Origin of the sequence: Vibrio sp. V04_P4A5T148, assembly GCF_963875605.1 — a bacterium.
In the GTDB taxonomy this organism is placed as follows: Bacteria; Pseudomonadota; Gammaproteobacteria; order Enterobacterales; family Vibrionaceae; genus Vibrio; species Vibrio anguillarum.
On record NZ_CAWNMS010000016.1, the window covers coordinates 1 to 57,671 of the forward strand.

Genomic DNA, 57,671 nt, shown 5'->3' on the forward strand with positions numbered 1-57,671 from the left:
GCTAAATGCATTATCCTAACGACGGCTCAAAGCGGTCATTTTACGCACACTTGACACATCACCAACAATAATAAATCTATGAAATGCTAATATTATTATGAATATTAGCTTAGAGGTGTGTTTTCATCATGTTATTAAAAAAGAGTGGCCTATTTCTGGGATTAGCTATTACATTGTGGTTGCCTGCCTCTGGCTATGCAGAGCCGGCGTCAACAACGAATAACACTTTTTCTGAATCTGCGGAGCTTATTCGTCAAACCTATGAAGAGCAACTTTTCACATTGCCGGCATTCAAAGAGGGGCACTATGGGTTACGGATGTATCGCCAAACTCTAGATCCTAAATATTCAGCAGCGGTGTGGAGTGATCTTGCTCGCGTAGCAAGCCGACTTAATCAATTTTCCGCAGAAGTTTCAACTGCTGAACAGGTTTTTCTCTACTCTGAGCAACGTTTGGCTGGATACCTCGATGACGAAGATGAACGCAGCCAATTACGCTATATCGCCACTAAACATATGCCAGAATACCTCTACTTAGGCGTCGACCTATTAGGCTCTATGGCCCGTGCCAACGAATATGGTTTGAAACATAAAGAAGATCAGCTTTTGCGCCAAGTGATCCATCGTTATGATTTTACTAAGTACGCCACTGATGAAGAAATGATTAAAGCGTGGGCCGCACAACTTGCTAACCAAGTCTATTGGTTACGCCAGTTAGGTGAACAAGATGTCGTACAACCGTTCATTGATAGCTTTAGGAAAATATACCCAGATTCTGCTGATAAAGCACTCTCCGCGCAACAATATGGCAATAAGCTGTATGGCATGACACACATTATTTTTGCCGATTCGGAATACTATCAAAATCCCATTAAAGAGCAGCAGCATCAATGGATCTTCGACTACTTTCGCAATAATATCGATACCATTTTGCTAAGAGCTAAGGAAGATGTGGTTGCTGAAGTTGGGATCACTTTTCTACTCGCAGGTTTAGAAAAGGATCCTGTTGTAGAAAAAACTCGCCTCGCAATTCAACAAGCGATTGATAAAAAGAAAGGGATGATCCCCTCTACCTCAGGTGTGTTTGACCTTGCCGACGGAGAGCACCGCAATGTACTTGCCATTATGTTACTTGACTGGCAGAAAACCAACCAAGCGCCCACAGTGAAAAATAATCCTAAGGTATTTTCTAGCCTGCCTTATGGGCTCATCAGACAGTAGCAATAAGCGGGTTAAGCTGATTTAAGCTGGTTTGACGATACTGAGGATTTAAATAGCTTCGGGATAAGAATTCCGGTAAAAGTTGCCATCACAATCAAGCCCAATCCTACCATTTGTGTTGGCAAGTACTGCACATTAAAAAACAACTGTTGCCATAAAGCGGTAAAAAGCAAATTGGTAAAAATTAACGGAGCGAGCTGCGAGCCAGAGTGTGCCAGACGGTAGGCTTTGGCTCGAAAAATTTGAGTGTTAATGACTAATATAGAGACTCCGCTCAAGGCAATAACCACAGCTAACTGCTGCAAGCTGCCCCAGGTTTGTTGAAGTACATTCGCGTCTACGGTAGGAAGAAATAACAAAGGCAGTAATAAGATTGATGCACACACAAACGTCCAAGCATTGATATCAATAGATCGCATATTACTTTTCGTCGCTCGATATAAGCTTAACTGCGATCCCGCATTCAGCGCTCCCGCAAGTAAACCGACCAATAACTCCATCCGTAAATGGATGCCCGAAACATCGCCAGCCAGCAGTAACACCCCGATAAATGTAATGGCCAAGCTCACAACCGTGCCAGCTTTCATCACTACACCAAATATTAATTTTTCTAACAAAGGAATAAACAGTGGACCAGTGCTGAACAATACGACACTTTCCACCAAAGAAAGGTGCTGAAGTGAGTAAATAAAACAGAGCTGACAGCCTGCAATGCATACTGAGCGAACCCACAGAGCCCGTTTCATACCTTTGGGAGGAAAACGGAAATGAGTCAAGCTCATTACTCCCAACAATATAAGCGCGGGGACTAAAAATCGGAGAAAACTGAGACTTTGTAGCGGTATCTCATGTGCAAGAAACTTAGACAGTAGCCCTGTCAATGACAAGCTAAATGTGGAGGACAACATAAATAATGGGGCCAAAATTCGTGGGTTCATACAACTCTCCTCTAGTACAGCCATCATAGAACAATGACGAAAGGAAAAATAACGAGTAATATTAACCAAACCTGTAAGAGAAACTTACCAATGCGAAAACTACCTCCGCTCAAGTCACTCTACTCATTTATTGCCGTAGCAGAAACAGGCAGCATGACAGATGCAGCAAAGCATCTTAATGTTAGTCATTCAGCCATCAGTCAATCAATAAAAGCATTAGAGAACCAGCTAAACCAGCCGCTATTCAATCGCGTTGGGCGTCACGTCGTACTCAATAATGCTGGTCAAAAATACTATCGGAGAATTGCGCCTGCTTTGGAGCAAATCGTTGAAGCAACTGAAGTGCTTATGAGAGATGAGCGCCATAACCGACTGACACTCAACATGGTCAACTCATTAGCGCTGCACTGGTGGATACCACGAGTTAACCGCTTTCAAGAGCATGCGCCACATATAGACGTGAGAATATCGAGTTTAACAGGCACTTTTTCTCTAACATCAGAGAACGTTGATATCGCGATTGTTCATGGTAAACAAGATGAGTGGCAAGACTACTATTGTGAGAAACTTGCCGAAGATGAATTGGTGCTGGTATGCAGCCCTGAACTCATAAAACCTGACCTCATAAAGCAAGGTGATAAGCAGACGCTTTCATCCATACTTAAATGCCACCCAGCGATTATCGCTGTGAACGAGCGCCGCAAAAAAGACTGGCAAATTTGGTGCGATGCTTATCAACTTAGCATGCCAGAAAGTCGCAAAAACCTATCATTTGTTTCTTCAGCACAAGCCGTACAAGCAACTATCCGCCAATTAGGTATTTTCGTTACCCATCGGCTCTTTGTAAAAGATGACATCAAGTTAGGCCTACTACATGAACTCGGTTCCGCAGTGACTAATCCCTATCAAGACTACTACTTCGTTTGTGCCAAAGAGCAACTGAAACAAGAGAGTATCTTAGTGTTGAGAAGCTGGATCAAAAAAGAATTTGCGATGTAACTAAATTTGTAATGTAACTACAGGAAGGCTTAGATTTTTTTGCTATATCCACACTTGCTTATATTCATTTTTTTATAAAAAAATAATGGCTTAAATAATGGCTTATTTGGACAACGTTAAAATAATCGACAAAACATGCTGATAATACAATAAGTTATAAGACCATTGATCACCGATTATTAATAGCCTAATGACTTAACGAAAACGCCAAATGATTAGCCATTGTATTTTTCAACTTACTCCATGCACTTCGTCCGCAAAACTCTGTTATTTATTCTAGACTTAACTAGGTATCTAATACTTTAGGATAGCATCGAGATCGAGTATGACTGAACTGGTAGGTAGACATTTAGAAGAGATGGCCAATATGCGAGCGTCACGCAAGCGTAGGGTCGTTGCCTTATGCTCATTTGTGTCTGTGCTACTTTTCGCCTTTTATGGCATTCTTCATTTTCTTGAACAGCAATATTACCTGAGCATTTTTAATTTATTATGCTTGATCGCCATTGCCTCTAATTACCTTTATTTCTACCATCACTCTGATAACACCTCCTATGCCGATTTATTCCTCAGTGCCATCTTGTTAACAAAAGGGGTCATATTACTACTATATGGACAGCATATGGTCGGCAATGTGCTGTGGTTGTTTCCAATTATTGCGGCGGTGATCTTCATTAATGACTTTCGAATAGGCTTAGTTTTTAGCTGTAGTTTCTTTATGCTAATTGGCGTCTCAGTACAACTCTCCGGTGCCGATATTCTTCCTCAATATCTCCCCATAGATCGGTTTTTTCTCAGTCTCATCGCACTCTGTTGCATGTGTCATATTTCCTCTTACTACTACAACAAAGCGGTTTGCTATATCCAGCATCTTTATCAAGAGGGAATTGAAGACCTTGCCTACACCGACCAACTGACTGGGCTCGCCAATCGTTGGAGTTTCGAAACTTGGGCACGTGAAAAACTCTCCCAGCAGACTGATAAAAAAACCATCACCGCACTCGTCTTTCTAGACATTGATAATTTCAAGTCCATTAATGACAGCTACGGACATGAGGTCGGGGATCGAGTCTTGCAGTATTTCGCCAATCGTTTAAAAAACAACGTCCGAAATAAAGACCGGAAGACCGATAAACACGATTACTCCATCGCGAGATTTGCCGGAGATGAGTTCGTGCTACTACTTTACGATATCAAAACGGTTAAGGATTTGGATGGCGTTCTCAACCGGATTTGTTATCTGTTTGAGGATAAATATCAAGGGTCAGAAATGATCAATAACCTCACCGTCAGCATCGGCGCTGCTTTGTTTCCTTCTGATGCTGATAACTTGGCCGAGCTGACTCGGTGCGCAGACAAAGCGATGTACGCAGCAAAACACAACGGCAAAAATCAATATCAGTATTACCAACATATTTCACTTGACCATACTGACGCATCTACTGCAACCCATTCAGCAACAGTGACACCAATAAAGAAAGCTAGCGAGTCATATACATAATCCACAAACCTACTGCACATACCACCACCATCCATGCGGCGTAGCGTGCTGTATTAGGTTTATTTGGTTTAGGGTGAATCACTGGCCTCATTGCCGCACGCCTTGCTGCTTCAACAATGGAAACGTCTTTATCACTGAGCTGTTCAAGCGTATCGCGATTTTTCTGCGCTTGATTAGCCACCTTGGTAAATCGGTGCATCTGCTCAAGCGTAAAATCCTCTTTGGGATCATAATGCGGATTCTGATCTTCATGTTTGGGTAACATAGACATTGGGCATCCTCCTCGTGATCCAACCTACTTTAATTATAGCCCCCCTCAAGATATGTTCGAATTTCTCGACGAAGACCTTCAAAACACAGCGCTCTTCTTTATCAGCACCTTGTCTTAGACTGATGTTATACCGACAAGGAGAATCATTATGCTAACGCAACGTGAAATAAAACAGATAATCCCCGCACAACCCACTTCGGATGGAGATGGCGTAAAAATTAGCCGTGTTGCTGGCTTTAATAACGCTAATTTTTCACCATTTTTAATGCTCGATGAATTTAAATCTGATCAAAAAGCCGATTATATTGGCGGATTCCCTCCTCATCCACACCGAGGAATCGAAACTCTCACTTATATGCTAAATGGGCATTTCCAACATCAAGATCATATGGGTAATGTCGGTGAATTACGCTCTGGTGGTGCCCAATGGATGGCCGCAGGAAGAGGTGTTATTCATAGCGAGATGCCAATCATGACTGAAGGTCAGTTGCACGGTTTTCAGATTTGGATCAATCAGCCTGCTAGCCAAAAAATGGCGCCAGCGCAATACCACGACTTTCAACCCGAAACCATTACCGAATACCACTCCCAAGAGGCTGGCCTGCTGAAAGTACTTGCGGGTGATGTCACTTGTGGCAACCAGATAGTAACTGGCCCATTAACAAAAACGGGCGTTAAATTGAGTGTAGCCGACTGGCAAGCAACACCGGGTAGCCAATTAGAGATCGCCACTCCAAATCACTTTAATGTCATGGCATTTACCTACAAAAGCAATGCACAGCTAGGCAGTAAAGTGTTGAAGCAAGGCGAGCTAGCGTTGCTCTCAAAAGGTGAGTTCTTAACATTAAAAGCCAATGATACGAGCGGAGTATTGTTGCTAATGGGGCAACCCATTGATGAACCTGTAGTGCATTATGGGCCGTTTGTAATGAACTCATTTTCTGAGATAGAACAAGCAATTAAAGACTACAACTCAGGTCTGTTTGAACAGTATTAATCATAGGGTAGCCATCCGGCTGATCTTAAGTGTCATTTTGGGGTTCTCAGAAAGTTTGCCTATACTCAAGTAGTAAATTTGACGAGAGGCACGAAATATGTGGGTATTGACTAGAAATATTCTCATTTCATTGGCAGCAGTGCTGATCAGCTCAACGCTTTTTGCTAACACCCTTAAAGCTGATTTTAGGCATCGACCACCAGAAATGGTGATCAGTCCAGATGGTCAAAAAATCAGCGGTCCATTAAAGGAAATCATTGAAGAAGCAGCAAAAAATATAGGCTTCGATATCGAGTGGCGAAACATTCCATTTCCTCGCAGCCTTGCTACTTTAGAAAATGGTACTGTTGACATTGTTCCACGTGTCATACGAACAGCAGACAGAGAAGCATTTGTTCGCTTTATCGGTCCTATAAGTGAGCAAACACGGAATATTGTTTTTGTCACTCGCAGTGATGGGCCAGCAATCAACAATTATCAAGATTTACGAGAGCTGAATGTCGGTGTGAAAAGAGGTACCGCTTATTTCGAAGCGTTTGATCAAGACAAAGAGATAAATAGAACGGTTGTTAATGATGACTTCAACCTAGCAAGAATGCTAGAGGCAAAGAGAATAGATACCGTTATCGTATTGGATTTACCTGCGCTAGAAGTGGAATTAAAAACAATCAATTTTAGTAACTACCAAGTAGCAACCTACTACTATCCAAACACTATCGGCAACTATTACGGTATGCCTAAAAGCCATCCACAAGCGGATGCATTACAAAACGCTCTGTCTGAAATGGTAAAAAGTGGAAGGATCGAAGCCATCTATGCAAAATTTGGCTTAACAGCTCAATAAGAAATAGGGCTTTTAAGCCCTATTTCAACTACAAATATTCGCACAAATAAGCTGTTGCTTCGGCAACTTTCAAATCAAAGGACGAATTCTCAGCGACTTCAAAAGATTCATTCGCTTTAAATGTAGACCAATGTTCATCCCCTAAACGCTTTATCGTTAACGAACCTTTGATGACTGTCATACGCTCAGGAGCCGCCGTGCCAAAGGTGTATTCGCCAGAAGCCATTACGCCCACCGAACTGTCACCACTTTGGTGAGCAAAACCTAAAGATTTAACCGCCCCATCGAAGTATGTGTTTTCTTTGATCATTTCTCTTCCTTGTAAAATAAACCACCAAAATATGGTGAATAACACGTTTGTAAGCCGTTTTATCTGAAATCGTAAAAATACACAAGTGGCAATTGGGATTAAACAAATAGTGAAACGCGACCTATACTGATCGGTAAGTCAACAAAATTCATGGTGCAATGTTCATCTTGTCATCCATTAGTACTAGTTTTGGAAAAAAGATCATATTTTCCGGTGTGACATTTGCTAAACCACACGACATATTCCACTCTCTAACCTTGTTTTAATTGGTTAGCCTTACCGGTACTAGTCGCTGATTGCTTACGTTATGGAGTGGGAATGGCAGTTAAGGGTTTCACGCATGCAAATAAAGCCTCTTCAGGTCACCCTATGAAAAAAAAGTGGGTATTAAAAAGTGTTTTTTGGATAGTGCTGTTCACTATCGCAGCTGGTTTTGCCACTTTACTTTTAGTGAGCTATCAAGAGTATACAAGCCCCAAAAATGTCTATGGTTCATGGATCGAAATCGGTACACCCAGCTATAGCACTGAGGTTCTAACTCTCAATTCAAATGGCGTGTTTCGAAATAATCGCTTAGTCAGCACTCAGTTTGAATATGATGGGGATAAAATTGTGATTAACACTGGTAGTGGCGTGACCATTTACCAACTTGCTGGGACAACAAACTCCCCCCAACTCAAGCGCATTGAACCTGTCATGCCTTTACAACGCTTTATCAAACAAGGCTATGAAAGCACGGTGGAAAACGATGAAAACGGCGACCCAAGTAAAAATCGTCGTTCAGCATTATCTGAGCACTTTTCACAACCATAGTGCTTAAAGTGACGCGATCAGGGCTGAGTCTAAGCCTAAATAGAAAAGCCCCCAAATCGGGAGCTCTGTTGATACTTTATATTATAGAGTGACGCCATATTTAGCGTGCGCGACGCGCCTCTACGGCACCAGCCAACTGACGCAATACCACTTCAGTATCATCCCAGCCAATACATGCATCCGTAATCGATTGACCATAAGTGGCCGCACAACCATCCACGAGATCCTGACGTCCTTCAACGAGATGAGACTCAATCATCACACCAAAAATAGCATGTTCACCCGATGCAATCTGCTCGCTCACATCTTGTGATACCACAAGTTGACGCTGGTACTGTTTAGAGCTGTTTGCGTGGCTAAAGTCAATCATCACTTTTTGTGGTAAACCGGAGATTTCTAGTTCCTGCTTGATAGCCGCGACATGTTGAGCGTTGTAGTTTGGCTCTTTACCACCTCGTAGAATGATATGGCAATCAGGGTTGCCTGCCGTTTGAATGATGGCCGAATGACCATACTTAGTGACCGACAAGAAATGGTGCGATGCACTGGCAGAGCGAATCGCATCAGAAGCGATTTTGATATTGCCATCTGTCCCATTTTTAAACCCAACCGGACAAGATAGACCCGATGCGAGCTCACGGTGAACTTGAGATTCTGTTGTACGAGCACCAATAGCACCCCAACTGATAAGGTCAGCCACATACTGCGGTGTGATCATATCCAAAAATTCGCTCGCTGTTGGCATCCCCATATCGGTCAAATCAAGCAGTAACTTACGCGCCATGCGTAAACCATCGTTAATTTTATAGGTATCATTTAAATAAGGGTCGTTAATGAGCCCTTTCCATCCGACGGTCGTACGAGGTTTTTCAAAATAGACACGCATGACAATTTCAAGGCGATCACCTAGTTCATCACGTAACACTTTAAGACGTTTTCCATATTCAACAGCCGCTTGAGGATCATGAATTGAACATGGGCCAATGATCACCAACAAACGGTCATCTTTATCTTGTAGAATATTGTGAATGGCTTCACGAGCCTGAAATGTGGTTGAAGCAGCAACTTCTGTTGCCGGAAACTTTTCTAGAACCGCAACAGGAGGTAATAACTCTTTAACTCGTTTAATTTTTACATCATCAGTCTGAAACATTGCTTACTTCTTCCTTATTCTTTTCTACTGCCTACCGAACAACGGACAGGTTGGATCTATACGCAGCCTTGCTTTCGGCTCTCCCCTGTAACTTATCTACTAAAAACCACAACTTCAATCATTATTTTCAACAAAAGGCAATATTGGCCACTTTTTTACAAAATCATCACTGCGTAAAAAAATAGTTACACCTTTAGGCTGGAACCCACAAATTAACGCTAATATGAGCTTCGTAGGTGCATTATCTCGTTGATATTGCTAAGGTAGGTGATAACAAAATAGCAACAAGATATTCAACCATGAATGCGATAGAGTTTGAAAAAGTAAACAAGTGGTACAATAATTTTCACGCTTTGAAAGACATTACTCTTCAGGTTCGTCGAGGGGAAATCTTAGTCGTTTGTGGCCCTTCAGGCTCAGGAAAATCAACATTAATCCGAACGGTCAATGGGTTAGAAGCTATCACCGCGGGCAAGATCACCCTGAAATCTAACCATTCCGACATCACACAGCCTGCGGGAAAAATCGGTATGGTTTTCCAGCATTTCAACCTTTTCCCTCACTTGACGGTGATTGAAAACCTTATTTTAGCTCCAATTCGTACACTGAAATTGAGTAAGCAAGCCGCAAGACAAAGAGCGAGCCATTTTTTACAGCGAGTGAATATTCTTGACCAAGCTGACAAATATCCGGTGCAATTATCTGGCGGTCAGCAACAGCGTGTTGCCATTGCACGCTCACTCTGTATGCAACCAGAAATTTTATTGTTTGATGAACCCACTTCAGCTCTCGATCCTGAAACCATCCAGGAGGTACTGGATGTCATGGTAGATCTTGCTCAAGATGGCATCACCATGATGTGCGTCACTCATGAAATGGGTTTTGCCCGAAAAGTAGCGGATCGCATCATTTTTATGGATGAAGGAAGAATTCTCGAGATCGCTACGCCGGAAGAGATATTTCGTCAGCCAAAACACCCAAGAACTCAACAGTTTCTCAACCAAATATTGAGCCATTGATGATAAAAGTACTGATAAAACCGATCTTCTCCGCTCTAGTACAGATAGTTCTATTGCTTGCGGGGATGGTATGGCTACTTGATTCTGGCGCACATGCTATGGGTTACCAGTGGCAATGGCATCGTGTGCCTGATTTCATCGCTTTTTACGACGAGGGGGAATGGTGGCCCGCGGAACTGCTCGAAGGGTTAGCCGTCACGGTACAAATCTCAACGGTCAGCCTATTTTTTACGCTAGTCATTGGCTTAACAACCGCTTTGTTGAAGCTTTCCAATTCTGTGGTAGGGCGTTGGTTGGCCAATATTTATATTGAGCTTATCCGCAACACGCCGCTACTGGTGCAGATATACCTGCTCTATTTTGTGTTTGGCCCAGTGCTGGGCTTAGATCGCTTCTCTACCGCCATTTTAGCTTTGGCACTGTTTCAAGGCGCTTATACTGCCGAAGTGTTTCGTGGTGGTTTAAACAGCATTCCGAAGGGACAGTTTGAAGCGGCACGAACATTAGGGCTTTCTCGTTTTTATACCTATGTTGATGTGATCTTACCGCAACTTATCCAACGTACATTACCTCCACTGACCAATGAAGTCGTGTCATTAATTAAAAACTCGTCTATCGTCAGTGTGATGGCTATTTTTGACTTAACCACTCAAGGTAGAAATATTGTCTCAGAAACGGCGATGCCATTTGAAATATGGTTTACCGTCGCTGCAATTTATTTACTGTTAACTCTTTCTTTATCAGGGTTTTCAGCATGGTTAGAACACAAACTCGGGGCGCAATGGCGCGCTCAATAATCATCCTTAAAAGGAGAACATCATGCAGCAATCTGCACCAAAAGCGTGGCAACGCGCTGGATTGAAGGCTATCGCCGCTCTATCGCTCGGGTTGACCATGTTACTAGGGATAACCATTTCCATACCCGCCTTTGCCAGTGAAACGCCTAGCCTTCATAAAATCACTGAACGAGGCACATTGCGTGTGGGTATGTCTACGTTTGTGCCTTGGGCAATGCGCGACAAGCAAGGCGACCTAATTGGCTTTGAAATTGATGTTGCCAAACGTCTTGCTGAAGATTCAGGTTGGAAAGTGGAATTTGTACCTACCGCGTGGGATGGTATTATTCCAGCACTCTTAGCACAGAAATTTGATGTCATTATCGGTGGCATGTCCATCACTCCTGAGCGCTCGAAAAGCGTACTCTTTACCACCCCCTATTCACATTCAGGAGTACAACTTGCCGCTAATCAGTCACTCGCTAAAGGATTCTCCACCATTGAAGACTTCAACTCTCGTCGAGTGACTATCGCTGCGCGACGCGGAGCATTTACCGTTCAAGTCGCTCGTGAAACCTTCCCCAAAGCCAAAATTCTGCAATTTGATGACGATGCACAAGCCTTTCAAGAAGTATTAAACGGCCAAGCACACGCCGTGATTGCGTCAAGCCCTAAACCTGAACATGAAACAGTGAAACACAGTGACAAACTGTTCATTCCTTTCAATGAACGGTTGTCCAAAGGAAACGAAGCGTTTGCCGTTCGCTTAGGTGAAGAGGACAAAAAAGCCTTTTTTGATCAATGGATTATTGAACGAACCAATGACGGCTGGTTAAGTGAACGCTACGAATATTGGTTCTCAACGCTAGATTGGCAAAACCAAATCGTCTCAGGGCAATAGCCTGAGGGGCGGATGTGAATAGAACAAAAACTGTGCTGTATGAAAAACGGAACCTTAAACCATGGCTACAATTATCGCTCAATAAGCTCGATTATGCGTTACTCGTAGCACTGTTAGGCTTTGTTATTTGGTTAACGCACCGAGCCGAGCTTGGGGTGAATTATAATTGGCGTTGGCAAGAAGCTTTTGCTCTGATTTTCACCCCAACGAGCCATGGTGCTATCCCTTATTTCTTTCAGGGGTTAGTTGCTACTTTGCGCTTAAGTGTCTGGGCGATGGTGCTGGCCCTTGTGTTAGGCACACTGCTTGGCGTAGCACGCCACTCTCAGTTTTCGTGGTTCAGAATTCCGGCTAACGCTTTTGTGCAATTAGTTAGGAACATTCCGCCGCTGGTTTTCGTGTTCATTTTTTATTTTTTTGTCTCCAATCAACTGATCCCGTTGTTGGGCCTAGAAAACCTACTACGGGAACACCATGAGCCAACCAATGTCATTCAGCATTGGCTGTTTGGTCCTTCTCATCTATGGGAAAATTTGTTCTCTGGAATTGTGTGTATTGGGATGCTTTCATCGGCCTACATCGCTGAAGTTGTTCGTTCAGGTTTGGCCGGAATCGCTCAAGGTCAATGGGAAGCAGCGCACTCTTTAGGGCTGTCTCGATGGGTAAAATACCGATACGTCATTGCCCCTCAAGTATTGGCGGCGATCACGCCGGCTTTAGCTGGGCAAGCGATTTCTTTGGTCAAAGATTCTTCGATTGTATCGCTAATTTCAATTCAAGAAATGACGTTTGTTGGCACAGAAATCGCTAACTCTTCTGGGCTTATTTTTGAAATATGGTTGTTAGTGGGCGGTGCATACTTGGGTTTATGTTTAAGCCTCTCTTTATTGTTTAGGCGGCTCGAGCTACGCAGTTTACGCCATCTCTCGCTTCATCACTCTAACTAGATAACACGGAATTTGTCAGCGTCAGTTGCGCAACCAATCAAAGAGAAGCAACACGTGATGAGAAACAAAATAAGAACGATGTTTAGCGATTGCGCCCCCATTATTGAGAATGAATATCAGTTAGAATTAATTCAACATGAATGTAAGAAGGTGAAACCATGATGCAACACGTTTCCGAATGGTTAGAAAAAGATCCCGATCCTAAAACTCGCCAAGAACTACAAGCACTAGTCGATCAGCATCAGTTAGATGAGATAAAAGCTCGCTTTCAATCACGCCTTGAGTTCGGCACCGCAGGTTTACGCGGCATGGTGGGATGCGGCCCTAATCGTATGAACCGCCTGGTAATTCAAGAAACGGCGACGGGTTTAGGGCACTACCTCATTCAACAAGTCAGCAATGCCAAAACACGTGGGGTGGTGATTGGCTATGATGGCCGGCCAGATTCTCAGCAATTTGCACATGATACCGCCTCAGTACTCGCCGCGCTGGGGATCAAAGTGTATCTCACGCATAAAGTGGCACCGACCCCAGTAGTCGCTTTTGGGGTAAAACACTTTAATGCCGCCGCCGCTGTCGTAGTCACCGCCAGTCACAACCCACCCGAATATAATGGCTTTAAGGTGTACTGGGAAAATGGCGCACAAATTATTCCTCCTCACGATTCAGGCATTGCAGCAGAAATCGACTTAGCGGCAACGCGAGCTATTTCTCTGATGCCGTTAGATAACGCGCACCAACAAGGCCTTTTGCAATGGCTAACAGAAGAGTATTACCAAACTTACCGTCGTACCCTCAATCAAAGCCCATTGTTAAACCACCACACTGATCCGCAATGCCTTACCATTGCGTATACCGCGATGCATGGTGTCGGCGCTGAGATGGCTGAGACTTTGCTGCATGACGCTGGGTTTACCCATGTCATCAGTGTAAAGGAACAACGAGAGCCGGATGGCCGTTTCCCGACCGTCAACTTCCCGAACCCTGAAGAGCCGGGGGCGATGGATATGGTTATCGCGTTAGCCCATGCCCAAAATGCCCAGTTGGCCTGCGCCAACGACCCAGATGCCGACCGATTTGCCGTTGCCGTACAACGCGCGGATGGTCAATACCAAATGCTGACTGGCGATCAAGTTGGCACACTATTTGGGGACTATTTGCTCTCCAAAACCGATGCCTCAAAGCAGTTGGTTGGCAACACCATCGTCTCATCCAGTTTACTCGGTAATATTGCGCAGGCAAAAGGTGCAAAATACTACCAAACCTTGACTGGCTTTAAATGGTTGACCAACGTGGCGATGCAACAACAAAGCGATGAACAGCAGTTCTTATTCGCCTATGAAGAAGCATTGGGTTACACCATAGGGCAAACCGTTTGGGATAAAGATGGCCTTTCGGCCATGGTGGCATTTGCACAACTAGCGGCCGAATTATACAGCCAAGGTAAGACTATTTGGGATCAACTCGAAACCATTTACCGTCAGCACGGTTTTTACATTAATGCACAACGTAGCATTAAGTTAGACCCTAACTCACCGCCGATCGGTGACAAGCTTCGCGCCACACCACCAACGGAAATCGCCGCTAGAAAAGTGCTCATGACCGACGATCTCAAATCACTCACACGTTATATTGCCGATGGAACAACGCAAGCGATTCAACTTCCTGCTAGCGATGTATTGACCTATCACTTGGAAGGCGGAGCGAGAGTGATTGTGCGCCCGTCGGGCACTGAGCCTAAATTGAAATGCTATTACGAGGTCGTCGGAGCCTTCGAAGCAGAAGAAGATTTCGCCAGCGCCGAGAAAAAAGCCGACGAGCAAATGGCGATGCTCATAGCAGAACACCAACACAGCTTGTAGCGCTCATTGCCGGACAAGCACAACGAAATAACAGGCCGTCTTCAATTCATTGTTGGCGGCATTTTTATTTCATCTGTTTAGGTGAACAATGCCTGCGACTACAACGATCTTTTCCCTCCAGTGGATGACCGTTGTATGCGCAATTTTGTACAATCGCTTGACCCAACCTTGTGGCTTGATAGATTCATCACTTCCAGCAAAGGAATTACTATGGATAGCACACTATTGAACCACATACATTTAGAACCTCGAGGTCGCCTCTTTGGGCAAGGCGCACTGGCCATGCTACCGCTGAGTATTGCCGTTTTACCATGGGGCTTATTGGCGGGATCATTTGCGATTGAAAGTGGCCTGACCGTATTAGAGAGCCAGGCACTCTCTGCGGTTTTATTTGCAGGATCAGCGCAACTCGTCGCCACAGGGATGTTTAAAACAGGTGCAGGGCTGTTGACTCTGCTGATCACCACATTTTTCATCACTTCTCGCCATTTTCTCTACAGCGTTTCCATGCGCAGCAAAATCAGCCCACTCCCGACACGTTGGCGTTTAATTCTGGGTTTTCTGCTCACTGATGAGCTGTTTGCGGTCTGCGGACAACAAAATGAAAAACAGTTTAACCGTTGGTACGCGCTTGGTGCGGGTTTAAGCTTCTATTTAGTTTGGAATTTGGCCACACTGGTCGGCATTATTGCCGGCAGCTACATCCCCGCTTTAAACGAGTTGGGGTTGGAATTTGCAGTCGCGGCTACTTTTATCGCCATTGTCATTCCGAACATTAAAAACATACCGATACTCGTTGCTGTCATCAGTGCCCTAGTGTTATCGGTAAGCCTGACTCTTTGGCAAGTTGAAGGTAGCTTAATGCTAGCAAGCATTGGCGCAATGTGTGCAGGTTATGTTTCTGAAGTTTTACTCTGTTCGAGCAGGAGGAACCAACGATGATTCTGCTTTCTATCCTCGCCATGACCGCTTTGGTCTTTATGAGCCGTTATCTGTTCTTAGAGCCTAAATTACCGCTGCGTCTCAACCCAGTTATCCAGCGCTTACTCACTTATTCTAGCCCTGCTGTATTAACTGCTATTTGGGCTCCGATTGTGTTCCTGCCAGAGCAAACACTTTGGCTTGATCGCCATAATCCCTACTTGTGGGCCGCAGCATTAGCGGGACTGATTGCATGGAAAACCAAGAATGTCCTGCTGACCACGATCATCAGCATGGCGACTTTCTTTTTGCTAAATTTAACGCTCTTAGCCCATTAAAGACAGAGGCTGCGGTGAATACTGATAATAACCGCAGCCCGAATAGCGCAAATCAGTTTTATTGCGCTAGCCATTCAATCTCGATTAAGGTCTGCTCTCCACATTTAAGACGCCCTAAAAAGAGATCGCCACAATGCACTTCTCCAACTCCTTGTGGCGTTCCGGTCATCACAACGTCACCATCACGCAGCGATGTGTAAGATTTCAGCTCTTCTAAAATGATGGCGGGTGAATAGATCATTTGGTTTACACCGCCGCACTGAACCCGAACACAGTTGATGAATAGCTCTAACTGCAACTTATTGATATCGATACCATGCAGTGGCACAAATCGGCTAAGTACTGCTGAACCGTCAAATGCTTTCGCCCGCTCCCAAGGTAAACCTTTTGCTTTAAGCTGAGATTGCAGTACCCGCTTAGTCAGATCTAACCCCAAACCAACCGCGCTATATTGACCTTTTTTGATCAAAAAACAAATTTCAGCTTCATAGTGAAGCGTCTCTTGGTGAAACGAGGATAGAGTGGTTGTGATGCTCGTGTTGGGTTTATTAAACACCACCATTTGTTCTGGTATTGTGTTATTAAGCTCTTGAATATGTTCAATATAGTTCCTTCCAACACACAACACTTTAGACGGGGTTATCTTCTGTTTATCCAAACGAACCGAATACATATACTCTTCCTTGAGATGACTAAGATCGTCGAGTTTACCTCATCTACAGCGCGAGTGAATGGATTTGCATCTTCATTAGATAAAAGTAAGATCTTCGACTCAAAATTCATGGCACCTTGACTATTTTGAACATCACTACATAACATTCTCTTTAATAAATCATCAATAAAAACAACATGTAAACATCATGAATCAGTAATTAAACATTCATTTAAAACATCTACTTTACTCACATCAAACCGTTCGAGCACTGAAGCTCATTGATTATGGATAAGGTAAATAAAATGAAAAAAGCAACAATCGCAACCGCAATTCTTACAGCATTGGTATCAGGTTCTTCTTTTGCTGCGACCGTTTACAAAGCGGATGGAAATGAGCTTAAAGTTGGTGGACGTGCAGAATTTCGTGGCGATTTCGGTGGTGATGACAAAGGCAAAGAAATTGAAGGCACGATGAAAAACAAAAGCCGTGCGCGTTTGAACATTACAGGCTCAACAGAAATCTCTGACTCTTTGAAAGGTTTTGCAACCTATGAAGCAGAGCAAACGGTTAATTCCTCCGCCAGCAACGATAAGAATTCTGATTTCAACCAACGTTACCTATTTGCAGGTTTACAAGCTGATTTTGGTGCTATTTCTGTCGGCCGCCAAGATACGGCTGGCGTGCAAATTTCTCAAATGTCAGACATCGGTACTTATACTGGCGCTCAAAAAGAGTTCATCAACGCAGGTAATGAGCAAATCAACAACACCTTCCTCTACGCAGCTACATTTGATGCCCTCAATGTGAAAGCAAGCTTTATTGCAGGCGAAGAAAAAGACACCGATGGCTTTGGTCTTTCTGCAATTTATAACTTACCTATCGGCCTTGGTTTAGGCTTGGGCTACGCAAGCAACGATAATGGCACAGGCCAAGGTGCGGCGAATCAAATTATTGCCGGTGTAAATTACACGTTGGACGATTTGTACTTAGGCCTGACCTATACACAAGGGGATTTGGACGATAAAGCGAAGAGCGAATTCAACGGGATTGAATTTGCTGCGCAATACAAAATCACAAGTAACTTCCGCTTGATTGGGGTGTATCAAAAAACGGAAAATGAAACTGCAAACGTCACAACGACGAAAAGTGATTTTGCTGAGTTGACAGGGCGTTATGATTTCAATAAATCAATCTACACTTACGTTGCCTACAAAATGAACAACCTAGATAAAAAAGACCTCGGCACTGCGTATGATGCAAAAGACTCTATTCGCCTAGGCCTACGTTACAACTTCTAATTTCAATCATACGAACGCATATACTCCCTAAGGATATCATCCTTTTGGCCAAGCACTCGCTTGGCCTTTTTTATTTGACGGCATTGCACCACAATGAAACACATTGCACTAGGCTAGACCATCCCTCATAGAGCAAATAATATAATTTCATTATTTTTCAATAAGTTAAATTTGGCACACAACCTGCTATGTAATAAGTACAAATACATGGCAGCGTTTGTGCTTCTTTTCAGTGCTAAGGCAGAGCACTGGCCGTTCATGTTCTTTCGCCCTCTTTTTAGGGGGCTTTTTTTATCCCATCACCACAGCCCATACGCAAAATGTTTGGCGTTTCAGACAAGTGGAAATCAGCAGGGATAACACTTGCTCAAATTTATTGAACCACTCCATTCATTTCAGAGATTGGTTTAACGCTGATAAGTCAGTATGATTCAACGACTTTTTCTATAACCCTCTTCTCTATGACAAAAATACTTCACCACCCAATCCAAGGGGCAAGTTGGATGCTAATCGCAGGCCTCGCCTTTGCGATAGTCAATAGCCTTGCTCAAGTCGCCAGTATCAATTATGGCCTGTCATCTACCACGGTGGCGCTGGTTCAATATGCCATCGCGTTAGTCGTTATTTTGCCGTATTTATCAACGTTAGGGATCCGCTACTCGCTGCGCACCGAGCATTTAAGCATGCATATTTTCCGTGTGTTTTTATCTGTGATTGGCATACAACTCTGGTTATGGGCACTCGCCTATCCCGTACCCATTTGGCAAGGTATTGCACTGTTGATGACCTCTCCTCTGTTTGCCACGATTGGCTCAGGCCTTTTTTTAAAAGAGAAAGTGGGTACAGCGCGCTGGGGAGCAACATTAACTGGCTTTGTCGGGGCGATGATCATCCTTGAACCTTGGGCTGACGATTTCAACTGGGCATCGTTGCTGCCTGTTGGCGCGGCATTTTTTTGGGCTTGTTACTCTTTGATGGTGAAAAAACTGTCTGCCCATGACTCACCGTCTACTATGGTGGTCTACCTTTTGGTACTGATCACACCGTTCAATCTACTGCTCGCTTTACCAGATTGGCAAACACCTCAAGGGGGCACTCTATGGCTCATATTGCTTTTTGCGGGTGCGATGACGGCACTGGCTCAATGGGCGATCGTTAAAGCCTATGCGGTGGCAGATGCGTCTTTTGTGCAACCTTTTGATCACGCGAAGCTGCCACTGAATGTTTTGGCGGGTTGGTTAGTGTTTGGCTGGGCACCACCCGGGCGATTATGGCTTGGCGCTGCCATCATTATCGCTTCAGTGGCCTTTATTACTCACTGGGAAACAAAAAAATCTTCGCGTTGAAATAAAAAGTCACTCAACTCTTTCCTATTCTCTAAGCAATGCTTCTTGAGGAAAACACGATGGCAAAACCGATAAAAATCACACTATACCGATGGGCTGGAAGTTGGGGTCCATTTAAAGTCACCATCCCTTGCGGCGAGTGTACGCTCACCAAGGACATTTTGACTGACACCTTCAATAATGAACTGGAGGGCATTCCCATCGAGTTAGAAGTCAAAGACTGGCTATCGTACTGGTGGGAACCCTTGAAACTTGGCGCATGGCACGCCCCAATATTGGTCGTTGAAGGTAAAGTGATCAGCCAAGGAGAAGCGTTAAATCGAGGTGTTTTGGTTCAATCGGTGATCAAAGAGTGGGCACAACGTGACGAGTTAACTGGCAATATTGTGTATGGAAAAGCCACTTGCCCGTACTGCGTCAAAGCAAAGAAATTGCTGGATGAAGCGGGAATTCAATACACCTATCATGATGTAGTCAAAGAAAGTGCGGCGCTGTACCGGATGATCCCAGAAGTTAAAGCCATCATCGGTCAAAAAACGCCCGTCACCGTGCCACAAATTTGGCTAGAAAGCCGCTATATCGGCGGGTGTGATAAATTGGAAGATTGGCTAACCAAAAAAAGTCAGTAGTGCCCCCCAGAGTATCTGGTTACTTTAGAAGAAAAGTACCGACACCTCAGAAACCGCCGACTCTTTAGTCAGTAATGGTAGACGGGCTCTTTGTGGACGAATGGTGGACGAATTTGCACAGTCATTTTTACCCCAGTAAATAAAGCAAAGCCCCAGCTTGTTACCAAGCTAGGGCTTTTTAATTCTTAGGCATTCACTATTTGCTGAATTTCTTCACTAGCGTTTTAATGAAAGACTTTTTCTTTGCTTGTGGTTTGCCATGCATTGCATCATACATCGCTTTTTTTGCGATCAGTTGACCAACGTAAGCACCACCTAATTCATAACCCATGAATCACCTCAACATGTAATTTATTTACCTGATGAGGTGTATATTAGCCCAAAAAAGAACAAAAACAAGACTTGTATCACAAAATAAAGTAATTAATTTTCAGCTAACCGCGTTTAGGCTGCTTATAGGTTTTACCAGCAGCCAAGTAAGTTTCTTTCTGCTTAACTTCAAACATGGTTTCAAAAAACCAAGCAACAAACTTAATAACATCATCGCCTTCATTCATAATGTGTTCGACAAACTCTTCTTCTTCACCTTGCTCATTTTCTTGCAACACGACGTGGTAAATGCGTTGCTCCCCATCCACTTCGGCTAAAGCAAACTGACCCACTAACGATAAGGCTGCTTCAGCAATATCTTGATCTTCAAATACTTTCAGCATATCTAACGCTTGAGGAAGTGTTTTTTGCTCGCACAAGCTTTTGACTAATGCTTGAAATTCATCTTGTTGCATTGATTTTTCCGTCGAATTAATGTCGCCGAGATTATACCTCAAATTATTTCTCTTGTGCCGACATGTACGATGTAAATGCACCACTAGACTTAAACCGCTTCAAACCGGAAGGGTATAAACAGCATTAAGCGAATTTGGTTTGACGTAAGCGATAGGAAGAACACAACACCAAAAACATAGCGCAACTGGTTGCTAAATAGAACCAGCCTAGCGACATCTGACTCGTGATCCATCTTTCCACCAAGTATCCTCCTAAGAATCCAGCTAAACACATTTGAATGGAGCCGGATAAAGCCGCAACGGAGCCCGCTTGAGTTTTGTGTGGCCCGAGCAGCATGCTGGTGGATAATGGAAATGAGATACCTTGCGCAACCGTTAACCAAGTAAATCCCCACACTAAATTGAACACGCTCATCGGTGTTATCAGTAACCAAATACCGGCAAAAGCCATAATGACAATCGCCAAAGCAAGTAAACGTTGGGATGAAAAACGATCATTGAGTAAGTTAACGGCAACACTGCCTATCATCAAACCCGCGGAAGGGACGATCATTACGGTTCCATAATCGGCGGCCGTTAACCCCAGCTTGTTTTGCAAGAGAAAAGGCAGCACAGACAGAGTCACTAAGCTAGATAAATAGCTGATCCAGTTGTAACTGGCGCTGGTCAGCACTTGGGAATTTTTCAAGAGTAGCAAGTAGTTATGCAATACGGCCTTAGGTTGAAACCGATGTTTCGCGTATGGCAACGTTTCTGGCAATATCCACCAACCTAAAATAAAAATGGTACAGATATACACTAATACGAACACAAACACGGACTGCCAACTTAAATGAAAGGCAAGCCACCCACCGAGCACAGGGGCAATAATTGGCATAATTGAGGCTGTGATGGCGATGTAAGAAAGCGCCTTTGTTAATTGCAGACCATCATAACTGTCACGCAGCACACTGCGGCCAAGAACAGAAGCACTTCCCGCGCCAAGCCCTTGCAGTAGGCGACCAGCAGCCAACGCATGAAAATTATCCGAAAAACAGACACACAATACTGTACCGGCCAAATAGATCCCCTGCCCGAGTAAAAATGTCGGGCGTCTACCAACCGCATCAGACAATGGCCCGTAAAAAAGCTGTGACATTCCAAACGCTACTAAAAAGAGCGTGACGAGCCATTGAATACTGGCTTGGTCAACCATTAAGTCTCGGCTGATCAGCGGCAGTGCAGGTAAATAGATGCTCACCCCAACTTGGCCCGTGGCAATGATCATCATCGCCAATAACATCGGCGTCTTTTTAAATGGTGTGCTAGCGAGAGTTTTCATGGGTTGCTAAGTGAGCTCTTATCGTCGGTAGATGTGGTGTCAAAATACGTTTTCAGTATATATTGGCAACTCAGATTTGATAATAAAGCACTCAGGAAATGAATTAGTTCCAATGAGGAATGAGTAGGGTAACAATGGATTGGATACAAAATGTTAAAACATACATGCGAGTGGTTGAAGAAGGAAGCTTTAACGGCGCGGCACGTAAGCTCAATACCACCAGCTCAGCCATCAGTAAACGAGTACATTGGCTGGAAGAGAAAATTGGCGTGCAGTTACTTAAGCGCACCACACGAACGGTGACACAAACCGAAGCGGGTGCTCTCTTTTATGAGCGAGCAAAAGCACAACTTGAAAGTTGGCAATCGGTGGTTGATGAAACACGATCTGTCAGCCAAACTCCCGCTGGCCTGCTAAAAATTGGGGCGACACTCTCTGTGGGCTCAAAATTTTTGGTGCAGTATTTAGATGAATTTCTACAGCGCTACCCTGACATTCGAATCCAACTGACCACAACAACTCCGGGGCAATTGCCCGAACTTCACCTTGATTTATTCATCAGCCGAGAAATTGACCAACTCAACTCCCTCAGTTTTAAAGCCTCACCCCTATTTGAACATAAGGCCGGCTTTTATGCTTCTCCTAACTATATTGAAAAATATGGTATGCCCAAATCTGCCGAACAGCTTCAACAGCACAATGTCTTGATTTGGGGAGAACACACAACGCGCGAATTAAAAACCTCAACGGGCAAACGCCTATCGTTATCGGGTAACTTCGCGACAACCAATCCAGAAGCACTTTTCTATGCAGGCAAAAATGGCATGGGAGTGATTGTCACCAACGACGTGATGGTCAAAGAAGAGCTACGTTTGGGCAATCTGGTACGTTTGCTACCCGATATCACCGTTGATCAAGCAACGGTTTACGCTTATTACCCTAAACTTGATTATCAACACACTCGAACTCATTTATTTCTCAACTACTTAAAAGAAAAATTAACGAATGAAGCTAGGTAACTAAATTGGGGTTACGTCTATTTCCATCACACAATTGTCCACCAGAGCAAATTTACCCTAGACAAAAAAGTACTCATAAAACTCTGCAACTAAGCCGCTGAATAACCAATATTTTATTTTTTTACGTCTCAAGTACCCATCATTGCGAGTGGCAAAACTGCGCAATGTCGACCATAGTCACTAAGTGCATATTCTAAAAAAACAGAGTACGACATATGACTAAAACATCATTGGCTAGGGATGCAGTTAGTCTAAACACCATTAACGAGCTCATGCTGCTCGATGGCTCTGAGTTACATGATCGGGCCACATTGGTGCTGCATACACATTTTCAAACCTGCTGTACATGCATCGTCGAGTTAGACAAATGGCATTACAGAGCTCACACCTTATCTCATGCTGGTGAGACGCCAGACAACAACGACACGGGTTATCCGCTCAGGGGAACACCGTGTGAGCAAGTGTGGAAATCAAAACAGGAATACTGTCTGTTTCCATCACAAGTGACCAAAATTTTTCCTGATGACAAGTTTCTAATTGAAAATAAGATTGATGCCTATATCGGTATTCCCCTACGTGCCAAGAATGGCGAAATACTCGGAATGCTCGTGTCTACCTTCTATTCTCCCATCGAAGATGAGGAATTCGTGATTGGCTACCACCGAATCATTGCGAACATAGTCGTTCACAGCCTGCGCAATAAGTGGTTGAGCGAACGCTCTGACAGCTTGGTTAATCAACTTAGCTACGAAGTTTCTCACGACAACCTGACTGATTTAATGAACCGCAGTTATCTAGCTGACAAATTAGAACGCTTAGTTGAAACAACCAATGAACCGTTTACTCTTGCTTATTTAGACATCGATAATTTTAAATCGATCAATGACTTATATGGGCACTATATTGGCGACCAAATCATTAAGTTTGTGGCTAATGCCATCATTAAAAGCGTTCCGGAAGAGAATTTGGCATTTCGAATCGCAGGGGATGAATATGCGTTTATCACCTTCTCTAATGATCCGTTGCAAATCTGCCGCTGTATATTGGATAAGCTAAATACAGGTTATGTCGATGCATCACATCGCATTAAAATTAGCTTAAGCATTGGCATTTCAAGGAAAACTCAAGAGACAATCACGGCCGATCAACTGATTCTCAATGCCTGTTTAGCACTCAAAGAGTGTAAGCAAACTCGCGGTAGTAATATCCGTTGCTATGATACCCATCTGAGTGACCAATACCATCGTCAAACCCAAATCACAGAAGCTCTACGCCGTGAACTCAATAAGTTAACCAGTAAAAATAGTGAGCTATTTGTGGTGGCGCAACCGATCGTCAGTCGTCACCAAGAACAGTGGAACTATTTTGAGATTCTCACTCGCTGGAATAGCGAAACTCTGGGTGCGATTTCACCGATTGAGTTTATCGATACTGCTGAGCAGTCAGGTTTAATTGTGGAATTAGGAGAACGCATTGTTGAGCTGGCATGCCTAGCAAAAGTTGAGCTAGAGGAGGGCTTAGGCTACAAGGTAAAATTAGGACTTAACTGTTCGGCACATGAACTGATCAACTCCAAGCGCTATCTCGAACACTTAATGCAAACCATTACTCAATACGGCTTTGAGCCTAATGAATTCACAATTGAGCTCACCGAAACAGTACTACTTTCACAAACCAGTGAAGTTAGATACATCTTAGATAAGCTCAGACTACTTGGTTTTACCATCGCGCTTGATGACTTTGGCACTGGCTATTCGAGCTTGAATTACATCCATAGCTACCCCATCGATTGCATTAAAATTGATGCCACTTTTATCAAAAACATGGTATGTAACGAAACAGCGGAGCGCGTAGTTTGGTTGATTATTCAATTGGCAAATCAACTTCGAGTTGATCTCGTCGCAGAAGGGGTGGAGAACCAAGAAGCTCTGGAGAAACTCTATGCTATGGGCTGTGAACAGATCCAAGGTTACTATTTTTCAAAGCCAGAAACACCGCACTCTATCGTGACTCACTGGAACAACATGAGCCATGTACGGCGCGCATAAAAAACCCTCACTCTGAAAGTGAGGGATTACTAATATCCATTATGCTATCACATTAAGACTCTTGGTCAGCCGAAGACTCACTGGTGGCATACCGCAGTTCTTGCTGCTGAAGCATAGAATCGAGTTCATTACGCCTTGCAACAAACCCCGCCATCTCTTTTTTAGGCACTGAGTTTGCCATTGGTATGTTGGCGGTCATGGCATTCACTGCGCGATCTCGAACCATCAGCTCATAATGCAGATGAGGCCCAGTGACTCGGCCCGATTGCCCAGATAAACCGATCCGCTCACCTCGCGATACTTTCTGACCTTTACGCACTAAAATTTTACTCAAATGCAAATAGCGTGTTTTGTAAGTACTGCCATGTTGTATCACCACGTAATTACCCGCATAAGGGTGCTTACGCGTCATGATCACCGTACCATCGCCAGTCGAGAATACCGGAGTACCGACTGGTACACCAAAATCAGTACCATTGTGCGGAGCCACTCTTTTTGTGACTGGGTGCAGGCGATGCGCATCAAAGTTAGAGGTAATGCGTTTATTTGTCGTCGGATAGCGTTGAAATGCGCGCTGTAAACTATCGCCATTTTTGTCATAGTACTGCCCATCACGGTGTAAATAAGCAGAAACGTCTTTGCCTCGACTGTAGATTTTAATCGCTTGGATTTCACGATTGCCCGTCAATTTCTCACCGACAAATTGACGAGATTGAACCACTTCAAATCGATCGCCAACCCTAAGATCACGAGAGAAATTGAGTTTATCTTTAAGTAAAGAGACGATCTGTTCTATCTCAGCGCTGCCTAACCCTATCGAATTGACCGACTGAGAAAAGCTGCCTTGGATCTCGCCAACCATGGCGAACTCTTTCCATACACCCGGTATTTTAACATCTTGAAACTCATAGGTACCATCATCTAAACGTGAATATACCGCGCGCTCGACTAGGCTAAATTCTAGCTCCATTTTGGAAAGCGCATTTCCATTTTGCGCTTTCCAAAACCTGAGGATGTTGCCAGGTTTTAACGTATCCAATGCGAGGTAGTTTAAATCGGTTTCCATAATCTTCATCAAGTCTTGGTAACCAAAGCCAAGTTGATTAAAGATAGTACTTAAATTGTCACCAGATTTAATCTCATATTCAAAATCCGGAAGATTTTTTACCTCAATAGCATCAGATAAAATCGACTGAACAATTTGAGTTTCGGTAATAGAGAGCTCAATTTGGCGCTGTAAGGAGCTATCCTGAATAGACGAGGAAAATGCGATGGCCGCGACAATCGGTAGGCCAATAATCGACGCTTTTTTTGTAAGTGAAAGCTCAGAAAAGCGCAGAATGAGAGAACGAGGAAGCACTATCTATCCTGTGGATTAAGTCAAAAGAGCCTCAAGATTAAGACTTTCTGTTTCAAAAGTCACCTATATCGTGTGATTCTATGGTCAAAAAAGGCACCGGAGTGCCTTATAATAAATCAACAATTACACGTAAAAATGAGTACTGTCCTAATCATATTTCACGCTTTCACAAGATTTATCAACAACCTATTGATAAGTCGTTACTAGGCTATTTTCCTCGCCAAAACCATTGGCAATGTACTGGTCAGCGCTAGGATCGTTAACCCATTGTTGGTCATCCAACAAGTAACGAAATTGAAATTCAGCATCTTTAGGTAAACGGGTTTTAAATTTAAAACTATTACTTTTCGCCACCTTTTTCATTGGTTCTGGTTGCCAGTCAAGAAAGTCCGCGACTATCGCAACATTGCCAGCCGTATCTGGGACGTCCACTTCAAAGGTCACTTCGACTTCTTCTTTTGTTTTAAAAAAACGTTTATTAATCATCACAAACTCCATCTCTGTATAAAAAACATCCTACCTAATGAATCATAAGAAAATAGACTCACATCCACAACTCTAAATAGTAAAAATTCCGCCGCCGAACCACTATATTTATAACCTCCGTTGAATATTCACCCCTCTTTACAGCATTTTAAATGAGCGTAGAATCCACCGCGCTTTCTATTTTCCCCTATTTTCAATAAGGTTATCAATTATGTTTGCCGTATATGAATCCTATAAAGCCGGTCTGCTACGACCAAAACAGTGGCTAAATAATATCAGTGCAGGTTTGATTGTAGGGGTTGTCGCTCTGCCACTGGCGATGGCATTCGCTATTGCTTCTGGCGTGAAACCGGAGCAAGGGATATACACCGCCATTATTGCAGGCGTTATCGTTTCACTGTTTGGCGGCTCGCGAGTGCAGATAGCCGGCCCAACGGGCGCTTTCATCGTGATACTCGCTGGAATTGTTAGCCAGTATGGGGTCAGTGGGCTGCAGATAGCCACTATGATGGCCGGTGTGATTCTATTGGTTCTGGGGGTCGCAAAACTCGGTAGCATCATCCGCTATATTCCTGACCCCGTAATCGTCGGCTTCACCAGCGGTATCGGTGTCATCATCTGGGTTGGGCAATGGCAAGAATTCTTTGGCCTCCCCAAGATCGAAGGTGAGCATTTTCATCAAAAATTAGTGTCTATTTTCCATGCCTTTCCGCAGATGGATTGGGCCACCACAAGCCTTGCATTATTTTCACTCACGCTGGTTATCTTCGGTCCTAAGATCCCGAAGCTCTCGAAAGTGCCAGGGCCACTGCTTGCTCTCGTCACAGTTACCGTGTTGCAATATTTTGTTGGCTTTGAAGGGATCCGCACGATTGGATCGGCTTTTGGAGGCATACCTCAAGGACTGCCAGAGTTTTCGCTTCCAGAAGTTAGCTTCTCTCAAATTATTCTATTGATTGGCCCTGCTTTTGCGATTGCCATGCTAGGTGCGATTGAATCATTGCTTTCTGCGGTGGTCGCCGATGGTATGGCGGGCACCAAACACAACTCAAACCAAGAGTTAGTCGGCCAAGGTATCGCTAATATCGTGGCTCCGCTCTTCGGTGGTATTGCAGCAACAGGCGCCATTGCACGTACTGCAACCAATATACGCAACGGGGGGACAAGCCCACTTTCGGGCGTGGTGCACTCGCTCACTCTGGTCATTATCCTTATTGCACTTGCACCATTAGCCGTCAATATTCCACTGGCAGTACTCAGTGCGATTTTGTTCGTCGTAGCATGGAACATGAGTGAAGTTCCCCACTTTATTAAATTGGTTAAACGTGCACCCAAAGCCGATGTGGTTATTTTGTTGCTAACATTTGGATTAACCGTGTTTGCTGACTTAGTTGTCGCCGTCAACATCGGGGTGATCATCGCTACCCTTCACTTTGTAAAACGTATGGCATCTAGTGTTGAGGTAAAAGCCAGTACACACCATGAGCTCAGTGCTGAGCTGCTTCGTCATGGGCAAACTCAGTTACCAAGAGAGCTCGCCGTTTACGCCTTAGAAGGCCCATTTTTCTTTGCTGCGGCTGAAACCTTTGAGCGTGTGATGAGCAGCATTCAAGAGCAGCCAGAAATTTTAATTATTCGTCTTAAATGGGTTCCATTTATGGACATTACTGGCCTGCAATCCATTGAGGAAATGATCGAAAACTTCCATAAAAAGAATGTGCAAGTGTTGATCTCTGGTGCAAATACTCGTGTTGCAATGAAACTGAAAAAAGCGGGGATTGTTGATTTGGTCGGTGAAGATAATTTCTTTAGTCAATTCGATGATGCGCTCAGCGTTAGCCTACAACGTTTGAATATCAGTACAGCTCAATAAAGCTCATTGGACCTATACATTTTTGGCCTTTAGCCTACGGTTAAAGGCCTTTGACTGACCCGTCCCTCTTACCTTAACCACCCAATTTTCCTCAGCCCTCCTTAATTCTTTTTAAAACGCACGCCTCAATCACCAACAAATTATTAACCAATGCAACAATAACAAAACAAATGACCATGTTATCTGAGAATAACAGCTCTTTTGTTTGAATACTTAACCTTGATTAATGAATAGTATTGCAAGCCATCTTAAAAATAGATATTCTTGCCTGCAATGACTAAATAGAGCTATTTAGTGCATTTTTATGCCACCAATTGGTGACTATTGACCCGCAGTAATACGAGACACGACATGCAAGATAACGCTCAAACTATTGAAGCTCCTGTAGCACCAACACAAAGTAGCTTTTGGATGTTTTTCATCCCTTCGTTAATTGGTCTATTTTTGTTTATGGCGCCAATTAGCTACCAAGGTGACTTAACCATTCCAGTTGCCGTCCTTGCTAAATCTATCCAAGCTATTTTGGGTGATTACCTTGTTGCAATAGTGACAGTGATCATCGCCTTTATGTCTGCAGCTTCCATTTTATGTAAAATTTTTCAACCTGCATTCATTACAAAGAGTCCTTTCTTAAATGGGCTTTTTAATCCATCGGCTCTTTGGTTAGCCGTCCGTGTATTTGGTGGTATCGCCGTCATTATGACGTTTTTCCAAATCGGCCCTAAGGCTATCTGGGAAGAAAACACTGGCGGTATGGTTCTTGAGGGTTTATTACCCACTTTATTTTCTGTATTTATTTTTGCAGGGCTTTTGCTGCCTTTACTGCTTAACTTCGGGCTACTGGAGCTATTTGGTAGTTTATTAAGCAGAATCATGCGTCCAGTTTTCAACCTTCCAGGCCGTAGCGCAATCGACTGCATGGCTTCTTGGTTGGGCGACGGTAGTGTCGGTATTTTGCTGACCAGCAAACAGTACGAAAGCAAATTCTACACACAGCGTGAAGCCGCTATTGTTGGTACAACGTTTTCTGCCGTTTCAATTACCTTCAGCTTAGTCGTTATTGCGCAAGTTAAGCTAGAGCATCTGTTCCTACCTTTTTATGGCACCATTTGCCTTGCAGGCTTTGTTGCAGCGATCATCATTCCTCGCCTGCCACCATTAAGTTTCAAAAAGAACACTTATATTGATGGTACCTCTCCAGCTAAAGATGCCGATGCAGTTCCAAGCGGCCATACCTCGTTCTCATGGGGGATGGAATTAGCACTGGCGAAAGCAAGCCAAGTTAAATCTGCAAAATCGATCTTCGCTGAAGGCATGCGTAACGCTGTTGATATGGTGTTTGGTGTGCTACCTGTCGTGATGGGCTTGGGTACTCTGGCTCTGATTGTTGCAGAATACACCTCTGTATTTTCTGTATTGGGCCAACCCTTTATTCCTTTTCTAGAATTACTTGGTGTACCAGAAGCGGTTCAAGCATCTCAAACCATTGTGGTCGGTTTTGCGGATATGTTTATTCCCGCGATTCTTGCAGCTTCCATTGATAATGAAATGACACGTTTCGTGATTGCAGCCATGTCAGTGACTCAGTTGATCTATATGTCTGAAGTGGGTGCATTAATGTTAGGCAGCAAAATTCCTGTCAACATCCTTGAGCTGTTTGTCATATTTATTCTGCGTACGCTCATTACACTGCCAGTGATAGCTGGTGTAGCACATCTCATTTTTTAGTAAACAATGCGGCAGTAACGGCACTAATAACATTTCAATATGCAAGTCCCCACTTATGTGGGGATTTTTTTGTTCTAAACTAAAGATTGATTCGACCAAATTAATAGAAATATAAATAGAAAATAATTTCATTGATTAAATTATCACCTTATACTTTTAGCCTATGCTCTAAGAAAAAAGCAGAAGTAAATAAGGTAGTTTATGATGAGATGGATAACCGCTTTACCACTTATTTTTTTCAGCTTATTTGTTCATGCTGCAAGCTTAACTATTACCCTCCCAAACCAAGATCGGGTTACTTATTCTCTTGCACAATTGGCAGAGATACTGCCTCGTGAAACCTTCACGACTCAGCTTCCTTGGTTACCAAAAGAAAATACTTTCACTGGTTTTAAAGTTATTGATTTAATTAATCATTTGCAAGTTGGACAGGTTTCTTCTGTATCATTTTTGGCCATTAATGATTACGCCGCTAATATTGCAATTGAAAACTTAACTCGCTATGAACCCATTATTGCTTATCACATGAATGGCGATGAAATGAAAATAAGAAACAAGGGGCCATTTTGGCTGATCTACAATCTAGATAAATATCCACAAATAGACAATGGCATTTATTACACCCAAATGGTGTGGCAGTTAGAAAAACTATTGATTCACGGTAAATAATGAATTTTACAAAACACAGCACTTTACACCCCTTGCTATACCGGGCAAAAACACTGTTGATTGTCCTGTCAGCCACCTTGATCGTCGCTAATTTGTATATACTTTCGACCACACGCTCTTTAGCCAACTCCTATACAGACCAGCGTAACTATGCAACTTGGTATTTATTCCAGCTCACCAAGGAGTATTCTGAGCTGGTTGCTTCGATTCCTTATTACCTAGAGTCAAAGGAGAAGAAAGCGCACACTTGGCTGCAGTATGAGCTGATTTGGAGCCGTTTTGACTTGATTCTAACGAGTAAGGAATCGGATAATTTTATGGGCAGAACGGATTCCCAGCATTTCTTTAAGAACAACTTTGATGATTTCAAAATATTAGAAAGCTTATTGCTGGCCGTTAAAGATCAAAAGTCATTGGCTGTATTTGAAAAACATACCCACTTGATTTACGACCAAGTTATCGGCTATGTAAACCAAAACTTTCAACTGCAAAGCCCTATCTATCTCGAGCAAAAAGAAAAAGCAAATAGGCTAACACAGGTACAATTTCTGCTGATGTTCTTGATGCTGGGTTGCATTGGCTTAGTTAGCTATATTTTTCATAAAGAAGCGGTTGCTCAGCGTACCTTAGCATTAACTGACCCTCTAACTGGGCTTGCTAACCGCCTTGCTATGTTTGAAGAGCTGAATCAAATTTCTACCAACAACCCCTTCTCTCTCTTTCTTCTCGACTTAAATGGCTTTAAGCCCATTAACGACCAAAATGGTCATAAAGCAGGGGACAGTGTGTTGCAACAAGTAGCGTTTCGCTTAACACATTCGATTCCAACCTTTGATTATTCGGTATTTCGTATGGGGGGTGATGAGTTTGCCCTGATCATCCATAGCGTAGATGCGATGGAACTGAGCATTATGCAACGCCACATTAAAGCGTGTTTTAAAGAGAATTTCTTCGTGGATAATGGAGTGGGAGCAAAGCTTTCAACCAGTATCGGTATTGCCTCTTTTCCTAAAGATTCAGCCAATATTAATCAATTAATACATATTGCGGATAAGAATATGTATGCCATGAAGTTTCTACAAAAAAGCCCCTCTGTATGAGGGGCAAAGTTACCATCGCTTTATAGTTATAATGAGTCCGCTATTATTTCAGGTTAGTCGCTGCAATAAGTGACTAGCCGAAATCGCCATTGACATATCCCATAGTTCTATCATCTTTAGGATTGTTGAAAATCACTTGTGTATCATTGTGTTCAACCAATTCCCCCATTAAGAAAAACGCCGTGCGATCTGAAATACGACGCGCTTGCTGCATTGAGTGCGTGACAATAACGATGGTGTAATTCTTTTTCAGCTCTTCCATCAATTCTTCAATTTTGTGTGTTGCAATCGGGTCAAGTGCGGACGTTGGTTCATCCATCAAAATCACATCCGGCTCCATCGCTATCGTACGTGCGATGCACAAACGCTGTTGTTGACCACCAGAGAGGCCAAACGCATGCGACTTCAAGCGATCTTTTACTTCATTCCACAACGCCGCGCCGCGCAATGAGCGCTCAACCACTTCATCGATGTGCTTTTTATCTTTAATCCCTTGTGCGCGTAACCCATACGCCACGTTTTCATAAATACTCATTGGGAACGGATTTGGCTTTTGGAACACCATTCCCACTTTGATACGCAGATCTGCAACATCAATATTGCCGTAAATATCTTGCCCATCCATCGCCAATTTACCGGTGATAGTCACGCCTTCAATGAGGTCATTCATTCGGTTCAAACAGCGTAATAAAGTCGATTTTCCGCAGCCAGAAGGGCCAATCAGCGCTGTCACTTGACGAGTTGGAATAGGCAGGTTGATTGATTTTAGCGCTTGGTTATCGCCATAAAAAAGGTCTAGGTTTTCAATATTAAATTTGTTCATTCTTGTTATCTCTCAAAATTCTGTAAATCACGCCCAACGCTCTGCTTAATAAGAAGCGGTATTAAATCGTCTTGCGATTAGCTTCGTCACCATGTTGATCAGTAGCACAACCACAATCAGCACGGTTGCTGTGCCGTAGGCTTGATTCCACTCTTCAACCGTGAACAGCTCTGTTGTGAGCTTGTAAAGGTGAACGGTTAGGGTGCGGCCTGAATCGAGCAATGAATCAGGAATACGTGCCACCATTCCTGCGGTTAAAAACACAGGGGCCGACTCGCCAATAACACGACCAATACTCAAAATAATTGACGTGAGAATGCCGGGCATTGCACTTGGCAAAATCAGACGCCAAATGGTGTATATTTTTGAGGCTCCAAGACCATAAGAACCTTCGCGATAAGTTTGAGGAACGGCCATCAACGCTTCTTCTGTGGTCCGAATGATCACAGGCAAAATCAAAATGCTGAGCGTTAGCGCACCCGACAAAATAGAGAAGCCTAAGCCTAGAATCACCACAAAGAAGGTCATGCCAAATAGACCAAAGATAATGGAGGGGATCCCCGCCAAAGATTCGGTACAAAAGCGGATCACTTTCACCAAGCGGCTACCGATTTTGGCGTATTCGGTAAGATAAATCGCCGTCATAATACCCAACGGGGCGGCCACCGAAATAGAAGCGATCACCATATAAATCGTCGATATGATCATCGGGAAGATCCCGTGTTCATTGCCAGTACGGGTGTAATCGTCAGTAACGAAATTCCAATCTACGTGTTGTAGCCCGTTAGAAAGGATGTACCAGATAATCCAAAATAGGAAGCCGACTGTTACAGCAGCCGCAATCCAAATAGATATTTTCAATACGTTATCTTTTAGCTGGCGGGCACGTTTTAGTTTTACTGTATCCATCACTATTATCTCGCTCTCTCACGGTTTAAATAGAGCAATGTGGCATTCAAGATCATGATGAATGCCAATAGCACAACGCCTGTTGCATAAAGCGCACTGGCATGAACACCACTTGCGTAAGACATTTCAATCGCAATATTGGCTGTCAGCGTGCGTGCTGAGTCTAAAATACCTTCAGGCATCGCTGGCGCGTTGCCCATCACCATAATAATGGCCATGGTTTCACCGAGCGCACGCCCAATTCCTAAGATGACGCCGGTCATAATTCCGGAACGAGCTGCCGGTACAAGCAGTTTGAAGATGGTAAAAATACTGGATGCACCTAATGCCAAAGAACCTTCTTTGTACGCATGAGGGACGGCTCGAATAGAAGTTTCGGACACGGTAATCACCGTCGGTAAGATCATGACACCAAGCACAATAATGCCCGCGAGAATGGTATTGCCCGCAGGAACTTGGAAAATGTCCTGAATCAAAGGAACAATAATCACAAGACCAAAGAAACCATAGACCACGGAAGGAATACCAGCGAGCAATTCAACGGCTGGGTGAATGATATTCGCGACACGTTTTGGTGCGACTTCGGCAATAAAGATAGCGGTGAGTACGCCCACAGGCACACCAACGATAACCGCACCAAACGTTGAAACCACAGAAGCGACAATCATAGTTGCCACACCATACAGAGCTGGCGGCAACCAATCTTGTCCAAGGACGATACCCGAGATACCCACTTCTTGAAATGCGGGAATACTTTCGCGGAAAATGAAGTAGGCAATGATGGCAAGAGACACAATGCCAATAATGGCACTGGTAAGAAACAACCCGTGGAAAATGCGCTCTTTCCAGTCCACACGCTTTTTAGCACGAAGTGCACGTTTGGAAGCTTGCGTAGAAACGTTGTTCATAAGCTTTTCACTATTTGTTGCGATGGTCATAGTATCAATCTCACTATTCGATGGAATCGACGTGGATAGAAAAGGCTCAGCCCCAACGATGGGCTAAGCAAACTTTTAAAGTTATTTCCCCAAACAACTTGAAGTGGCGGCTAAACAGCAAGTCAGTGAATTCCCATCCACATGGATAAAGCATGTGTTTGGGCTGAACGAAACAACGTCGCTGCACCTTCAAGTCGAATGGGAGAGTCTATTAGTTCACTGCGATATAGTGATGTTCTGCAACGAGTTTTTGAGCTTCAGGCGTTAGCATCCAATCAAGGAACTGTTGCGTTTGAGCGGATGGTTGGCCTTTTTTGTACAGTACAAGGAAAGGACGAGCCACTTTGTATGAACCATTTTTCACGTTATCTACCGATGCATCAGTACCGTCTACCGCTAAGGCATGAACCGTGTTATCAACGGTGCCAAGAGAGATGTAACCGATGGAATAAGGGTTAGACGCAACCATAGTTTTCAAACTGCCGTTACCGTTAGCTACTTGAGCTCGTTGAGAGATAGCAGATACCGTCTTGTCTGAGATTTTTTTTGTCAGTTTCATAATCTCTTCGAATGCACCACGAGTCCCTGATGCGGTATCGCGAGTAATTGCAACGATAGGTTTGTCTTCACCACCGACATCTTTCCAATTCGTGATCTCGCCTCGGTAAACAGCAGAGACTTGTTCAGCACTCAACCCTTTTACTTTATTGCTTGGATGCACAACCACCGCTATACCATCAAGCGCGATCTTTTCTTCAACTAATGATGCTTCTTTTTCTGAGCTTTTTAGGCCACGTGAAGACATACCAATATCCGCACTGCCGTTCTTAGCGGCTTTAATACCGGCAGAAGAACCTGGGCCTTGAACCTCAATAAACACGTCCGCGTTTTTCTTCATATATGTTTCAGAGAAAACTTCCATCAATGGCGTTACGCTGCTAGAGCCAACAGCAGAAATGGTTTCTTTTGCAAAAACTGGGTTAACTGCCAATGCACCTAAAAGAGCGATTGCACCGATTACTGTCTTTTTCATCACAAATATCCTTAAGAGGCTTTATTGCCGTTGTGTATTGAACGAAACTCACTTTAGGACGCAAATATGACAGTTGTGTTTCACTTAGTTTAAAACTAGATGACACAGTAAAATATTTTAGGAAAACAGAGGAAGGGCAGCGCATTTTTGAGTGCATCGCTTAAGATCAATCTGAAAAAATTGGCAAAGTCATTAGGTGCCGCCGCGAGTCAGAAATTATCCATTTATTACCCGACCACCAGCAGAGCACCCCATTCTAAGTTCGATTTATAGGGGTGAATTTTATGAACGCTCAAATACCGGTTTCGCCAATTTTCTCAGCAGATTCGGCTTTTTCACCACCAGATAAACAGCCGTAACGGCAAGGCAGAAGCCCGCTACACCAAACCCATCCAATGATTCATCAAAAGCAAGCCATGCTTGAATGGCGGTAGTTGGCGGTACAAGATAAAACACTGAAGCCACACTTGAGGCCGCACCGTGTTCAACCATATACAACAGCAATAAAATAGAGACACATGACAGCACCACAACCAGCCATACCAGTGTCATGATAAAGGTCGGTGTCCATTGCACTTGCATGGTTTCAAAGCTCCAAGCCCAAGGTAAAAATAGGCATAACGCAGCCACATATTGCACGGTAGCGCTGCCAATCATATCCACACCTTGGCAAAATTTTTTCTGATATAAGGTGCCGAGCGTGATGCCGAGCAGAGATAACAAACACAAACTAATGGCAGGCCATTTGTGTACTTCCGATTGCCACTCAATGTTACCCATCAAAACGAGACTTATCCCAGAAAACCCAAGAGCTAACCCTAACCACTGCGCCAGATTAAAGCGCTCTGTACTCATAAAAACCAGCAGCAGCGCAGTCAAAATAGGTTGTGTCCCCACCAGCAGAGCACTTAAACCTGCTGGCATTCCCCAAGAAATCGCTTGGTAGGTTCCGCCCAAATAGCAACCATGGATCAACACACCCGTTATACAGGAATGCCACAAATGGCGACCACGTGGAATGCGCCTTTTGAGCAATAATAACAAACCAATAAAAAGCACCACGTTCGCCACCATGCGCAGCGTGAGCAGCGTGGCAGGTTCCGCATACATTAAGCCAAACCTTGCGCCAACGAAACCAGATGCCCATAGCACGACAAACAAGAACGGGATCATTCTTACAAACATCACAAAATTCCTAGCCACAATCGATTCTATGCTGCTACTTTATTTGGGTACAGTTATGCGCAAAAGGCACAGATTTGAATAATTTAGTGGGTACAGAATGAAAAGTAAGCTTAAAAACACGGATCCTAAATATACTGAACCTAAATATACTGAGGTAAAACGTCATCTTAAGCAGACCATCGACGATGGTTTATTCCACGCACACGATAAAATGCCTTCCATTCGCCAGCTATGCGAACAACTGTCTGTCAGCAAAAATACCGTTATTCGTGCTTATCAAGAGTTAGAAGCGATGAATATCGTCTACTCTCAGCCTCGTTCAGGCTATCGAGTCCAAGGTGCTGTAACCCCTTTGGAGATTCCGCTGCCACAACCCAATAGCATTGACCTGCTCTCTTTATCTAAATCAATTTTGGTTCAACCCACAGTGAAACATCACATGCCCGCAGGTTCAGCGCATCCTAATACGCAAAGCGCCGCGATTCGTAGTTTGTATGCAGAAATTGGCCGCCACAGCCGCCAGCAAACGCACATTCCTAGCCACTATCAACTACCGCCAGGTAATAGCCATTTAGTCAAACAACTGCTAAAAATATCGCAAGATTTGGGCCTACAAATCAAAGCACAAGAAATCGCCATTACGCATGGCGGTCAGCAGGCCATCAGCCTCGCATTTCGTGCATTAACCAAGCGCGAAGACATTGTGGCCGTTGAGTCACCTTGTTATTTTGGCACGCTGCTGTTGCTTGAATCATTAGGCTTAAAAGTGGTGGAGATCCCCAGCCATAGTGTCGAAGGCATCGACATCAGCGCCCTCGAACAAGCGCTATCTCAATGGCCGATTAAGGCAATTCTCGTCACGCCGAATTTTAACAACCCAACCGGTTCACAAATGCCTCTGGAAAAACGTAAACAGCTTTTGGCTGTCAGTGGTGATACACCAATTATTGAAGATGATGTGTTTGGTGGCCTGTATTTTCAAAAGCCGATACCTTGCTTGAAGATGCTGGATGGCAAAGGCCGCGTTATTTACATCAATTCGCTCTCCAAAACCTTGGATTCACGGCTGAGGATCGGTTGGATCATCGCTGGAAAGTATCAAGCGCAAATAGAAAAGATATTGCTCAGCGAGAATATGGGCAGCTTGAATTTAATCCAATCAGCCGTAGCGGAATTTCTCGAAAGTGGTAAGTACCGTCAACATCTAGCCAAAATGCGCCGTACTTACCAACTGAACCAGCAGCGCTTTGCCAAATTGCTCACCACCTCGCTCAATCACTACCCGTCGCTGCAAGGGCAGTTTCAATTAAGCCGACCTGAAGGTTCATTTTTATGCTGGCTGACACTTCCGCCATTCATCGATAGTTTTGAGCTTTATCAACGTGGCCTGCAAAACAAAATCAGCCTCCTGCCGGGGCATCTTTTTGCAACACAGGGGCAATTCCAACACTGTATCCGTTTCAGTGTAGCGAACTTTGAAGACAACATGGCATGGCAGGAAAGCATCAACAAACTGACCGAACTGATTCATCTCGCGGCATCAGATCACAAGACGTAAGCATACGCATTTTAAAAAATTGCTGACTAACCACTTGTATTGCAACAAAGTCGGCATAAGATGAATGCCTTAGTTCAATGAAGGTTTGCTATGAATAATCAATTATCATTAAGAGCGTTAGAGCGCGGTGACTTACGCTTTATCCATGATCTCAATAACAACCGCAACATTATGTCTTACTGGTTTGAAGAGCCTTATGAATCTTTTGATGAGCTGGAAGAGCTGTACAACAAGCACATTCACGATAATGCCGAGCGTCGGTTTGTGGTTGAGAACCGAGATAAGGAACTGATCGGTCTCGTTGAATTAATTGAAATTGATTACATTCACCGCAGTGGCGAGTTTCAGATCATCATCACGCCAGAGCACCAAGGAAAAGGGTTTGCACAAACCTTGATCAACAAAGCCTTAGACTACTCTTTCACCATTTTGAACCTACACAAAATCTACCTGCATGTGTCGACGGAAAACGAAAAAGCCATCCATTTATACCAAAAAGCCGGCTTTGTTGAAGAAGGGCACTTAGTTGAAGAATTCTTCATTAATGGCCAATATCGTGACGTAAAGCGCATGTACATTTTGCAAAACGCGTATCTTAATAAGCCCGCGTAACGTCATAGGAGTGAATAATGGTCACTTGCAGTCAATATGATTACATTGAGCTCGCGTGTTTGTTTCATTTGCCCGTCAAGCTCACCTTAAAAAATGGTCTTACCTATTCAGGTACCGCGATGGACACTCTGCGCAATGAACACCAACAAGAGTGCATTGTGTTGAAAAATGAGCAAAGTGAACACTTAATTGAAACCAATGCCTTATTGATGATGGAGGCATTAAGCTCACATCCTCATTTTACCCTGATCAAATTTGACTGATAAAAGAGCGTGGCAGCACAAAAGCCACGCTGACTTATTAGCTTTGCGTTAACTGGCAATATCGAGCTTGTTGCCTGTCACGCCATTAATGCGAAACCACCCAGCGATGCTGAAACGCTCAGCATTGGTAGGTTGTACTTCATGCGGAAAACGTTCGGATAAAAAGACCAGTAAACGCCCCGCTATCGGCGCAACCGTCGCGAGATACTGATCTTCAACATCGTAAATAACCAACTCACCTGCATCAGCACCACACCACCGATCATTCATATAAAATACCGTCGTCAGTTTGCGGCTGGCGTTGCCTGTAAAGGCGTCGAGGTGTTTTTGGTAGAATGCTCCTATTTCATATTTGGCAAAATGAGCTTCGTATTCAAATAGCCCAAGAAAAAAGTGGCGGTTAACCTCTTGCCGAATTTGCTCCATACGTTGCAAATAGTCTTGCACAGGCAGGCCCATGCTGTTTTCAATCCACTGGATTTTATCGTTGCGTATTTCAACCTCTAATTGCAAGGCATCGTGCCTGCCAATTCGCGCCACTTGTAACTGCGGTGGCGTACACGCTCGTAGGTTTTTGGTTTGCTCTGGTGTTAAAAAGTCATCCCATATGTACCAACCTTGATCGGCAATTGCGTCCATCAATTTATCTAACGACATTTTCACACTACATATAACAAAAGTGCTGTGGTTATATCGATAGCAAGCCATAACAACAAATCGGTGTTTCGATGCTTAAGACAAGGCGAATTTGTGGAGGTGGAGAAGCTGGCAAGAAAAGACTAGAAACAAACACCGTGGTTGTTGAACAACCTATCGTTGAATACCCTCCTACATAACAAAGGGGCACCGACTCGTGCCCCTTTAAATTTAATCAATAAAGATGATTAATCCAGTCTTAACGTTACACCACTGTAGTTACTATAGCCTTTGAGCATCACATGATAGGTGGTTCCTGGTGTTGCAGAAATTGTGCACTGTTCATTGTTGCCCGATTTGTAAGGGCGACAATCCCACGAAGAAGTGGTTGGTTTGCTGCCGGCTTTGACATACAAATCAGCATCACCTGAGCCCAAACTAATCGAAACTTTAGCGCTGGTTGAGCTTGCGACCGTAAAGGTATAGAAGGCTTCGGAGCTTCGCGTACCTTGTAACCCTATTACTGGTTTGCCTTTTTCTAGCACATTCTCCGTTGGAGGCACTACGCCACAGCTAGCATTTACGCCCACTTGGTTAAAGGCATCAACCACATCCGCTTTGTTATAACCTAAGTCTTGTGCCGCTTTTGCGACGCCACATCCACCTTGGTCAAAGGTACTGTTTGCTGTCCAATATAACTGGTTAGCGACGGTGAACACTTCAAAACCTTTACGAACCGACCAATTGGCTTTGTTGGCTAGCAAATAATACGCGCGATTAAACACACCACTTGAATAGTGAACATTTAATCCATTGTAGTATTGAGAAGCGTGATCGATAGAACGGCCATCTTTTGACGGTTGATCAAAATAACGTAAGCCACCGGAAGATTTGAAAATGTCGCTCCCGACCACCCAGTCAACGCTGCCTTTCATATAAAATTCAGCCGCTTCCCCAGCAATATCAGAGAACGCTTCATTGATACCACCAGACATATTTTGGTAAACAAGCCCTGAGTTCTGCTCGGTAAAGCCGTGGCTCACTTCATGCGCGCTGACGTTGATATCCACTAATGGATAAAATGTATTTTGGCCATCACCAAAGGTCATGGACGATCCGTTCCAGAAGGCGTTTTCATAGTTGCTGTCATAATGCACACGCATAGTTAGCTGGAAGGTTAATGGAGTGGTGTTCATCCAGTCTTTGTACATATCGAACACCACTTTACCAAAGTAGTGTGCGTCATTAAGCGGTGAATAAGCGCCATTAATCGCTTTGTAATCGTTGTAATTACTCGCGTCGGTACATGAATAGCTGAACGTTGAACCACCCGATGTCGCATGCTTCATATCCACGGTTTTTACAGCGCTATTCATCATGCTGCAGGTGTTGCCTACTTTATTTATCACTAACCCTGGGAAATCTGTTCCGTACTGATAAAAACCTGTCTTCTGATTTCCACCAGGTCCAGTACCCGTCGCCTCTGCATGGTTTAACCCTTCCCAAGTTTGTAATACGTCACCAGAATTCGCATCAATAAAGAAAAATGGCCGTGCAGGCTCATTGGTTGCAACAAAGAAGTCGACTAAATAAACCATTTGAGCCATTTGGTTTTCGTCCAAACGCACCATCAATTGAGCACGCTCGTTTTCTGTAACAAGATCCGCACTCGTTAGTGATGGGTTTTGTTGTTGGTAATGCGTAAGTGCAATACTAACCGCTTGCTTTTGTTCAACTTGTGGTGAAGTACTTACCACATCAGAATCAATTTGCTGCGCCATCATGCCGTAAACTTGGCCGATACCTTTCTCAGTTTGCGTTGCTACGACTGACGTATTAAAGACCGGTAAACCATGATACATCTGCTGGTAACGAACTTTGACTTTACCATTAGGTAGAGTGACGCTTTTTACCACCTGAAAGCCATTTTGTGTTGGCACAATACTGCGAGCCTGCATGGATAAAGCTTGTTCTAGTAGACTTGGATCATCAACCTGCACCATTTTCGCGGCTGATACTGGTAGTGCTGCGCTGATAGAGGCTGCGAGGAATAGCCACTTCATTTGACGTTGTACTTTTTTCATTTCTCAATCCTAGAGAGTTATTATTAGCATCCGCTGACGACTTACATCCAATCAACCACCAGCGACGTGACTGCGAATGATTCGCTCATTGAAAATGGATCAAGAAAACCAACCTCGCCAGTAGCACGGAAAAATAGTGTAAAACGAGCGTCAAATAAAATGGTCACAAAAAAGACAATAGCCAAAATAACTCGAAGAATTCTTATAATAATTAAATTTAATATCAACAAGATAAACATAAATGATAATTATATGTACATTTAATAGTGCACATAACTATCAATATAATTTTTGCTTGAAATTGAAAAAGGCAGCGCTCGCTGCCTTCTATTAATCACCTTGCTACCACTAAAACTTATAACCAGCGCCTATCATAAATACCCAAGGATCAATGGTCACATCGGTTTTTTGCTCAATGCCGCCAAACTTATAAGTCGCTTCAGTTTCAATATCGGCATACCAAACTGACGCATTCAAAAACCACTGTTCGTTGAGCATATAATCAAAACCAGCATTGGCCGCTAAACCCCAAGAATCTTTGAGTTTGAGATCCGTTAAGGTTGCACCACTTCCCGTACTGTTAAAACCTTCATCGAAGAACATGGTGTAGTTAATGCCCGCTCCAACATAAGGACGGAATTTCGATGACGCTTCACCAAAGTAGTATTGCAACATAAAAGTTGGCGGTAGATGTTTTGTTTCAGCAATGTCACCTAAGTTCAAAAGATTGGTTGAAATAGTATGGCTAAAAGGTGTAGCCGCTAACACTTCAAAGCTAATATTGTCGGTGATCATATAGCCTATTGTTAAGCCAAGCTGAACGTTTGAGTCCACAGCAAGCTCTTCATTTGAGCCTAAAATACCATCGCTGCTATCATTGGGCACCACAGCGGCAAGACCGGCACGCACAATAAAGTCACCTTCTTTGTGGGCAAAAACATTCGTAGAAACAAGAGCAGAAAGCACGGCAAGGCCGCAAAGTGTTTTTTTCATTGTGATTTCCTTTTTGTAGGGCGGGGTAATAGTTTTTATTTGCGCGCACAGTAGCACATAAAAACCACACTTTTTTGATGGAAATCAATTTGTAAAATTTATCGCCGATCAGCTTACAACTCTGCAACCTTGATCACTTTTCTAGGCATAAAAACACACAGTCATGTAATGCGTTTTTTATGTGCATCACACCTAGCCTAACGTTGAAATGGCTTTGTTATTTATGGTTAAAAACTGACAATATTGGTAAGAAATAGTAATAGCGTTTTATTGTCAGAAAATATCATCATAATTTATCACGCACCTAACAGAGCTTGACGGACTCCTCACACCACAATTGTTAATATGAACTCCTCAGATTAACCCTTTCTGCTTTTCTAAAAACAAAGGACAACTCAATGAAACGATTTCTTTTACCTCTATTTGGTTTGCTCGCGTTAGCGGGGTGTGATCAACAAACGCAAACAGAAAGTGCTAAGGCTCTAGAGCCCACCGCCGTGGTGGCGGAAACAGATGCCGTACCGTCACCCATCTGTGCAAGCGAGTTGATGCCGGGAGGTTGGCAAGCGACAGAAATTACCGACGAAGCTAAAGAAGCGTTGAAGAGCGCTTTAGCACAAATGGAGAGCAATGCACAATTAAAAGACATTATCGATGTCCGCTCACAAGTGGTTAACGGGGTGAATTATGCCATTGAGTTTGAAATGGATGATGGCAGCATTTGGAATGCGATAATCTATCGCAGTTTAGAAGGTGATTACTTGTTAACCCAACCAGCAAAACAAGGCAAATTGTGTGAATAACCTCATCTCATAAGCCATGATTAAACCAGAGAGTTAAAGAGTAAAAAGAGGCCATGGCCTCTTTTTACTACTCGATACTATAGCTATTTAATACTATCGCCATACACCCCATTCACCCGTAGTTCCGGGCTCTTCATTTTTTGTCCACCACTGCGCGGTCCAAGTTTGCTGATTGTGCATAACGACATCACCGGACGTATAAATTTTAGTCGCATTCCAAGCATTATCGGGAACAGGTGGCTGTGGCGTTTCCTCTTTTAGCAAAGAAAGCTGATAACTGTAAGTCGCGTTTGGAGCAAACACACGGTTAGCATACACATTCTGGCTATCGTACATATAGTGATTCATTTCTTGGTGCCAAATACCAATAAACCACTCCCCTTTTTTTACTTGGTTAAACTGACCTGCCATTTCCGCTGGCCACGTTGCTGTATTATTGGCTGAAATCGCTAAGCTGATATCGGTCGTTTCATTGCCATTGGCATCGAAGGTACGCAAACGAACCGTATCGCCAGATTCAACAGGACCAAAACCTTGTGAAAGATAACCACCAAGATCGCTGAGATTCTGCGCAGGTTCTGATGGGTCTGTCGGATCCGTTGGGTTTGATCCACCACCGCTAAAACTAATATCACTGCAGTTATAAAAACCTTCGCCCGCGGCATCAATACGTTGCCAGCGAGTATAAAGCACAGCATCACCACTTCTATCGGCGGGCAGGGTAATCTTGATGCGATATTTTTTATCCGTCCCCACGGTGATATTACCTTTGGTATCAATAAGATCCAGATCATCCCAAGTTAATGGGGCCTCACCGGTATAAGTCGGTTTAGAGAGATAAAACTCCCAATAAGAGGGGTTATGTGGCGCGGTAGCATTAAAGACTAATTCGATTTGTTGATTAGCGTCTAAATTCACGGCCGTTTTTTGCCAATGAGGTGAAGCAACATCTAACCCTGCTTTCGCGTTGCTACCTGCGGAGCACAACAAGCCGTCGCGAACAACAGCTTGAACATGAGCCATGTCACGATAATTTGCCACATTGGCCGCCACTTCATTGCGTTGTACAAAAGGATAAGCTCCAGACTGATCAAAAGCCGCTTGGCATGCTGCATTAGGGATCGTATTACTCCAGAAACCACCATCTAGGTAACAGGTATTTTGCCGCGCGCTCGGAAATTCAACCCAACCATGAGCTTGTGCATGAGCAGAAAGCAATCCGCTCAATGAAAGCAAACCCAATACACTGACTTTATTAAAATTATTCATCATTCTTCCTTTTGTATTATTAGCATCAATGCCACAGAACGACACTCTGTAACACATGAATTGCCAATCAAAGCTAGCAAGAATTATCAATAGACAGTGTCAAATCTGGGTATGAATACTGGACTATTTGCTTATTTTGCCACTCTCTTTCCAATCAAAAAGGATATGAATCATTGAACTCACAGTGAGTTTCGAGTGACTTCATGGTTTAACAATTTTTGCCAACTTTCCTTATCTGCGATTTAATTGACGACAAAACAACCAAAAACAAACATCTCGCGAACAAAAGTGAAAACGATTACATCTCAATTTAATGGCACTAACCATGAAAAAATGAAAACTAATCATTTGTTTTTATGCGTAAATTAATTCCCTTGTAACATTTGTCACAGAAATACATTTAGTTGCACACGACAATGCCGTTCTCTTTCGAATGAAACATTTTTTATCGTTCGAGCTTTAGAACCATCGCACTACATTAATGAGGTCAACTATGTTTGGTATCTTTAAACCCCAAGCGCATATCGAGAGGCTCGCTACTGAGCGGCTCGATAGCACTTATAGCCGCTTGCGCTGGCAGTTATTCATCAGTATTTTCTTCGGCTACGCAGGCTACTACCTTGTTCGTAAGAACTTTAGTTTGGCGATGCCTTATTTGATTGACCAAGGTTTTAGCCGTGGTGATCTCGGGGTAGCTCTTGCCGCCGTATCGATTGCTTATGGCTTATCTAAATTCTTAATGGGGAGCGTTTCTGACCGCTCTAACCCGCGCTACTTCTTAAGTGCAGGCCTTTTAATGTCTGCGTTAGTGATGTTCTGTTTCGGTTTTATGCCGTGGGCAACAGGCAGTATTACTGCGATGTTTATTTTGCTGTTCTTAAACGGTTGGTTCCAAGGTATGGGCTGGCCTGCTTGTGGCCGTACCATGGTTCACTGGTGGTCACGTAAAGAACGTGGGGAAATTGTTTCTGTATGGAACGTAGCCCACAACGTCGGCGGTGGCTTAATTGGTCCCCTTTTCTTGTTTGGTCTTTGGGCATTTAACGATGACTGGCGCGCCGCATTTTACGTTCCTGCCTTTTTTGCGACCTTAGTTGCCATTTTCATTTGGATGACGCTGCGCGATACGCCGCAATCTTGTGGTTTACCACCGATTGAAGAGTATAAAGATGACTACCCAGACGACTACGATAAATCTCATGAGAATGAGATGACCGCGAAGGAAATCTTCTTTAAGTACGTTTTCTCTAACAAATTGTTGTGGTCTATCGCTATTGCCAACGCTTTTGTATATCTCATTCGTTATGGCGTATTGGACTGGGCTCCTGTTTATTTGAAAGAAGCTAAAGAGTTCACCGTTGATAAATCTTCTTGGGCGTACTTCTTGTATGAGTGGGCAGGTATTCCGGGAACGCTATTGTGTGGTTGGATATCCGACAAAGTATTCAAAGGTCGTCGTGCTCCTGCGGGCATCTTATTCATGGTTCTTGTTACCTTTGCGGTACTCATTTACTGGTTTAACCCTGCCGGTAACCCAGGTATCGACATGGCGGCTCTTGTTGCGATTGGTTTCTTAATTTATGGCCCAGTAATGCTGATTGGTTTATACGCACTGGAACTGGCTCCGAAAAAAGCAGCAGGTACCGCAGCAGGTTTAACAGGTTTGTTTGGTTATCTCGGCGGCGCAGTAGCGGCAAATGCAGTATTGGGTTACACCGTTGACCACTTTGGTTGGGATGGCGGCTTTATGATCCTAGTCGCTTCGTGCGGTATTTCTATCCTTTGTCTGCTGTATGCCTACATTGGCGAGCGTGCTCACCATAAAGAAAAAGACAGACTTGCGGAAGAAAAAGCGTCAACGCCATCATAAATCTGACACCTAAATGTGTTGAATTTGCGTTACGCACTGTTCACTTTGAATCAAAACTCTCCCCCTGCAACGTCAGGGGGAATTTTTAAGGATAACAATATGAAACTGACACTACTCGCACTTTCCATGGCTACTTTAGCTAGCTCGGCGTGGGTTCAAGCAGAACCATTGGTGATAGCGCATCGCGGCGCTTCCGGTTATCTGCCTGAACATACCCTTGAAGCCAAAGCGCTTGCTTACGGCATGAAGCCTGATTTTATTGAACAAGATGTCGTGATGACCAAGGATGACCAATTGGTGGTTCTACACGATCACTACCTTGACCGCGTCACTGACGTTGCAGAGCGTTTCCCTGACCGCGCACGTGGTGATGGCCGCTACTATGCCATCGATTTTACGCTGGCAGAGATCAAAAGCCTGCGCGTAACTGAAGGTTTTAATATCGATGACAAAGGCAATAAAACCGCTGGTTTCCCCAACCGTTTCCCTCTTTGGAAATCAGACTTCACCGTCCCAACCTTAGCGGAAGAGATCGAGCTGATCCAAGGGCTGAACAAAACGCTCGGTTACGATATTGGTATTTATCCAGAAATCAAAGCGCCTTGGTTCCACCGCCATGAAGGTAAAGACATCAGTAAAGCGGTACTGAAAATGTTGAAGGAATATGGTTACGACAGTCAAGAGTCAAACGTTTACTTGCAATGTTTTGATCCTATCGAGCTAAAACGCATTAATGATGAACTGCTTCCAGCAATGAACATGGACCTCAAACTGGTTCAATTGATGGCCTACACCGATTGGAATGAGACCATGATCTATGATGGCGACCAAGCACAGCCATACAGCTATGATTGGATGTTCGAAGCAAACGGCATGAAGCAAGTCGCCACCTACGCCGATGGCATTGGCCCGTGGAAACCTATGTTGGTTGACGATGCTTCAACCAAAGAAAACATCATCATCAAGCCATTGATGAAAGCCGCTAAAACCGCAGGGTTAATCGTTCACCCTTATACCTTCCGCGCAGAACCCGATCGTATTGCACCTTATGCCGACAGCTTTGATGGGATGCTCGATGTGTTCTACAACACTGTCAAAGTGGATGGTTTATTTACGGACTATCCCGATAAAGCAGTGGAGTTTTTGCATTCAACTCGCTAAGTAAGCGTGATTAACCTTACCACTTTGGCACGCTTCATCCCCAGTATCATCATGCTGGGGATGTTATTTTTGGTGACTTAATGCCTTTACCACCTTAAGCACATGCTTATTTAAGTTACTGGCTTCCCAAAGCACCGCAATTTGGCTGTTAAAAGGCATCTCCTCGATGGGAGTGATCACGGCAGAATCATCGATATGTTCAGCCAGTGATTGGGGCACAACAGCTACGCCAAATCCTGCTTGAGCCATTGCAACCATAGACCTCAACTGTGGAGCCGAAAAACGTTGATCGACACGGATGCCCACATCGTCAAACAGCGCTTTCATACCATCATGCAATGCTGGCCCCGTTTCACGAGGAAACAACAAAACGTACTCATTTTTTAACTGAGCTAAAGTAAGGCGATCTTTTTCAGCCAAGGGATGCCCTAAAGGGATCACCGCGACAAAAGGCTCTTCAAATAAAACCACCCGCTTTAAAGACTCACTGGCATAACAAGGTAAACGCACCAATGCTATATCCAACTGCTTAGCTTTCAACTGCTCAACCAACTCTGGCATCGCTTGCTCAACCGCGGTGAGATTCACGTTTGAAAAACTGTCCCTTATCTCCCGCACTCGGGATAATATTTGGGTATTCATCGCAACCGAAGTCGCAAAGCCCATCCGCACTTCATTTTTTTCTCCACGCGCCAGCTGTTTTACTTTCGCCTTCGCTCGATCCACATCATTTAAGATGGTGACCGCATCGACATAAAACATTTGCCCAGCCTCGGTCAGCTCTACCCCACGTGGTAACCGCTTGAATAACAGCGTATCGAGCTCATGCTCCAATTTCTTTATCTGCTGACTCAACGGTGGTTGAGCAATACCTAACACTTCAGCCGCTCGTGTGAAATGGCGAGTTTGTGCCACCGCCACAAAATACTTGAGATAGCGAAACTCCATATCTTTTCCATATAGAAATAAATCTTATTTATATTGGATTTAGCCACGTGGAGAAGTCAATCTAAATATACACTTTATTGCATAAATGGTTATTCTCATGCGTGGATTCTACACTCCGCTTTGTGCTTGTTCTCTCGATGTAGCGAAAGAGTTTGCTGAATATCATCATGTAACGGGGGATGGAGAGATTTACCAAACTTCGTTGATGAGTGCGTTGATTGCTGGCGTTTATGAAGGCGCAACAACGGTTGAACAACTGCTGCAACATGGCGATTTTGGCTTGGGCACATTCAATCAATTAGACGGTGAACTGATCGCGTTTGATAAAGAGGTTTTCCAATTAAAAGCCGATGGTTCGGCTAACCCCGCACACTTAGCGCAGCAAACTCCCTTCGCCGTCATGACTTTTTTCACTCCTGATGTCGAAGTTCCTATCACCTCTAAAATGTCTCGTACTGACGTTCATCATCTGATTGATGATCTAGTACCCAGTGACAATATTTTCTGCGCAGTACGCATTGACGGTTTATATCAGTTTGTCAGAACGCGTACCGTGCCGCGTCAAACTCGCCCATTTCGCCCAATGTTGGATGTTGTAAAAGAGCAGCCCACATTTAATTTCACCTTCAAACAAGGCGTTATCGCCGGTTTTAGAAGCCCGCAGTACACCACAGGTATTAACGTTCCGGGGTATCACGAACATTTCATTACCGAAGATAGAAAAGGCGGTGGCCACATACAGGACTACTCTATTTCGTCGGGCTTTTTACAAATTGGCAAAGTATCGCGTTTGGTAATTGATACCCCGACTTCGCTAGATTTCCTTAAAGCCAACCTAGCTCCCAATGACATCCGAACCGCGATTGAAAAAGCGGAAAAATAGCGCTGAACAGGAGAAAAAGAATTGAATTGAAAAAAGCCGCCAGATAGCACCACCACTTCGTGAAGAAGTGTCAACGTCAGTCAACAATAAGGGTATAAAAATGAATACAAAACCTACCACTAAAAATGGCGCTCAATTAATCGCTCAACAGCTGGAATCTTTGGGTGTCCGCTATATTTTTGGCATTCCGGGGGCCAAAATTGATCGGTTATTTGACGCCATTGAAGACACCAATATTCAAATGATCCCAGTGCGTCACGAAGCCAATGCGGCCTTTATGGCCGGCGTCATCGGCCGTTTAACCGGCAAAGCCGGAGTCACTATGGTGACCTCAGGCCCGGGCTGTGGCAACTTGGTTTCAGGGGTTGCCACTGCCAATTCAGAAGGTGACCCGCTGGTCGCTATCGGCGGCGCGGTCAAACGCGCAGACCAACAAAAGCAAACGCACCAGAGTATGGATACCGTCAGTATTTTCCGCTCTATCACAAAATCCAGTGCAGAAATTCAACATGTTGATGCCGCCAGCGAAGTGATGGCAAATGCCTTTCGCACGGCAGAATCAGGCCGACCGGGGGCATGTTTCGTTAGCATTCCCCAAGATGTGTTATCCGACCAGACACTCACTGATATTATTGTTCCATCACGTAATGTTCATTCAAGCCAAGCCAACCCAGAAGCGATCGAAGAAGCCATTACCCGAATCGAGCGGTCACAGCGCTGCGTCGTCTTACTCGGCTTACACGCCAGTCGCGCTGAAAATGCTCAAGCCATCAGCCGTTTTTTGCGCACCACTCAACTGCCTGTAGTCGGAACCTATCAAGCCGCTGGGGCAGTTGATATTAACTATTATCACCATTTCGCTGGCCGCGTAGGTTTATTTAACAATCAGCCCGGAGATGTATTGCTGCAAGATGCTGACCTGATTGTCACTATTGGTTTTAACCCCATCGAGTACGACCCAGAGCTTTGGAACGCAAAACAGTCCCCAATCATCCACTTAGACATTGAACCAGCAGAGTATCAGCTCAATTACCAACCTTGTGTGGAAATTGTCGGCAATATCGTTCAATCACTGGATGATATGATCGATTGTGTCACCAATTTCGCACGCCTCTCTCCCAAAGCCTTATCGATTTTAGAGGAAGTGGCACAACAGCGGCAGATAATAAAATCCTACCCTACTCGTCAATCTCAGCATGGGTTTCATCCATTAACCTTAATCAAAGTGATGCAATCCATTATTACCCCAGACACCACTTTGTGTCTGGATATGGGCAGCTTCCATATCTGGATTGCGCGCTATTTAAGCTGTTTTCGCGCCCGTCAAATGCTGATCTCAAATGGTCAGCAAACTATGGGCGTTGCCCTACCTTGGGCGATTGGTGCAAATCTGCTTAAACCCAGTACCAAAGTGGTCTCTGTTTCTGGTGATGGCGGCTTCATGCAATCAAGCATGGAGTTAGAAACGGCCGTCCGCCTAAAATGCAACATTGTACATATCATCTGGGTCGATAACGCCTACAACATGGTCGAGATACAAGAGATGAAAAAGTATCAACGCCCGTCCGGAATAAAATTTGGCGCGATAGACTTTAAAGCGTATGCCGAATCATTTGGCGCGCAAGGCTTTGCCGTGACCGAACGTCATCAACTGATGCCTATGCTGCATCAAGCCATGGAAACTCAAGGACCTGCTGTCATCGCTATCCCCGTTGATTACAGCGACAACTACAAGTTGATGCTACCCAGAACACAAGAAAATCGAGATCCAATTTTTGAGCATATCGAAGGAGAAACAATATGAATGGTTTAACCCATAAAGTCGCTTTAGTCACGGGTGCCGCAAACGGCATCGGCTTTGCGATAGCACAGCGTTTATATGATGAAGGGGCCAATGTAGTACTGGCCGACTGGAATGAAGAGCAGCTCGCCACCGCCATCGAAGCTTTTGACTCAACACGCGTCGCGGCGCAAGTGATTGACGTCTCCGATCCTAAAAAAGTAAAAGCCATGATCGATAACGCCGTATCACGCTTCGGTAAGCTCGACATTTTAGTCAACAATGCGGGCATCCACATCCCCGGCTCCGTCTTAGAAAGCAGCGTTGAAGATTGGAAGAAAATATCAGCGGTAAATATTGATGGCGTCGTGTATTGCTCTAAATTTGCCTTACCTGAACTGCTAAAAACACAGGGGACCATAGTCAACACCGCTTCAGTCTCTGGCTTAGGTGGCGACTGGGGTGCAGCATTTTACTGCGCCAGTAAAGGCGCGGTAGTCAACCTCACTCGCGCCATGGCGTTAGACCACGGTGCCGCTGGCGTGCGAATTAACGCCGTGTGCCCAAGCTTAGTTAAAACCAATATGACCAATGGTTGGTCGCAAGAGATTAGAGATAAATTTAACGAGCGCATCGCACTAGGACGCGCCGCAGAACCGAGCGAAATTGCCGCCGCAGTGGCCTTTTTAGCCAGTGACGATGCATCATTTATCAATGGTGTCAATTTACCCGTCGATGGTGGCGCTACCGCTTCCGACGGCCAACCTAAAATCGTTTAACCACGAAAACTCAGCCAGTACCCAAACCATTTTCCGTGCTGGCTGATATTTTAGTTACACTTGATGCAGCCGAAATTTGCTCCAATTAATTTCTGTCTAAGTCTAGTGGCAAGGATAAATTAGTTGCATCACGAATATCAATACACTGTGTTCTCGGGTAGTCATCCGTTTAGACACCCAGTTACACGAACGTTTTAATGACGATAAAAACACCAAAGACCTCTCACTTAGAGTAGATTAACAATCGCAAAGTAACTGACTGATTTGTAAAAAAGATATAATTCAAGATTACTCGCAATATTACGTTAATTTTAAGGCTAGATAAACCAGTTTGCATAAAGTATCCGCCATCTTAGATTGTGAGGTACTCCATGCGATTATTGGGTTTATACATTCCGTTAATAACGATGGTTGGTTCGCTCCTACCAGATGCAAGTCAGAGCACGAGTGTACTTGAAGCCAGCCTACCATCACCATTCCATCCGGGGTAACGCCCAACAACTCCGGCGACACCATTTCTCTATTGGATGAATACGAACAACCGTTGGACTCTGTTAGTTACTCATCTTGTAAAGAAGGCATTGAAATCACTTTTAAGGAAGAATTATGAACAAGCAGTTAGTTGCATTAGCCATAGGATTGAGTCTATCAACCAGTGCGCTCGCGTCCGTGTCGTGGGACAAAGACACCGCATACAGTACTGGCGACATTGTCAACCATAACGGTGAGTCATTCGTTGCGTCTCATTGGAGCCAAGGTACAGCGCCCGAGGTGAACGACATTTCATGGGATGGCTGGATACATCTTGATAGTACGAATGTAGCGATGTATGCACATGAACAAGCCTATGTGGGAGGCTCTGTCGTCAATTACAACGGTGATGTGTACCTAGCCAAGTGGTGGGTTAAGGGCGAATACCCAAGCGAATCCAGCACATGGCGATTTCTCGAAGACTTTAACCTTGAACCTTCAACGCCCGTTGAAGATCCAGATCCCAACGTAAACCCTAAATCACCAGACACTATTCATGGTGTGGATAGCGATAACGATGGCATCAGAGACAGTTACAAAGCATCGGTGCTTGAAAAATATGAACACCCTGACATTGTCCAACTGGCTCTGGCGGTCAGTCTAGAATATGCCGACCTCCATACATTGGGACTCGAAGAGGCAGAGACGATTGAGATCTCTAAAGAAGACGCAACTACCAAATACAACAGTATCGTTGCTTTCGAGAAATGTGCTCAGCAATTGCAATCGGAAGGCAGGATCGACGAAACCCCAGCACAACTGTACGCCAACTCAATTTATCGCGCACTCTATTACCGTTTGGGTAAAGAACGCTTATTTAAAGCCATGGACTATGACTTTGATGCTTTGGTTTTGCCTGAGAACCCATGTCCTCAAACATTGAATAGCGAGTCAAACTAGATGAAAAACTATATACCAAATTTGGTACTGTTGAGTACGATGATGTCTTTAGTTTCTTCCGCTCAAGGCCAATGTGTTGATAACGTAGATAAACTTCAGCTCTTTTATGTCAATGGGATGTTCACCAGCCCTGAAGGCGCACGATCCAATAGAGACGCGCTAGACAGATTTCAGGACAAGCACTTAGGTCAATATGAAAAGTATCGAAATGTCCAAGTTGCGTATAACGTAGATGAAGCTTTTTTAGTCCAAGTTGCAGAAGTGGCTTTTCATAAAATGACTGAAGAACAAAAAAGAGCGGATGAAGGCCGTTTACTCGAAAACTTTATCCTCGGTCACAACCTAAACATCATTGATGATCTGGCAGGTACGTTCAGTTGGTTCTTCACCGAAATCGTCGAAGATGTTGAATCCATCCAAGATGAAGGCGATTACCAAAACATGAGGCATTTGCTGAATTTGACGATGGATGACTGTACCCGAGTATTGTTAGTGACTCATTCCCAAGGCAACTTCTATGGCAACCGATTGTTCACTGAAATATCGAACTCCTACACTTACTCTACTGGTGCGAAGCTAAGTGATTACCCAATGCTCGGTTACCTAGGTATCGCAAACCCGACATTCCATGTTGGCGGCTCTTTTGGCAACGCACACACTGACATAGCCAAAACATTTACCAACGACAACGACTGGCCGATGTGGGCGGTAAGACGCTCACTTGGTGCAGTACCCGCTGACCCAGTAAGTACATCTGACCGCGATGAATCATATGGCCATGGTTTGGAAGAGGCTTACCTCAAAGATAATGCAGAACCTATTTTAGCGGATTACATGACACAGATTATCGAAAACCTAACACCTTACCCGCTTTTCGAACAGCACCTGTCCTCTTCGTCCGCGACATCTCATTTAGGCTATTCAGCGATTTCTGAACACCTGGATATTCGATTCAGATATGGTGGTGGCTATCGATACAACGGTGTCCCCGAACCCGTTTGGAATGGTTTCCTTAATACCTCTAGCCATGGCACGTACTTTAATACCTATATCAAAGATAAGTACGCATTTGAAAAAATTGAGAATTGATAGTCTTAAATAGCATTCTGCCAATTTATGTAGAATTCTACATAGGGTGCTATGGATATAATAGCACCCATCGGATCCTCGACCCTCTGGTACATCAAACTCACACAGACCGGAGACATGGTTTACATAAGTTGATACTCAAAAATAGTGTGAAATAGTCAAATAGCGGGCACGGATGTGCTCTATCAGCAAGCGGACTTTATTCGGGGGTTGGCGAGTAAAGGGATACACGGCGTATATACCCAATTTTTTGCCCACTTGTTCCGGGAAAACATCCACTAACTGGCCGTTCCGAAAATCATGATAAACCAAACAGCGCGGTACATAAGCAATGCCGTGGCCGCCTAAAGCCGCTTTTCTCAGTGCCGTGGCATTATCCGTAGAGAAGCAGCCCGACACTGTGACAATGTAGTTTCCTTTGCGACCTTTAAATTCCCACTCGCTAGCGCCTGTGGTTTGGTAGGCATATTGAAAGCAGTTGTGGTTGACTAAATCTTCCGGTTTTAACGGTTTTCCATTTTTCGCAATATAAGAGGGAGAAGCGCACACAACCCACTGTGAGTCTAAAATATGCCGCGCAATTAAGCTTGAATCTTCCAAATAACCAGTGCGGATCACTAGGTCAAAACCTCCTTCTACTAAATCAACAAAACGGTTATCAAGCGACATGTCCACCGTTAAGCCGGGGTGTAAATTGCAAAATTCCGCAACCGCGTCGGCCAATATTAGATCGCCTGATATAGTGGGTACCGACATTTTGATGTGGCCGCTGACATTTTCACCAAACCCAGCCACCGCATCGACGGCTTCTTGAGTGGCAAGCTTCACATTTTTCGCACCCTGTAACAGTGCCTTGCCCGCTTCAGTCAGAGTTAATTTACGCGTAGTTCGATATAATAGCTGCACGCCTAACTCTTCTTCTAAACGCGCCATTCTTTTACTAACTACTGAATTTGTAAGGCTATTCTGTTCTGCTACTTTACTAAAACTCCCCAGTTCCATCACTTGTGAAAACAATATTAGGTCGTCTGCTCGCATTTTATTATGTCAATTTTGGAATTAATTATTTTCATTATTTCCCTATATCCATAAAAAATAAAGGAGTAAATTTACCCCAGATTAACAAAAACATCACAAATATAATAATTTAGCTACCCGACGTGGCCGAAAGGTCTGTAGCCCCTACAGGATGTCTGCTCTTCAACTATCCTACTATTTAGAGTTAGTACGAAGAGCACACTTTACGAGGAAGTATCCAATGAACGAAACCTTACTGGCACTAGTGGCCTTCTCCCCCATTGTGGTAGCAGCGATTCTTTTAGTCGGGCTCAACTGGCCTGCGAAAAAGGCGATGCCCGTGGCCTTTGCATTAACTGTGGCCATCGCCCTCACATTTTGGGATATGTCGGCAAACCGCGTGCTCGCTTCTGTTTTGCAAGGGTTCGGTATCACGATTTCCGTGCTCTGGATTGTGTTTGGCGCAATCTTCCTACTCAACACCTTAAAACACACTGGTGCTATCACCACCATTCGTAACGGTTTTACGGATGTTTCGGCTGATCGCCGTGTGCAAGCCATTATCATTGCGTGGTGTTTTGGCTCTTTTATTGAAGGCGCTTCTGGTTTTGGTACACCGGCGGCTATCGCGGCTCCGTTGCTGGTTGCGATTGGCTTTCCGGCGTTGGCTGCCGTATTGATGGGGATGATGATCCAATCCACTCCTGTCTCTTTCGGCGCAGTGGGAACGCCCATTATTGTTGGGGTAAACAAGGGGTTAGATACGCACAACATCACCGAAACGCTGATCAGCAACGGTTCAAGTTGGGATGTGTATTTACAGCAAATCACCGCCAGTGTCGCCATCACCCATGCGATAGTCGGTACATTGATGCCAGTATTAATGGCGATGATGTTGACACGCTTTTTCGGTAAGAACAAAAGCTGGACCGAAGGGTTAGATATTTTGCCTTTTGCGATTTTCTCTGGCTTGGCTTTTACTGTGCCTTACGCGCTAACGGGCGTCTTTCTTGGCCCAGAATTTCCCTCATTAATCGGTGGCTTGATCAGCTTGGCACTGGTTGTCACGGCCGCGAAAAAAGGCTTTTTAGTACCAAAATCACAATGGGATTTTCCAGAAGAGAAATCGTGGCCCGCAGAGTGGTTAGGCTCATTAAAAATTGATATTGAGGAGATCAAAGCTAAACCGATGGGCCTTGCATTAGCTTGGACTCCCTATGTTCTGCTCGCGGTTATCCTTGTGGCAAGCCGTGTGAGCAGCGAATTTAAGTCACTGCTGGCTGGAGTGAGCCTATCCTTTAACAACATTCTGGCTGAAACAGGCATCAGCACGGCCATTCAACCGCTTTATCTTCCCGGTGGCATCTTGGTTTTTGTCGCGTTACTGGCAGTAATATTGCAGTCACGCAGTGCGACACCGCTCATCAAAGCATTCGGTGAATCAAGCAAAACGCTGATCGGAGCGGGCTTTGTGTTGGTA

Annotated in this window: 56 protein-coding genes (1 of these 56 running past the window's edge); 34 read left to right on the forward strand and 22 right to left on the reverse strand. The window is 44.1% G+C overall.

Annotated features, from left to right (window positions below):
- Positions 1-128: 128 nt before the first annotated feature.
- Complete coding sequence (locus tag AACT18_RS00565) at positions 129-1,220, forward strand: DUF3541 domain-containing protein (protein WP_094143252.1); 1,092 nt, start codon at positions 129-131, stop codon at positions 1,218-1,220.
- Positions 1,221-1,231: 11 nt separating this feature from the next.
- Here the strand turns inward: AACT18_RS00565 and AACT18_RS00570 are convergent, their stop codons facing one another.
- Positions 1,232-2,158 (reverse strand): DMT family transporter, encoded by a 927-nt coding sequence (locus AACT18_RS00570; protein ID WP_013868079.1) that lies wholly within the window; start codon positions 2,156-2,158, stop codon positions 1,232-1,234.
- Positions 2,159-2,248: 90 nt separating this feature from the next.
- Here AACT18_RS00570 and AACT18_RS00575 point away from each other — a divergent pair, with 90 nt between their 5' ends.
- Together AACT18_RS00575 and AACT18_RS00580 are read left to right on the forward strand one after the other, a co-directional pair.
- Positions 2,249-3,157, forward strand: coding sequence for a LysR substrate-binding domain-containing protein (locus AACT18_RS00575; RefSeq protein ID WP_094124621.1), 909 nt, complete (start codon positions 2,249-2,251; stop codon positions 3,155-3,157).
- 325 nt (positions 3,158-3,482) lie between these two features.
- Positions 3,483-4,658 (forward strand): GGDEF domain-containing protein, encoded by a 1,176-nt coding sequence (locus AACT18_RS00580; protein WP_094125097.1) that lies wholly within the window; start codon positions 3,483-3,485, stop codon positions 4,656-4,658.
- On the opposite strand, the gene AACT18_RS00585 is transcribed toward AACT18_RS00580, so the two are convergent.
- Entirely contained in the window at positions 4,639-4,929 is a 291-nt protein-coding gene (locus AACT18_RS00585) for a hypothetical protein (RefSeq protein WP_013868082.1), read from the reverse strand. The genes AACT18_RS00580 and AACT18_RS00585 overlap by 20 nt on opposite strands.
- A gap of 148 nt (positions 4,930-5,077) precedes the next feature.
- Between AACT18_RS00585 and AACT18_RS00590 the strand changes: the two genes are divergently transcribed.
- Together AACT18_RS00590 and AACT18_RS00595 are read left to right on the forward strand one after the other, a co-directional pair.
- Positions 5,078-5,926, forward strand: a complete 849-nt coding sequence (locus tag AACT18_RS00590; protein WP_094125096.1) for a pirin family protein — start codon at positions 5,078-5,080, stop codon at positions 5,924-5,926.
- A 97-nt stretch (positions 5,927-6,023) separates the two neighbouring features.
- Positions 6,024-6,770, forward strand: a complete 747-nt coding sequence (locus tag AACT18_RS00595; protein WP_013868084.1) for a substrate-binding periplasmic protein — start codon at positions 6,024-6,026, stop codon at positions 6,768-6,770.
- Positions 6,771-6,798: 28 nt separating this feature from the next.
- On the opposite strand, the gene ppnP is transcribed toward AACT18_RS00595, so the two are convergent.
- The gene (gene ppnP / locus AACT18_RS00600; RefSeq protein WP_161439664.1) at positions 6,799-7,080 is read right to left on the reverse strand and encodes a pyrimidine/purine nucleoside phosphorylase; all 282 of its coding nucleotides are present in this window, start codon (positions 7,078-7,080) and stop codon (positions 6,799-6,801) included.
- A 369-nt stretch (positions 7,081-7,449) separates the two neighbouring features.
- Between ppnP and AACT18_RS00605 the strand changes: the two genes are divergently transcribed.
- On the forward strand, positions 7,450-7,893 hold the full coding sequence (locus AACT18_RS00605) for a DUF2850 domain-containing protein (RefSeq protein ID WP_170889392.1): 444 nt from the start codon (positions 7,450-7,452) through the stop codon (positions 7,891-7,893).
- Positions 7,894-7,993: 100 nt separating this feature from the next.
- On the opposite strand, the gene aroG is transcribed toward AACT18_RS00605, so the two are convergent.
- Positions 7,994-9,046, reverse strand: a complete 1,053-nt coding sequence (aroG, locus tag AACT18_RS00610; protein ID WP_094143250.1) for a 3-deoxy-7-phosphoheptulonate synthase AroG — start codon at positions 9,044-9,046, stop codon at positions 7,994-7,996.
- 299 nt (positions 9,047-9,345) lie between these two features.
- Here aroG and AACT18_RS00615 point away from each other — a divergent pair, with 299 nt between their 5' ends.
- The 7 genes from AACT18_RS00615 to AACT18_RS00645 all read left to right on the forward strand — a co-directional run bounded on the left by AACT18_RS00615 (position 9,346) and on the right by AACT18_RS00645 (position 15,810).
- A complete protein-coding gene (locus tag AACT18_RS00615) occupies positions 9,346-10,065 on the forward strand; it encodes an amino acid ABC transporter ATP-binding protein (protein ID WP_094124674.1) in 720 nt (239 codons plus the stop codon).
- Complete coding sequence (locus tag AACT18_RS00620; RefSeq protein WP_026027335.1) at positions 10,065-10,862, forward strand: amino acid ABC transporter permease; 798 nt, start codon at positions 10,065-10,067, stop codon at positions 10,860-10,862. The genes AACT18_RS00615 and AACT18_RS00620 overlap by 1 nt, the downstream gene beginning before the upstream one ends.
- Before the next feature lie 97 nt (positions 10,863-10,959).
- Entirely contained in the window at positions 10,960-11,742 is a 783-nt protein-coding gene (locus AACT18_RS00625; protein WP_176428325.1) for a transporter substrate-binding domain-containing protein, read from the forward strand.
- 32 nt (positions 11,743-11,774) lie between these two features.
- A complete protein-coding gene (locus tag AACT18_RS00630) occupies positions 11,775-12,689 on the forward strand; it encodes an amino acid ABC transporter permease (protein ID WP_170889390.1) in 915 nt (304 codons plus the stop codon).
- A gap of 158 nt (positions 12,690-12,847) precedes the next feature.
- Entirely contained in the window at positions 12,848-14,551 is a 1,704-nt protein-coding gene (locus AACT18_RS00635) for a phospho-sugar mutase (RefSeq protein WP_094125384.1), read from the forward strand.
- 210 nt (positions 14,552-14,761) lie between these two features.
- Positions 14,762-15,493 carry an AzlC family ABC transporter permease gene (locus tag AACT18_RS00640; RefSeq protein WP_094125383.1) on the forward strand — a complete coding sequence of 244 codons (732 nt, stop codon included), beginning with the start codon at positions 14,762-14,764 and terminating at the stop codon, positions 15,491-15,493.
- Complete coding sequence (locus AACT18_RS00645) at positions 15,490-15,810, forward strand: AzlD domain-containing protein (RefSeq protein ID WP_013868095.1); 321 nt, start codon at positions 15,490-15,492, stop codon at positions 15,808-15,810. Before AACT18_RS00640 ends, AACT18_RS00645 begins: the two co-directional genes overlap by 4 nt.
- A gap of 58 nt (positions 15,811-15,868) precedes the next feature.
- Here AACT18_RS00645 and AACT18_RS00650 read toward each other — a convergent pair whose 3' ends face one another.
- Positions 15,869-16,483 carry a fumarylacetoacetate hydrolase family protein gene (locus AACT18_RS00650; protein ID WP_013868096.1) on the reverse strand — a complete coding sequence of 205 codons (615 nt, stop codon included), beginning with the start codon at positions 16,481-16,483 and terminating at the stop codon, positions 15,869-15,871.
- A 284-nt stretch (positions 16,484-16,767) separates the two neighbouring features.
- On the opposite strand from AACT18_RS00650, the gene AACT18_RS00655 reads away from it, so the two are divergent.
- From AACT18_RS00655 to AACT18_RS00665, 3 genes are all read left to right on the forward strand, one after another.
- Entirely contained in the window at positions 16,768-17,763 is a 996-nt protein-coding gene (locus AACT18_RS00655) for a porin (protein WP_026027939.1), read from the forward strand.
- A gap of 461 nt (positions 17,764-18,224) precedes the next feature.
- Positions 18,225-19,109: a DMT family transporter gene (locus tag AACT18_RS00660; RefSeq protein WP_094124592.1), complete on the forward strand. Its 885-nt coding sequence runs from the start codon at positions 18,225-18,227 to the stop codon at positions 19,107-19,109.
- A gap of 59 nt (positions 19,110-19,168) precedes the next feature.
- The gene (locus tag AACT18_RS00665; RefSeq protein ID WP_010320515.1) at positions 19,169-19,738 is read left to right on the forward strand and encodes a glutaredoxin domain-containing protein; all 570 of its coding nucleotides are present in this window, start codon (positions 19,169-19,171) and stop codon (positions 19,736-19,738) included.
- Between the two features lie 196 nt (positions 19,739-19,934).
- Here the strand turns inward: AACT18_RS00665 and AACT18_RS00670 are convergent, their stop codons facing one another.
- From AACT18_RS00670 to AACT18_RS00680, 3 genes are all read right to left on the reverse strand, one after another.
- Positions 19,935-20,069 carry a hypothetical protein gene (locus AACT18_RS00670; RefSeq protein WP_013868100.1) on the reverse strand — a complete coding sequence of 45 codons (135 nt, stop codon included), beginning with the start codon at positions 20,067-20,069 and terminating at the stop codon, positions 19,935-19,937.
- A 103-nt stretch (positions 20,070-20,172) separates the two neighbouring features.
- Complete coding sequence (locus AACT18_RS00675) at positions 20,173-20,523, reverse strand: hypothetical protein (protein ID WP_026027570.1); 351 nt, start codon at positions 20,521-20,523, stop codon at positions 20,173-20,175.
- Positions 20,524-20,647: 124 nt separating this feature from the next.
- The gene (locus AACT18_RS00680; protein WP_094125776.1) at positions 20,648-21,844 is read right to left on the reverse strand and encodes a multidrug effflux MFS transporter; all 1,197 of its coding nucleotides are present in this window, start codon (positions 21,842-21,844) and stop codon (positions 20,648-20,650) included.
- Positions 21,845-21,978: 134 nt separating this feature from the next.
- On the opposite strand from AACT18_RS00680, the gene AACT18_RS00685 reads away from it, so the two are divergent.
- Entirely contained in the window at positions 21,979-22,863 is an 885-nt protein-coding gene (locus AACT18_RS00685) for a LysR family transcriptional regulator (protein WP_176428350.1), read from the forward strand.
- Between the two features lie 215 nt (positions 22,864-23,078).
- Entirely contained in the window at positions 23,079-24,911 is a 1,833-nt protein-coding gene (locus AACT18_RS00690; RefSeq protein WP_013868105.1) for a putative bifunctional diguanylate cyclase/phosphodiesterase, read from the forward strand.
- A gap of 52 nt (positions 24,912-24,963) precedes the next feature.
- Here AACT18_RS00690 and AACT18_RS00695 read toward each other — a convergent pair whose 3' ends face one another.
- Both AACT18_RS00695 and AACT18_RS00700 read right to left on the reverse strand, forming a co-directional pair.
- On the reverse strand, positions 24,964-26,271 hold the full coding sequence (locus AACT18_RS00695; protein WP_094125774.1) for a peptidoglycan DD-metalloendopeptidase family protein: 1,308 nt from the start codon (positions 26,269-26,271) through the stop codon (positions 24,964-24,966).
- Between the two features lie 186 nt (positions 26,272-26,457).
- Positions 26,458-26,757, reverse strand: coding sequence for an isoamylase early set domain-containing protein (locus AACT18_RS00700; protein ID WP_026028657.1), 300 nt, complete (start codon positions 26,755-26,757; stop codon positions 26,458-26,460).
- A 211-nt stretch (positions 26,758-26,968) separates the two neighbouring features.
- Between AACT18_RS00700 and AACT18_RS00705 the strand changes: the two genes are divergently transcribed.
- From AACT18_RS00705 to AACT18_RS00720, 4 genes are all read left to right on the forward strand, one after another.
- The gene (locus tag AACT18_RS00705; RefSeq protein ID WP_064626469.1) at positions 26,969-28,630 is read left to right on the forward strand and encodes a SulP family inorganic anion transporter; all 1,662 of its coding nucleotides are present in this window, start codon (positions 26,969-26,971) and stop codon (positions 28,628-28,630) included.
- 351 nt (positions 28,631-28,981) lie between these two features.
- Complete coding sequence (locus AACT18_RS00710) at positions 28,982-30,358, forward strand: YjiH family protein (RefSeq protein ID WP_026027937.1); 1,377 nt, start codon at positions 28,982-28,984, stop codon at positions 30,356-30,358.
- A gap of 201 nt (positions 30,359-30,559) precedes the next feature.
- Positions 30,560-31,027 carry a molybdopterin-dependent oxidoreductase gene (locus AACT18_RS00715; protein ID WP_013868110.1) on the forward strand — a complete coding sequence of 156 codons (468 nt, stop codon included), beginning with the start codon at positions 30,560-30,562 and terminating at the stop codon, positions 31,025-31,027.
- Positions 31,027-32,127 carry a GGDEF domain-containing protein gene (locus AACT18_RS00720; protein ID WP_094125848.1) on the forward strand — a complete coding sequence of 367 codons (1,101 nt, stop codon included), beginning with the start codon at positions 31,027-31,029 and terminating at the stop codon, positions 32,125-32,127. The genes AACT18_RS00715 and AACT18_RS00720 overlap by 1 nt, the downstream gene beginning before the upstream one ends.
- A gap of 73 nt (positions 32,128-32,200) precedes the next feature.
- On the opposite strand, the gene pstB is transcribed toward AACT18_RS00720, so the two are convergent.
- The 5 genes from pstB to AACT18_RS00745 all read right to left on the reverse strand — a co-directional run bounded on the left by pstB (position 32,201) and on the right by AACT18_RS00745 (position 37,015).
- On the reverse strand, positions 32,201-32,950 hold the full coding sequence (gene pstB / locus AACT18_RS00725; RefSeq protein WP_013868112.1) for a phosphate ABC transporter ATP-binding protein PstB: 750 nt from the start codon (positions 32,948-32,950) through the stop codon (positions 32,201-32,203).
- A gap of 45 nt (positions 32,951-32,995) precedes the next feature.
- The gene (gene pstA / locus AACT18_RS00730) at positions 32,996-33,859 is read right to left on the reverse strand and encodes a phosphate ABC transporter permease PstA (protein ID WP_026027681.1); all 864 of its coding nucleotides are present in this window, start codon (positions 33,857-33,859) and stop codon (positions 32,996-32,998) included.
- A 5-nt stretch (positions 33,860-33,864) separates the two neighbouring features.
- On the reverse strand, positions 33,865-34,797 hold the full coding sequence (gene pstC / locus AACT18_RS00735; RefSeq protein ID WP_094125629.1) for a phosphate ABC transporter permease subunit PstC: 933 nt from the start codon (positions 34,795-34,797) through the stop codon (positions 33,865-33,867).
- Between the two features lie 211 nt (positions 34,798-35,008).
- On the reverse strand, positions 35,009-35,830 hold the full coding sequence (locus AACT18_RS00740; RefSeq protein ID WP_026027935.1) for a phosphate ABC transporter substrate-binding protein: 822 nt from the start codon (positions 35,828-35,830) through the stop codon (positions 35,009-35,011).
- Between the two features lie 282 nt (positions 35,831-36,112).
- A complete protein-coding gene (locus AACT18_RS00745; RefSeq protein ID WP_026027683.1) occupies positions 36,113-37,015 on the reverse strand; it encodes a DMT family transporter in 903 nt (300 codons plus the stop codon).
- A 97-nt stretch (positions 37,016-37,112) separates the two neighbouring features.
- On the opposite strand from AACT18_RS00745, the gene AACT18_RS00750 reads away from it, so the two are divergent.
- From AACT18_RS00750 to AACT18_RS00760, 3 genes are all read left to right on the forward strand, one after another.
- The gene (locus AACT18_RS00750) at positions 37,113-38,573 is read left to right on the forward strand and encodes an aminotransferase-like domain-containing protein (protein ID WP_094124859.1); all 1,461 of its coding nucleotides are present in this window, start codon (positions 37,113-37,115) and stop codon (positions 38,571-38,573) included.
- A gap of 90 nt (positions 38,574-38,663) precedes the next feature.
- Positions 38,664-39,185, forward strand: a complete 522-nt coding sequence (gene speG, locus AACT18_RS00755; protein WP_013868118.1) for a spermidine N1-acetyltransferase — start codon at positions 38,664-38,666, stop codon at positions 39,183-39,185.
- Positions 39,186-39,202: 17 nt separating this feature from the next.
- Complete coding sequence (locus tag AACT18_RS00760; protein ID WP_017045964.1) at positions 39,203-39,448, forward strand: Rho-binding antiterminator; 246 nt, start codon at positions 39,203-39,205, stop codon at positions 39,446-39,448.
- 48 nt (positions 39,449-39,496) lie between these two features.
- Here the strand turns inward: AACT18_RS00760 and AACT18_RS00765 are convergent, their stop codons facing one another.
- The 4 genes from AACT18_RS00765 to ompW form a co-directional block, all read right to left on the reverse strand.
- On the reverse strand, positions 39,497-40,105 hold the full coding sequence (locus tag AACT18_RS00765; RefSeq protein ID WP_029189973.1) for a 2OG-Fe(II) oxygenase: 609 nt from the start codon (positions 40,103-40,105) through the stop codon (positions 39,497-39,499).
- 227 nt (positions 40,106-40,332) lie between these two features.
- Positions 40,333-42,168: a zinc metalloprotease EmpA gene (gene empA, locus AACT18_RS00770; RefSeq protein WP_094124860.1), complete on the reverse strand. Its 1,836-nt coding sequence runs from the start codon at positions 42,166-42,168 to the stop codon at positions 40,333-40,335.
- Positions 42,169-42,209: 41 nt separating this feature from the next.
- Positions 42,210-42,353 (reverse strand): hypothetical protein, encoded by a 144-nt coding sequence (locus AACT18_RS00775; RefSeq protein WP_017044236.1) that lies wholly within the window; start codon positions 42,351-42,353, stop codon positions 42,210-42,212.
- A gap of 163 nt (positions 42,354-42,516) precedes the next feature.
- A complete protein-coding gene (ompW, locus tag AACT18_RS00780; RefSeq protein ID WP_047687768.1) occupies positions 42,517-43,161 on the reverse strand; it encodes an outer membrane protein OmpW in 645 nt (214 codons plus the stop codon).
- 398 nt (positions 43,162-43,559) lie between these two features.
- On the opposite strand from ompW, the gene AACT18_RS00785 reads away from it, so the two are divergent.
- Entirely contained in the window at positions 43,560-43,964 is a 405-nt protein-coding gene (locus AACT18_RS00785) for a cystatin domain-containing protein (RefSeq protein ID WP_094125091.1), read from the forward strand.
- A 93-nt stretch (positions 43,965-44,057) separates the two neighbouring features.
- Here AACT18_RS00785 and AACT18_RS00790 read toward each other — a convergent pair whose 3' ends face one another.
- Positions 44,058-45,233 carry a lytic polysaccharide monooxygenase gene (locus tag AACT18_RS00790; RefSeq protein WP_094125092.1) on the reverse strand — a complete coding sequence of 392 codons (1,176 nt, stop codon included), beginning with the start codon at positions 45,231-45,233 and terminating at the stop codon, positions 44,058-44,060.
- A gap of 493 nt (positions 45,234-45,726) precedes the next feature.
- Here AACT18_RS00790 and glpT point away from each other — a divergent pair, with 493 nt between their 5' ends.
- Both glpT and glpQ read left to right on the forward strand, forming a co-directional pair.
- Positions 45,727-47,103, forward strand: a complete 1,377-nt coding sequence (glpT, locus tag AACT18_RS00795; RefSeq protein ID WP_026029046.1) for a glycerol-3-phosphate transporter — start codon at positions 45,727-45,729, stop codon at positions 47,101-47,103.
- Between the two features lie 99 nt (positions 47,104-47,202).
- Positions 47,203-48,264: a glycerophosphodiester phosphodiesterase gene (glpQ, locus tag AACT18_RS00800; RefSeq protein WP_088733536.1), complete on the forward strand. Its 1,062-nt coding sequence runs from the start codon at positions 47,203-47,205 to the stop codon at positions 48,262-48,264.
- Between the two features lie 63 nt (positions 48,265-48,327).
- Here glpQ and AACT18_RS00805 read toward each other — a convergent pair whose 3' ends face one another.
- Positions 48,328-49,212: a LysR family transcriptional regulator gene (locus AACT18_RS00805; RefSeq protein WP_094124838.1), complete on the reverse strand. Its 885-nt coding sequence runs from the start codon at positions 49,210-49,212 to the stop codon at positions 48,328-48,330.
- An 85-nt stretch (positions 49,213-49,297) separates the two neighbouring features.
- Between AACT18_RS00805 and budA the strand changes: the two genes are divergently transcribed.
- The 5 genes from budA to AACT18_RS00830 all read left to right on the forward strand — a co-directional run bounded on the left by budA (position 49,298) and on the right by AACT18_RS00830 (position 55,174).
- A complete protein-coding gene (budA, locus tag AACT18_RS00810) occupies positions 49,298-50,095 on the forward strand; it encodes an acetolactate decarboxylase (protein WP_017045955.1) in 798 nt (265 codons plus the stop codon).
- 100 nt (positions 50,096-50,195) lie between these two features.
- Positions 50,196-51,899, forward strand: a complete 1,704-nt coding sequence (gene alsS, locus AACT18_RS00815) for an acetolactate synthase AlsS (protein ID WP_094125893.1) — start codon at positions 50,196-50,198, stop codon at positions 51,897-51,899.
- Entirely contained in the window at positions 51,896-52,654 is a 759-nt protein-coding gene (locus AACT18_RS00820; RefSeq protein ID WP_013868131.1) for an SDR family NAD(P)-dependent oxidoreductase, read from the forward strand. Before alsS ends, AACT18_RS00820 begins: the two co-directional genes overlap by 4 nt.
- A gap of 606 nt (positions 52,655-53,260) precedes the next feature.
- Positions 53,261-54,085 carry a carbohydrate-binding protein gene (locus AACT18_RS00825; protein WP_094123718.1) on the forward strand — a complete coding sequence of 275 codons (825 nt, stop codon included), beginning with the start codon at positions 53,261-53,263 and terminating at the stop codon, positions 54,083-54,085.
- The gene (locus tag AACT18_RS00830; protein ID WP_094143122.1) at positions 54,086-55,174 is read left to right on the forward strand and encodes a KTSC domain-containing protein; all 1,089 of its coding nucleotides are present in this window, start codon (positions 54,086-54,088) and stop codon (positions 55,172-55,174) included.
- A 138-nt stretch (positions 55,175-55,312) separates the two neighbouring features.
- On the opposite strand, the gene AACT18_RS00835 is transcribed toward AACT18_RS00830, so the two are convergent.
- The gene (locus tag AACT18_RS00835; protein ID WP_094143124.1) at positions 55,313-56,212 is read right to left on the reverse strand and encodes a LysR family transcriptional regulator; all 900 of its coding nucleotides are present in this window, start codon (positions 56,210-56,212) and stop codon (positions 55,313-55,315) included.
- A gap of 220 nt (positions 56,213-56,432) precedes the next feature.
- Here AACT18_RS00835 and AACT18_RS00840 point away from each other — a divergent pair, with 220 nt between their 5' ends.
- Positions 56,433-57,671: the 5' portion of an L-lactate permease gene (locus AACT18_RS00840; RefSeq protein ID WP_029189968.1), read on the forward strand. The gene runs 462 nt beyond the window's last position; only the first 1,239 of its 1,701 coding nucleotides appear in the window; it begins with the start codon at positions 56,433-56,435; its stop codon lies off the right edge, out of view.

Coding starts and splice junctions, on each gene's coding strand:
- AACT18_RS00565 (WP_094143252.1), top strand. CDS start 129: ATGTTATTAAAAAAGAGTGGCCTATTTCTGGGATTAGCTATTACATTG.
- AACT18_RS00570 (WP_013868079.1), bottom strand. CDS start 2,158: ATGAACCCACGAATTTTGGCCCCATTATTTATGTTGTCCTCCACATTT.
- AACT18_RS00575 (WP_094124621.1), top strand. CDS start 2,249: ATGCGAAAACTACCTCCGCTCAAGTCACTCTACTCATTTATTGCCGTA.
- AACT18_RS00580 (WP_094125097.1), top strand. CDS start 3,483: ATGACTGAACTGGTAGGTAGACATTTAGAAGAGATGGCCAATATGCGA.
- AACT18_RS00585 (WP_013868082.1), bottom strand. CDS start 4,929: ATGTCTATGTTACCCAAACATGAAGATCAGAATCCGCATTATGATCCC.
- AACT18_RS00590 (WP_094125096.1), top strand. CDS start 5,078: ATGCTAACGCAACGTGAAATAAAACAGATAATCCCCGCACAACCCACT.
- AACT18_RS00595 (WP_013868084.1), top strand. CDS start 6,024: ATGTGGGTATTGACTAGAAATATTCTCATTTCATTGGCAGCAGTGCTG.
- ppnP (WP_161439664.1), bottom strand. CDS start 7,080: ATGATCAAAGAAAACACATACTTCGATGGGGCGGTTAAATCTTTAGGT.
- AACT18_RS00605 (WP_170889392.1), top strand. CDS start 7,450: ATGAAAAAAAAGTGGGTATTAAAAAGTGTTTTTTGGATAGTGCTGTTC.
- aroG (WP_094143250.1), bottom strand. CDS start 9,046: ATGTTTCAGACTGATGATGTAAAAATTAAACGAGTTAAAGAGTTATTA.
- AACT18_RS00615 (WP_094124674.1), top strand. CDS start 9,346: ATGAATGCGATAGAGTTTGAAAAAGTAAACAAGTGGTACAATAATTTT.
- AACT18_RS00620 (WP_026027335.1), top strand. CDS start 10,065: ATGATAAAAGTACTGATAAAACCGATCTTCTCCGCTCTAGTACAGATA.
- AACT18_RS00625 (WP_176428325.1), top strand. CDS start 10,960: ATGTTACTAGGGATAACCATTTCCATACCCGCCTTTGCCAGTGAAACG.
- AACT18_RS00635 (WP_094125384.1), top strand. CDS start 12,848: ATGATGCAACACGTTTCCGAATGGTTAGAAAAAGATCCCGATCCTAAA.
- AACT18_RS00640 (WP_094125383.1), top strand. CDS start 14,762: ATGGATAGCACACTATTGAACCACATACATTTAGAACCTCGAGGTCGC.
- AACT18_RS00645 (WP_013868095.1), top strand. CDS start 15,490: ATGATTCTGCTTTCTATCCTCGCCATGACCGCTTTGGTCTTTATGAGC.
- AACT18_RS00650 (WP_013868096.1), bottom strand. CDS start 16,483: ATGTATTCGGTTCGTTTGGATAAACAGAAGATAACCCCGTCTAAAGTG.
- AACT18_RS00655 (WP_026027939.1), top strand. CDS start 16,768: ATGAAAAAAGCAACAATCGCAACCGCAATTCTTACAGCATTGGTATCA.
- AACT18_RS00660 (WP_094124592.1), top strand. CDS start 18,225: ATGACAAAAATACTTCACCACCCAATCCAAGGGGCAAGTTGGATGCTA.
- AACT18_RS00665 (WP_010320515.1), top strand. CDS start 19,169: ATGGCAAAACCGATAAAAATCACACTATACCGATGGGCTGGAAGTTGG.
- AACT18_RS00670 (WP_013868100.1), bottom strand. CDS start 20,069: ATGGGTTATGAATTAGGTGGTGCTTACGTTGGTCAACTGATCGCAAAA.
- AACT18_RS00675 (WP_026027570.1), bottom strand. CDS start 20,523: ATGCAACAAGATGAATTTCAAGCATTAGTCAAAAGCTTGTGCGAGCAA.
- AACT18_RS00680 (WP_094125776.1), bottom strand. CDS start 21,844: ATGAAAACTCTCGCTAGCACACCATTTAAAAAGACGCCGATGTTATTG.
- AACT18_RS00685 (WP_176428350.1), top strand. CDS start 21,979: ATGGATTGGATACAAAATGTTAAAACATACATGCGAGTGGTTGAAGAA.
- AACT18_RS00690 (WP_013868105.1), top strand. CDS start 23,079: ATGACTAAAACATCATTGGCTAGGGATGCAGTTAGTCTAAACACCATT.
- AACT18_RS00700 (WP_026028657.1), bottom strand. CDS start 26,757: ATGATTAATAAACGTTTTTTTAAAACAAAAGAAGAAGTCGAAGTGACC.
- AACT18_RS00705 (WP_064626469.1), top strand. CDS start 26,969: ATGTTTGCCGTATATGAATCCTATAAAGCCGGTCTGCTACGACCAAAA.
- AACT18_RS00710 (WP_026027937.1), top strand. CDS start 28,982: ATGCAAGATAACGCTCAAACTATTGAAGCTCCTGTAGCACCAACACAA.
- AACT18_RS00715 (WP_013868110.1), top strand. CDS start 30,560: ATGATGAGATGGATAACCGCTTTACCACTTATTTTTTTCAGCTTATTT.
- AACT18_RS00720 (WP_094125848.1), top strand. CDS start 31,027: ATGAATTTTACAAAACACAGCACTTTACACCCCTTGCTATACCGGGCA.
- pstB (WP_013868112.1), bottom strand. CDS start 32,950: ATGAACAAATTTAATATTGAAAACCTAGACCTTTTTTATGGCGATAAC.
- pstA (WP_026027681.1), bottom strand. CDS start 33,859: ATGGATACAGTAAAACTAAAACGTGCCCGCCAGCTAAAAGATAACGTA.
- pstC (WP_094125629.1), bottom strand. CDS start 34,797: ATGACCATCGCAACAAATAGTGAAAAGCTTATGAACAACGTTTCTACG.
- AACT18_RS00740 (WP_026027935.1), bottom strand. CDS start 35,830: ATGAAAAAGACAGTAATCGGTGCAATCGCTCTTTTAGGTGCATTGGCA.
- AACT18_RS00745 (WP_026027683.1), bottom strand. CDS start 37,015: ATGTTTGTAAGAATGATCCCGTTCTTGTTTGTCGTGCTATGGGCATCT.
- AACT18_RS00750 (WP_094124859.1), top strand. CDS start 37,113: ATGAAAAGTAAGCTTAAAAACACGGATCCTAAATATACTGAACCTAAA.
- speG (WP_013868118.1), top strand. CDS start 38,664: ATGAATAATCAATTATCATTAAGAGCGTTAGAGCGCGGTGACTTACGC.
- AACT18_RS00760 (WP_017045964.1), top strand. CDS start 39,203: ATGGTCACTTGCAGTCAATATGATTACATTGAGCTCGCGTGTTTGTTT.
- AACT18_RS00765 (WP_029189973.1), bottom strand. CDS start 40,105: ATGTCGTTAGATAAATTGATGGACGCAATTGCCGATCAAGGTTGGTAC.
- empA (WP_094124860.1), bottom strand. CDS start 42,168: ATGAAAAAAGTACAACGTCAAATGAAGTGGCTATTCCTCGCAGCCTCT.
- ompW (WP_047687768.1), bottom strand. CDS start 43,161: ATGAAAAAAACACTTTGCGGCCTTGCCGTGCTTTCTGCTCTTGTTTCT.
- AACT18_RS00785 (WP_094125091.1), top strand. CDS start 43,560: ATGAAACGATTTCTTTTACCTCTATTTGGTTTGCTCGCGTTAGCGGGG.
- AACT18_RS00790 (WP_094125092.1), bottom strand. CDS start 45,233: ATGAATAATTTTAATAAAGTCAGTGTATTGGGTTTGCTTTCATTGAGC.
- glpT (WP_026029046.1), top strand. CDS start 45,727: ATGTTTGGTATCTTTAAACCCCAAGCGCATATCGAGAGGCTCGCTACT.
- glpQ (WP_088733536.1), top strand. CDS start 47,203: ATGAAACTGACACTACTCGCACTTTCCATGGCTACTTTAGCTAGCTCG.
- AACT18_RS00805 (WP_094124838.1), bottom strand. CDS start 49,212: ATGGAGTTTCGCTATCTCAAGTATTTTGTGGCGGTGGCACAAACTCGC.
- budA (WP_017045955.1), top strand. CDS start 49,298: ATGGTTATTCTCATGCGTGGATTCTACACTCCGCTTTGTGCTTGTTCT.
- alsS (WP_094125893.1), top strand. CDS start 50,196: ATGAATACAAAACCTACCACTAAAAATGGCGCTCAATTAATCGCTCAA.
- AACT18_RS00820 (WP_013868131.1), top strand. CDS start 51,896: ATGAATGGTTTAACCCATAAAGTCGCTTTAGTCACGGGTGCCGCAAAC.
- AACT18_RS00825 (WP_094123718.1), top strand. CDS start 53,261: ATGAACAAGCAGTTAGTTGCATTAGCCATAGGATTGAGTCTATCAACC.
- AACT18_RS00830 (WP_094143122.1), top strand. CDS start 54,086: ATGAAAAACTATATACCAAATTTGGTACTGTTGAGTACGATGATGTCT.
- AACT18_RS00835 (WP_094143124.1), bottom strand. CDS start 56,212: ATGCGAGCAGACGACCTAATATTGTTTTCACAAGTGATGGAACTGGGG.